Origin of the sequence: Arenibacter palladensis (assembly GCF_900129275.1) — a bacterium.
Lineage (GTDB): Bacteria > Bacteroidota > Bacteroidia > Flavobacteriales > Flavobacteriaceae > Arenibacter > Arenibacter palladensis.
Genome location: NZ_FQUX01000001.1, coordinates 1,499,455 through 1,548,626, shown reverse-complemented (window position 1 = coordinate 1,548,626; position 49,172 = coordinate 1,499,455). Strand labels below are relative to the sequence as shown.

The 49,172-nt window shown below is 39.4% G+C and carries 24 protein-coding genes and 1 rRNA gene (1 of these 25 running past the window's edge); 15 read left to right on the top strand and 10 right to left on the bottom strand.

The window, feature by feature from the left end:
- From BUA60_RS06050 to BUA60_RS06035, 4 genes are all read right to left on the bottom strand, one after another.
- Positions 1 to 215 (bottom strand): 16S ribosomal RNA (locus BUA60_RS06050); the annotation flags it as partial.
- Between the two features lie 334 nt (positions 216 to 549).
- Positions 550 to 2,538: a putative porin gene (locus tag BUA60_RS06045; RefSeq protein WP_072860771.1), complete on the bottom strand. Its 1,989-nt coding sequence runs from the start codon at positions 2,536 to 2,538 to the stop codon at positions 550 to 552.
- Positions 2,539 to 2,767: 229 nt separating this feature from the next.
- On the bottom strand, positions 2,768 to 4,219 hold the full coding sequence (locus tag BUA60_RS06040) for a SusD/RagB family nutrient-binding outer membrane lipoprotein (RefSeq protein WP_072860770.1): 1,452 nt from the start codon (positions 4,217 to 4,219) through the stop codon (positions 2,768 to 2,770).
- 12 nt (positions 4,220 to 4,231) lie between these two features.
- Complete coding sequence (locus BUA60_RS06035; protein ID WP_072860769.1) at positions 4,232 to 7,498, bottom strand: SusC/RagA family TonB-linked outer membrane protein; 3,267 nt, start codon at positions 7,496 to 7,498, stop codon at positions 4,232 to 4,234.
- 524 nt (positions 7,499 to 8,022) lie between these two features.
- Here BUA60_RS06035 and BUA60_RS06030 point away from each other — a divergent pair.
- The 4 genes from BUA60_RS06030 to BUA60_RS06015 all read left to right on the top strand — a co-directional run bounded on the left by BUA60_RS06030 (position 8,023) and on the right by BUA60_RS06015 (position 13,487).
- The gene (locus BUA60_RS06030; protein ID WP_072860768.1) at positions 8,023 to 8,619 is read left to right on the top strand and encodes a ribonuclease HII; all 597 of its coding nucleotides are present in this window, start codon (positions 8,023 to 8,025) and stop codon (positions 8,617 to 8,619) included.
- A 29-nt stretch (positions 8,620 to 8,648) separates the two neighbouring features.
- Positions 8,649 to 11,108 (top strand): PQQ-binding-like beta-propeller repeat protein, encoded by a 2,460-nt coding sequence (locus tag BUA60_RS06025; protein ID WP_072860767.1) that lies wholly within the window; start codon positions 8,649 to 8,651, stop codon positions 11,106 to 11,108.
- Positions 11,109 to 11,425: 317 nt separating this feature from the next.
- Positions 11,426 to 12,763 (top strand): OmpA family protein, encoded by a 1,338-nt coding sequence (locus BUA60_RS06020; RefSeq protein ID WP_072860766.1) that lies wholly within the window; start codon positions 11,426 to 11,428, stop codon positions 12,761 to 12,763.
- A 31-nt stretch (positions 12,764 to 12,794) separates the two neighbouring features.
- Positions 12,795 to 13,487 carry a TapB family protein gene (locus BUA60_RS06015; protein WP_072860765.1) on the top strand — a complete coding sequence of 231 codons (693 nt, stop codon included), beginning with the start codon at positions 12,795 to 12,797 and terminating at the stop codon, positions 13,485 to 13,487.
- Between the two features lie 47 nt (positions 13,488 to 13,534).
- On the opposite strand, the gene lipB is transcribed toward BUA60_RS06015, so the two are convergent.
- Entirely contained in the window at positions 13,535 to 14,254 is a 720-nt protein-coding gene (lipB, locus tag BUA60_RS06010) for a lipoyl(octanoyl) transferase LipB (RefSeq protein ID WP_072860764.1), read from the bottom strand.
- A 44-nt stretch (positions 14,255 to 14,298) separates the two neighbouring features.
- Entirely contained in the window at positions 14,299 to 14,454 is a 156-nt protein-coding gene (locus BUA60_RS06005; protein WP_072860763.1) for a YqaE/Pmp3 family membrane protein, read from the bottom strand.
- Positions 14,455 to 14,679: 225 nt separating this feature from the next.
- On the opposite strand from BUA60_RS06005, the gene lysS reads away from it, so the two are divergent.
- Positions 14,680 to 16,371 (top strand): lysine--tRNA ligase, encoded by a 1,692-nt coding sequence (gene lysS / locus BUA60_RS06000; RefSeq protein WP_072860762.1) that lies wholly within the window; start codon positions 14,680 to 14,682, stop codon positions 16,369 to 16,371.
- Positions 16,372 to 16,557: 186 nt separating this feature from the next.
- Here the strand turns inward: lysS and BUA60_RS05995 are convergent, their stop codons facing one another.
- From BUA60_RS05995 to BUA60_RS05980, 4 genes are all read right to left on the bottom strand, one after another.
- Positions 16,558 to 20,118 (bottom strand): VCBS repeat-containing protein, encoded by a 3,561-nt coding sequence (locus BUA60_RS05995; protein ID WP_084532493.1) that lies wholly within the window; start codon positions 20,116 to 20,118, stop codon positions 16,558 to 16,560.
- A 98-nt stretch (positions 20,119 to 20,216) separates the two neighbouring features.
- Positions 20,217 to 21,806: a RagB/SusD family nutrient uptake outer membrane protein gene (locus tag BUA60_RS05990; RefSeq protein ID WP_072860761.1), complete on the bottom strand. Its 1,590-nt coding sequence runs from the start codon at positions 21,804 to 21,806 to the stop codon at positions 20,217 to 20,219.
- A 27-nt stretch (positions 21,807 to 21,833) separates the two neighbouring features.
- On the bottom strand, positions 21,834 to 24,929 hold the full coding sequence (locus BUA60_RS05985; RefSeq protein WP_084532492.1) for a SusC/RagA family TonB-linked outer membrane protein: 3,096 nt from the start codon (positions 24,927 to 24,929) through the stop codon (positions 21,834 to 21,836).
- A gap of 444 nt (positions 24,930 to 25,373) precedes the next feature.
- Complete coding sequence (locus BUA60_RS05980) at positions 25,374 to 26,258, bottom strand: AraC family transcriptional regulator (protein ID WP_072860760.1); 885 nt, start codon at positions 26,256 to 26,258, stop codon at positions 25,374 to 25,376.
- 1,193 nt (positions 26,259 to 27,451) lie between these two features.
- Here BUA60_RS05980 and BUA60_RS05970 point away from each other — a divergent pair.
- The 10 genes from BUA60_RS05970 to BUA60_RS05925 all read left to right on the top strand — a co-directional run.
- Complete coding sequence (locus BUA60_RS05970) at positions 27,452 to 30,694, top strand: SusC/RagA family TonB-linked outer membrane protein (protein ID WP_143153121.1); 3,243 nt, start codon at positions 27,452 to 27,454, stop codon at positions 30,692 to 30,694.
- A gap of 29 nt (positions 30,695 to 30,723) precedes the next feature.
- Positions 30,724 to 32,472: a RagB/SusD family nutrient uptake outer membrane protein gene (locus tag BUA60_RS05965; protein WP_072860757.1), complete on the top strand. Its 1,749-nt coding sequence runs from the start codon at positions 30,724 to 30,726 to the stop codon at positions 32,470 to 32,472.
- A 227-nt stretch (positions 32,473 to 32,699) separates the two neighbouring features.
- Positions 32,700 to 34,223, top strand: a complete 1,524-nt coding sequence (locus BUA60_RS05960; RefSeq protein WP_072860756.1) for a sulfatase family protein — start codon at positions 32,700 to 32,702, stop codon at positions 34,221 to 34,223.
- 152 nt (positions 34,224 to 34,375) lie between these two features.
- Positions 34,376 to 35,878 (top strand): sulfatase, encoded by a 1,503-nt coding sequence (locus BUA60_RS05955; RefSeq protein ID WP_084532511.1) that lies wholly within the window; start codon positions 34,376 to 34,378, stop codon positions 35,876 to 35,878.
- Positions 35,879 to 35,919: 41 nt separating this feature from the next.
- Complete coding sequence (locus BUA60_RS05950; protein WP_072860754.1) at positions 35,920 to 37,320, top strand: sugar porter family MFS transporter; 1,401 nt, start codon at positions 35,920 to 35,922, stop codon at positions 37,318 to 37,320.
- Positions 37,317 to 38,036: an SGNH/GDSL hydrolase family protein gene (locus tag BUA60_RS05945; RefSeq protein ID WP_072860753.1), complete on the top strand. Its 720-nt coding sequence runs from the start codon at positions 37,317 to 37,319 to the stop codon at positions 38,034 to 38,036. The genes BUA60_RS05950 and BUA60_RS05945 overlap by 4 nt, the downstream gene beginning before the upstream one ends.
- 21 nt (positions 38,037 to 38,057) lie before the next feature.
- Entirely contained in the window at positions 38,058 to 40,889 is a 2,832-nt protein-coding gene (locus tag BUA60_RS05940; RefSeq protein WP_072860752.1) for a sugar-binding domain-containing protein, read from the top strand.
- Between the two features lie 59 nt (positions 40,890 to 40,948).
- Positions 40,949 to 44,269, top strand: a complete 3,321-nt coding sequence (locus BUA60_RS05935) for a DUF5107 domain-containing protein (RefSeq protein ID WP_072860751.1) — start codon at positions 40,949 to 40,951, stop codon at positions 44,267 to 44,269.
- Between the two features lie 3 nt (positions 44,270 to 44,272).
- The gene (locus BUA60_RS05930; protein ID WP_072860750.1) at positions 44,273 to 47,068 is read left to right on the top strand and encodes a sugar-binding domain-containing protein; all 2,796 of its coding nucleotides are present in this window, start codon (positions 44,273 to 44,275) and stop codon (positions 47,066 to 47,068) included.
- Positions 47,069 to 47,235: 167 nt separating this feature from the next.
- On the top strand, positions 47,236 to 49,172 hold the 5' portion of the coding sequence (locus BUA60_RS05925) for a glycoside hydrolase family 2 TIM barrel-domain containing protein (RefSeq protein WP_072860749.1). 1,129 nt of this gene lie beyond the right edge of the window; only the first 1,937 of its 3,066 coding nucleotides appear in the window; it begins with the start codon at positions 47,236 to 47,238; its stop codon lies beyond the right edge, outside the window.

Genomic DNA, 49,172 nt, shown 5'->3' with positions numbered 1-49,172 from the left:
CTTTAATGTAATAGCGATGCCGCTAATACATACTATGGGGCATTAATCCAAATTTCTCTGGGCTATTCCCCAGTACAGGGCAGATTCTATACGCGTTGCGCACCCGTGCGCCGGTCGCCGGCGGATAAGCAAGCTTATCCCCGCTGCCCCTCGACTTGCATGTGTTAGGCCTGCCGCTAGCGTTCATCCTGAGCCAGGATCAAACTCTTCATCGTTGATTCTTATATAACTTCGATCAACCCATAAAAGCATTTTCCCGGCCCGTTATTTCGATTTCTTTTTCTGCACCACATACCCGTTTCCAAGCATGTGGCGCGCTGTCTTTACAATATATCAATGAACTTGTTTACTTCTTTTTTTACTCTCGCTCTTTCTCTAAGCGGGTGCAAATGTAGGATACTTTTTTTGTTTACACAAAACCTTTTTCGAATTATTTTTAAAAGATTTTTTAATCGACCTGTAACAAGCTGATTTGCAGCTAAAATATTAAAATAATTTTTTGTTCATTTTTAAGGTCCTCGCTAAAAACTCCAGAAAATAAACATTGAACTATGAAAAGAAATTCCAAACCAATCCAAATCGAATCACAAAATCCCTGTAAGGATAATTGGGAGCAGCATAAAAATTGTTGCCGGAAAAAGAAGAATTGAAGTGTTCGGCCTTTAAGAATATCCTAGTCTGCTGTACCCGGGCATTAATAAAAAAGTCCAACATGGGAAAACCACCCAATTCCTCCTGGTTCTGTAAATAGAATTCCCCCAACACCGGATTATAGGCATCCGCATTATAGGAAGTGAAATATTTAAGGGTCACCCCTGTTTGAAAGTACAGGGCCTTTTTAAACCCGAAGTTAGAATAATATAAAGTGTTTCTTGTAACCAGCTGTGGTACGTTTAATACATTATTGGTCTGGGAAACATCCTGATACATTACCGTATTGTTCAGTGCAAACCCCTTCCATTTAAATTCCTTTGCATATTTGACCTTAAGTATATTGATGGTACTACCCTCCTGAAACGGTCTAATAAATGCCTGCTCCTCTCCTTCAACCAAAGTTTCTGCCGGATCCGAAGCAAAGTAAGTGTAATTGTCCAAAGAAGTGTATTTCGCCATTACATTGCCAAAAAACTTGGATTCCAGATCAAACTGAAAACCGTTATTGTTTATCTTATTAAAGTCCCCCGTATGTTGCCAGTTGTAATTACTATAATCACTTTGATATAGCAGGAAATTAAAATTAGGCATACGTGAGGATGAGTGTATGGAAAATTTAAGCTTGTTGTTCTTGTTAATGTCATAACTGGCAAAGGCATCCAATAAATTTCCGGACAGATCCCCAGAGATATTGACCTGTGCAGCCCCATTCAACTGAAAACCACCGATCTTCTTTACATATTTGGCCCCGGCAGAGATTTCATCGCCACTTAACTGGCTTTGGATAAGCTGGGTTGGTGTTTGTAATACCGAATTAAAAAAATAGTTGTAGTGGTAATGATTAATAAGTCCCGTCAACACCCCTAACGTCTTATTGGAAAATTGTGCATAGGCCTGATTATAGGTCGTTTTTAAGCTAGCCTTATCCGAAATACTTGAATCATAGCCATCCCCAAAATATTCGTTCTGGGCGGTTTGCTTATATTGATAGTATTTGGTCTCATAACTAAACTCGTGCCCAAGCGCCAAAGAGGTTGTCCTGGTCTTGCCCGAATCCAGTTTACTGCCAAATAAAAGGTACTGATGATCCAAATAATACCTTTTCCCCAATAGACGGTTGGTGGCATCGGAAAAAAGCACATCTAACCTGGAACGGTCGGTAAAATCGGAATCACCCGATTCAAACTGCAATTCCTTATTGGACAATCCACCGTTTTCCTCAAACAAAGAATTTTGGGCCGCCCCATGCGCCCTTAAATTATAGCGCTTATCCTTAGATTCATAGTTGGCCGTCATCTTAAAATTACCCGACTCCGCTTCACTGTATTGATATTTTCCCAAGGACCTAAAGCCTTTAAATCCGATAGAAAAATTTAATCTTCTCGAGGTATTGAAAGCCAATAATGCATCCAAAAGCTGTCCCTGCTCAAAAGTGGTCTTGAACATGAGGTCGCTCATAGGTGTTGCCACATTGTAATAATCAATGTCCCTAACTTCCATATAGTTATAATGCTTCGCACTTGCACCCAGTTTAGGATAGGTATCCTTTACATCAAAATTAACACCCAATTTATTATACGGCTGCCCTACATTGGCAAAAGGCATCAACTCAAAATCGTCCCTTCGAAGAAAATTGTATTTATATTCCTTTTGGATGGAGATTGTAGTATCCAAAAAAGTAGTATCCCTTTCGTAACTTATAATCTTGTAATCCTTAATAGTCACCTCCTGACCCTTTTCTTCCCCATTTTTTTTAGGCGGAAGGTTTCGAACCCTACGCTCCATACCGGCCTCACCATCGTTACTTGATGGGGGAATGGAATCTTCCTGTGCACTAATGGCCTGACCAAACAACACTATAAAAAGTGTCAACAAATATCTCATGCTACAAACTTACGTTGACAAAGTTAATTTTTTTGTCCTTAATGAAATGTGAAAGTTTAAAAAACAGGCAAACAACACCTTATCTGCCATTTAAAAGTTAACGATAACCGCCCCTTAAATCCTGATATACCCTATTAGCCAAAGTCCAAATACACCCATCCACATTCTGGCAACAAAAAAACCTGCAGGGAACACCTGCAGGTTTTTAGACTTATAATTAAAGACGATTCTAGTTCAAATCCCAGAACAATTGGGTCTCTGGCTCATCTCCACCAATAGCGGAGGCAGCCGAACTATAATTGGCCCCATTTAAAGATTGCTCTATAATTGGATAGGTATACCTATTTGGAAAACCGGAAACCGCATCCGCTGGAGTGGCCATAAGCGGATAATCCAACAATCTAATAGAAGTCCAAGCCTCCATTCCCCTGTTGTAAAGTGAAATCCATTTTTGGGTTCCAATAACCTCCTTCCAAGGTGTGGTAGCCGTACTTGCCAAAATAGACAAGTCATAATCTACATTAGGTTGCGCCAAATAATCGGTAGCTTCTTCAGCGGTACCACCCCAATAAAGGATTGAGGCCGTTATGCCCGCATCATAGTGTTCCTTGGCAGTACCACCAACTTCAAATGACCGTGCCCTTGCTTCTGCCAATAAAAAGCTAACCTCGGAATAATCTAAAATAATACCCGGGAAAGTAGCCTCTTCCAACTGCGCTGAAACATGGGAATAGGACGAATAACTAGATGGCTCTCCAATGCCACCTCCCTCGTAGATGCCACCAGAAGTAGGCAAGAAATACAATGGCAATCTTGGATCATCCAAAGCATTCATAGCGTCTATGATCGTAGCGGCCGCAACAAAATCGTTCCTACCACTTAAAACCAAATTATCATAGACGGGATTTGTATTTGGGTCGGAACCTAAATATTCGTAGGCTGCATTATCATCATTACTTGTAAACACCCCGGTTGCAACAGCACTTTCAACTGTAGTTTTGGCGAAGGCCTCATCTACATCGGATAAAAGTATCCCCATTCTCAATTTTAGGGAAGCAGCAAACTTTTTCCATAATGCCACGTCACCTCCGTATATCCTATCAGCACTTCCAAAACTTCCAGTAGTTTCATCCAAAGCATTTATTGCAGCAGTAAGCCTAGCTACCAAATCCTTGTAAATAGTTTCGCCATCATCATACTTAGGAAGAAGGTTGTCTACATCCAAAGCTTCTGAATAAGGAACATCCCCAAAAGTTTCCACCAAATTGGCATACGTATATACATTGAGGATCTCGATAATGGTCAGCTTGTTTGGCTTTAAAGCCTCAAGCTCAGCAGTGGAATAGGTTGTTGCCTCAATAACTATTTTAGCCTCATCCAAATCCTTTAAAACATCTTTGTACATTACGCTCCAGTGTTTTGCAGGAATGGTTCTGGTAACCTGATCATAGTTACTTTCGTCCGTATACGTGGTTTCCTGTAAATACTGGGCCCAAAGTTTAGTATTGTTATTGTTTACATTCAAATCTACCACTTGGTCCACCAAGTTCTTCTGCGCCCCGGTAAACAAACTTTCACCCGGCACGGCCAATGGATCCTTGATGTTCTCGTTCAGACTTTCCAAATCACTGGAACAAGAAGCAAAAATCACGGCAGTAATTAATATTGCTAGTTTTTTCATTTTTATTTTTTTTTAGAATTGTAATTTAAGATTGACACCAAAATCCCTTGTAGTTGGTAAGGATCCAACGGAATACCCTTGAAGGTTACCAGCAGATAAACCACTTTCTGGATCTGCATGGGGCAAGTCTTTGTCTATAATCCAAAGGTTTGATCCAATAACGCTTAAACTAGCATTGGTCAAGAACGTATTAGCCAACAATTTGCTAGGCAAATTATAGGTAAGTGCCACTTCACGCAACTTCACATAGCTGGCATCATAGACAAATGCTTTGTCCGGCAAACCTCTTCTGTATCCAAAGGCACCAAATCTATCGGCTCTAATTCTAGAAGTGTTTGTTGACCCATCTGGGTTTACACCCTCATTGATAAATCCTCCGCCATCGGCCAAGGTATTCCTTACAGGATTACCCAAATCGTTGATAAACGCTGTTTCTGCATACAAACCAGTTGCAAGTCCATAGTATTGGTCCAAAGAGAAAATACTACCCCCTTGTTGAATATCGATCAAAAAGCTTAATGAAAATTCTTTGTAGTTAAATTTATTGGAAATCCCCATTAACCAATCTGGATTGGTATCCCCAATATTTTGATCCGATGTAGACGTTTTTATATATTGACCATCCGCTGGATCAACAACCCTTTCTCCATTTAAATAAGTGTAGTCCGTACCATAAATTACGCCATAGGGCTGACCTACTTCGGCATTAAGGGTTACCCCACCTTGGAAATCTCCCAATTGCAGCGTCTGGATTCCATCTTCCAAAGATACCACCTCATTCTTATTCTTCGTCCAGTTGACCATGGCTGTCCAACTGAAGTTATCCGTTCTAACCGGATTTCCAGATATGGAAAGCTCCACACCTTTGTTTTCAATTTCACCCGCATTCAATATCTTTTTTTCATAACCGGTGGCTCTTGATACAGGAACTCCAAAAATTTGATCTACAGAATTGGTTTGGTAATATGCCAAATCAAAACTCAACCTGTTGCGCAAAAACTTCATCTCCAAACCAAGTTCGAAACTTTCTGTTTTTTCAGGCTTCAAATTAGGATTCTTTTTCTCATTATCAACAGAAGTACTTGGTGCTCCTGGAGGAATGTTTACGTTATAAGTATCGTATAGGAAATCGAAAGGTGCACTATTACCTACCTCTGCGTAGTTGGCCCTTAATTTACCAAAAGTGATGAAATCAGCATTCAGAAGATTTGTGAACACGAAACTTGTGGCAATAGAAGGATAGTAAAAAGTACTATTATCCTCAGGCAATGTAGAAGAGTGGTCCCTTCTTATGGTAGCATCCAAGAAAAGTATACTGTTGTAACCCAAAGATGCGCTAGCATAAATACCGTCTATACCAACCCTTTCATCATTTTCAACAGGAAGGGCAAGTGGACCTGTACTATTCTGCAAAGAATATAGTTTTGGTACGCTCAAGCCACCGCTTGTTGCTGAGTAAATAGATTGAAATTCGCTCCTTCTAATGTTGGTACCCAATATCGCTTTCAAATTAAATTGATCGGAAAGGTCTTTTTGAAAATTAAACATGAAATCATAATTGGTCTCCGTAACTTCCAGATTTCTTCTTCCATAACCAGAATCAACATTTCCTCTGTTTCCGGCACTGTCCGGAATACCAAAGCTTGTTGGCACACTACCGTTGGCCCTTCTCTCTTCCTGTATCTCAGAATAAGTATCAGTAGCCGCCCTTGCCGTAAAGTTCAACCAGTCTGTAAATTCGTAATTCAAGGACACATTACCTATAAAACGATTTCTAGAATCGTTCTGGTAATTCTCATAACGTGTCCAATATGGGTTATCCCAGTAAATCGGTGCCGAACCGGCATCTGTGCTTGCTGGGTTCCAAGTAACGTTTCTTTTGGTATCAAAATAGATATCCTTTAGATCCTTTAGATCTACGTTGGTCTGCCACCATTGTTTAAAGTTACTCAAAATGTTATCATTATAACCTGTTGAGTTACGACCCAATGCCTTGGTGTTGATGTAATTGGCATAACCAGTAACCGTTAAGCGATCTGTTAATGCAAAAGACCCGCTCATGGAGAAATTATGCTTTTTAATAGTACTGTTCGGCATTAAACCGCTCTGATCGAATTGGGTATAATTCAAACGAAAAGAACCATCATCCTCATAAGATCTTGCAAAAGAAACCGAATTGGTTGTTGTAACCGGAGTCTCAAAAAATGTTATAGGCCCGTTCTTGGCGTTTACCCATGGGGTAGCCGTTCTATAGTTTGGAGAATCTGGATCCAAGGCATCCCACTGATAGATCATCAGATTTGGATCGAACCTTCCACCATAGGAAGCATCCTCTGTAAATGGTACGGTTAAATCCGCAACTCCGTCACCGGTAACATCCTCCATATTATAAAAATCATCTTCGTCCGGCCCGTAATATGGCCCGTATCCAGCACCGTATTGGTTCTGGTACTTGGCAAAGGTACTTTTATCTATAGACCCTATTGTAATTCCTGAATTAACAGTAACCCCAATTCCTTGGGCATCCTTTCCTTTTTTGGTGGTTATCATAATAACCCCGTTGGCAGCCCTTGAACCATATAGGGCAGAAGCGGCCGCTCCTTTTAAAACGTTTACAGACTCAATATCATCAGGGTTTATATCGGAAGCGGTATTTCCATAATCATAATAGTTACCGCTTGCCTCACCTTGATACTTGGAATTGGTGTTGGTATTGTTCACCGGCACACCATCAATAACGAACAGGGCCTGGTTGCTCCCGGTCAAAGAGGCATTACCCCTAATAACCACGTTGGTGGAACCTCCAAGGTTGTTGTTCTTTCTGATCTGAATACCAGAAGCCTTTCCCGAAAGGGCATTTACAAAGTTTCCGCTTTTCACAGTGCTCAAGTCCTCACCTTGAACCTCTTGTGTAGCATATCCCAAGGATTTTTTATCCCTTGAAATACCCAAAGCAGTAACTACCACTTCCTCAAGGGCTTGGGCATCCTCCTGCATAACCACATCAATTGTGGAAGATGCTCCAATTACTTTTGATACACTCATTTGTCCAATATAGCTGAACAATAAAGTTTGCCCTTCACTGCCTTGTATGGTGTAATTACCATCAAAATCAGTTTGTGTTCCATTAGTGGTCCCCTCGACCAAAATGTTCACTCCAGGTAGGGCAATACCCATTTGATCGGTCACCGTACCGGAGATTGTTTTTTCCTGTGCATAGGAAAAACTCATTAATAGCCCCATGATCGGAGCTAAAATCCAAGTTAGTTTTGATTTCATTTACTTTTTTTTAAGAATTAGTCAACCACAAACTTGTAAAAAATTTGTTAAAAAACCTAAAAAATTTAACAGAAGGATTACCATTTGTTAAACTAACCCCCTATTATTGTTAAATTGTTAATATTTTTACCATTTAACAATAATTAACCTAAAGAATTGTGTCAATTACTTCAAGATTCTTAACCTAAGATAATTCCTACCCCATTTATTGACTAAGTTTTAACAGATTTAGATCGACTTATATTTTTTTTAAAGACCTCTTTTGTAACAGAACCACTCCTTAACCAGTTTTTCAGAGCAAAATTATCAACTTATTTCTGGCCTTCGGGAATAAGAAACATTACATGAACTAAAATATTATACAACCGAGAATTTGTTCCCCATGGGTCTTCATCCCCTTTATAAATTTTTATATTTGACACCAGTTAGGGATAAACATTGGCTTGGGTCCGGATTGCCTTACGGACAGCTAAAAAGATTGATGAAGTATTTCCAATCCCAAACAACTTTAGAACATTACATAAATGTTAAAAGCCTTTTACAAATATGAGTTGGAAGCCGGCACGGATGAAGCCGGTCGGGGTTGTTTGGCAGGCCCCGTAACTGCTGCAGCCGTTATTTTACCAAAAGATTTTTCCAACGACACCCTAAACGACTCAAAAATTTTGTCCTCTGCAAAAAGGGATCTACTTAGGCCAATCATTGAAACCAATGCCACCAGCTTTGGAATTGCCCAGATTTTTCCAGATGAAATTGACAAAATCAACATCTTGAACGCTTCCTTTTTGGCAATGCACAAAGCACTGGACCAATTAAAAACGGACCCCCAATTTATCATTGTGGACGGCAACAGGTTTAACCCTTACCACAACATCCCCCACGCCTGTATTGTAAAAGGAGATGGCAAATACCTCAGCATCGCAGCTGCTTCCATTCTGGCCAAAACCTATAGGGACGCTTATATGGAAAAAATTCATTTGGAATACCCTATGTACAACTGGATAAAAAATAAAGGTTATCCCACCTTGGAACACAGGGAGGCCATACGTAAGTACGGCATCACTAAATATCATAGAAAAACTTTTAGACAATTACCAGATCAATTAAAACTGGACGTTTAAAAATCCTAAATTTGTTCAAAGCTTTATTTATGAAATTGAAAATACTAGCGGTACTCTTTATACTATTGATCGGATGCACAGAACAAAGCTCTAAGACCTCACCATTACTATACTACGTTCCTCAGAATAGTGCCATTATCATAAAAATAAACGACAAGCCCTCATTTTCCAGTGAATTGGAGAATAGTGACCTCATCAAGACCTTATCCAATACCGCTACCTATAGCTCTGTTCTGGAAAAATTGAAATCCTTAAAATATATTCAGCCCAATGGCGAGAGTATTTTGGCCTTTGTGGAACTGGGGAAGGCAAATTTTGAATTGCTATTGATTGCCCAAAACAGTGATGATCTTTTTCTGATTGAGGATGGCAGCGATAAGGTGGTCGAAAATATAAGTTACGAGGGCAAAAGCTTTGACCGCTACACTGTGGACGGGGCCAATTTCTTTTCCACCGTTTTGGATGACAAAATTATAGTTAGCTCCGCGCAAATGCTAATCGAAAATATACTTCGCAATGAAAGGGACCTAGCAGCAGACGAATCCTTGAATAAATTGTATCAAATCGCCAATAACCAGAGTAGTGCCAATATTTTTATAAACACTAATAAAAGCAACCCCTTGCTTAACCACATTTTGTCTGACGGACATAAAGTTGATATATCCAAATTTACGGACTGGGTATCCCTTGATTTTAACACCAACAAGGACCATCTAAAATTAAATGGTATAAGTATGGCCAACGATTCTATAATAAACTATAGTAATCTTTTTAAAAGCAGCCATGCCCTAACGCCAAGGACACCAACTCTGGCCCCTATGGCCTCCGATGCCATAATGGCCTTTACTTTTGACAATTACGAAAACTTTGCCTTGAACCAAAAAAAATACTTGGACCGCTCCGTAGTCATAGACACTACTTTTAAGGCAGTGGAAGAAATCGGATTTGTGTATCTGAACAACGAAAAGGCGGTCATACTGCACACCTATGGTTCCGAGAATATCCTGAACTATCTGGATAAACTGGAAAAAGCTTCGGAAGAATACCAAGGCAATGAAATTGTTGGGCTCTCCAAGTCCGACTTCCTTAATCATTATTTCAATCCACTGATACAAGATTTTGAAGCCAATTATTATACTATTATAGAAAATGCATTTGTGTTCTCCCCTTCTCCGGAGACCTTAAAAACCTTCATTGGAAATTTTAAAAATGTTTCCACTTTTGAAAAAACTTCGGTTTACAAAACAGCAAAAGAACAATTGGCAGATGAGTCCTCCATGCTCTTTGTTTCCAATGCCGATGGTATTGAATATTTCTTGGAACAATACATGGACAAGGACATCGTTAAAAACATTAAGACCAAGGAGCTATCCGAGTATTCCTTTGCAGCTCAAATGGTCGTGGATGACAATTTTCACCACACCAATGTACTTTTCCAAAAAATTGCCCACGAAACCACGCTCAACAAAACCATTCCCTATTTCACCCTGCAGTTGGACACGGAAATAGTAACACCTCCCCAATTTGTAAAAAACCATAGGACCAACAAGGACGAAATTATAGTTCAGGACCAGGACAACAATCTCTATCTAATTTCTACGGACGGCAAGGTAATATGGAAAAAACAACTAAGTGGTAGAATCCAGGGACGTGTAGAGCAGGTTGATCTGTACAAAAATGGAAGATTGCAATTGGCCTTCACTACGGACAACCAATTTATGATAGTTGATAGAAATGGCAAGGATGTGCCCCCCTTTACATTCACCTTTGAAGGAGGCAATTTAAACCCTTTGGCCGTATTTGATTACGACCGCAAAAAGGATTATAGGTTTTTGGTTACCCAAGGAACAAAACTATTTATGTACAATAGCTCGGGACAGATAGTAAAAGGTTTTAAATACACTAAGGCAGATAACTCCATTCTGGGCACACCCAAGCATTTTAGGGTTGGAAAAAAGGATTATTTGGTCATGAAACAGGAAGGTGGCGAATTAAAAATATTGTCCAGGACCGGTGATACAAGGGTCAATGTGTCCAATAAAATAAATTTTTCCGACAACGAAATTCTCCTTCATAAAAACAAGTTTACGGTTACCGACACCAAAGGCCATCTTTTCCAAATAGATGAAAAAGGCAAGACAACCACTGCCAACTTAAACCTACTCCCAGACCATGGTTTGGATGCCACAAGCAATACCCTGGCCATTATGAACGATAATGTACTGACCATAAGAAGCAAAAAAGTGGAATTGGACCTGGGGGTATATTCAAAACCACGGATATTCTATCTAAACGACAAGATATATATAAGCGTTACGGACATACAGAACCAGAAAATCTATCTTTTCGACAGTCAGGCAGAGGCCATTTCCAACTTTCCCGTTCCTGGCAATTCCAGTATTGATTTAATTGATATGGACAACGACCATAAGTTGGAGCTTGTAGCTAAGGATCAGGACAACTCCATTATTGTATACAAAATCAATTAGGAAAAATAAGGGAGATAAATACCATCCAGAATAACCTATTGGGTAAGTTTTTACTTTTTTTGGATAGGAAAAATACTATTTAAAATTGCCATTAATCTTACATTATAGGGCTTCCCTAGCCACTGCCGCATTTCTTTTCTTGTAAACTTTTTTAATGTAAATGTTAACCATTGGTTTTAACACACCATTAATACATAAAAACAGGCAACATATACACCTGTCCTGGAGCAAGCCTGAAATTTTGTTAAATTTAGATAACATATTGAGCCAAAGTTGATTGAGAACAAAACAAGACGAGAACATTAAAAATAAAAATCATGAATCCCATTAAAGTATTCCCCAAAATATTCCCAGCTTTTCTATTGCTTTTCTTTTTTTCCGGCGCCCTTCAAAGCCAAATTTTGAAAAAATTGGGTAAGCGGGCAGAAAGGGCCGTAGAACGAACCGTAGAAAACAGGGTGGATAGGGAAGCTTCAAAAAAGACAGATGAAGTCTTGGACAGTATTTTGGAACCAGGTTCTAAAAAATCTCCTACAGACACACAGATAGAAAACCCATTACCTCCTTCGGGTCAAGACAATCCCGGAAATGTGGGTGGAAACAACGACAGTGGCAGCACACCGGGACAGCCTACCAAAAAGACCATTGAGGTATACAGTAAATTTGACTACGTACCTGGAGACAAGCCTTTATTTTTTGATGATTTCTCCAATGATTTCATTGGCGATTTCCCTTCCAAATGGAATACCAATGGCGGTGGGGAAGTTGTATCCATAAATGATTCCGACGAGAAATGGTTTGAATTAATTTCGGGATACAACATATATTATATTCCGGACATACCAAATTTGCCCGAGGAATACACCATTGAATTTGATATCATGGCCCTAGGGTTGGACAACAAGACATCTTCTACCTCATTTCTTAGGGTAGCTTTAAGTGATGACGACAAATTTAAAGACGGCGCCAATTTTGTACATGCCCATATTCCTTTTTGCCAATACTCTCCAATAGGCATCACCATGGCCAACCACATTAATAACAAAAGAGAAATTTACAGTGTTGTTAGGGCCGATCTTAGGGATGAGATTTTAGATAGGCCACATGTTTCCATTGCCGTAAACAAACAGCGTTTTCGATTATGGGTCAACGAGGAGAAACATATAGATATCCCCAGGATAGTACCCCAAGGAGCCGTGTTGAAATCTTTAAAATTTCATATGAACAATTTTAAGGATGGTAAGGAACGCGTGTTCATCAGCAACCTTAAAGTAGCCGAAGGCGGTTTGGACTTACGTCGTAAATTGATTTCAGAAGGGGAAGTTTCCACCAATGGGATTCTGTTCGATTCCGGTTCGGCCAATATCCAACCACAATCCATGGGGATCATTCGACAAATTTCCCAAGTTTTACAGGAAGAAAACGGAATGAACCTAATGATAATTGGCCATACCGACGCCGATGGCCCTGAAGATGCCAATTTAAGCTTGTCACAAAAGCGAGCTGCCGCGGTGAAAAATGCACTAGTTAGTGTTTATGGTATTTCAGACAGCCGTTTGCAAACCCAAGGCAAGGGGGAAAGCCAACCCATAGGGGATAACAATACTCCCGACGGCAAAGCTCAAAACAGGCGTGTCGTTTTCAAAAAAATATAACCTTAATACATATCCATCTTAAATCTAAAACATGAGAACACTTATCTTAATTTATAGCTTTTTCCTTGTAACCTCCATCGCTTTCTCCCAAAATTGTAGTAAATACTACCCAATGGAGGAGGGCACAAGTTTTCAATATACAATGACCAACAAAAAAGGAAAGACAGAAGGAATTACCGACTACTCTATTACAAATGTTGAAAATACAGGTGGTGTTACCACCGCCACCATGAATATGAAGTTTACCGATGAAAAAGGCAAGGAAATATTTGTATCCGATTATAAAATCAGCTGTTCAGAGGATATAGTCAAGATAGACTACAATTCTTTGGTACCTGCACAAATGATGAAACAATATACGGATATGGGAATGGAAATGGAGATTAGCGGAACAGATATAGAGTTGCCCAACAACCTTAGTGTTGGACAGGGCTTAGACGACGCCAATGTAGCCATAGCCATCAAAATGACTGGTATGAACATGAATATTAAAGTAGACCAGCTAAATAGGGTAGTGGAAAAAACAGAAAATGTCACCACGCCAGCAGGAAACTTTAAGTGTTACGTGATAACTCAGGACAATATTTCTGAGACCATGGGCGTAAAACAAATAATGCAATCCAAGTTATGGCTTGCTGAAGAGGTAGGAATGGTAAAACAGGAAACCTATAATAAAAAAGGTGACCTAACCACCCAAATGCTTCTCACCAAGCTTAACAACTAAATCAGCACATTTAATCTGAAAAGCCCGAGGCCTGTATTTTGTGTTTTTTAGCATAATTGTTGGTCACAACTTTGAAATTCAGCTTCAAATAAGTTAGAAAAATGCTTCAATAGTCTTTGCTTCACCTCGGCCATATCCACTTCCTTTTTACCAAGCTCAACATTCAAAGAAGTAACGGCCTTACCTTTAATGCCGCAGGGAATCATCAGATCAAAATAGCCCAGATCGGCATTCACGTTCAATGCAAAACCGTGCATGGTTACCCATCGGCTGGCTCGTACCCCCATGGCACATATTTTTCGGGCAAATGGGGTACCCACATCCAACCAAACCCCTGTTTCCCCTTCGGAGCGCTCCGCATTAAGACCGTAGTCCGCCAGGGTCAAAATAACCATTTCCTCTAAAAACCTGAGGTATTTGTGAATATCGGTAAAGAAATTATCCAGGTCCAAAATAGGATAACCAACAATCTGTCCCGGACCATGATAGGTGATGTCCCCGCCACGGTTTATCTTGTAGAATTTTGCGCCTTTTTCGGTAAGTACATTTTCATCTACCAACAGATTATCCATATCCCCGCTTTTCCCCAAAGTGTATACATGCGGATGCTCCACCAACAAAAAATGATTGGGCGTTTCCAATTGGGAACCCTCCCTCCTATTCTTTATTTTTAAGTCGATTATAGATTTGAACAATTGCTCCTGGTAATCCCAAGTATCCTTGTAATCCTTAAGTCCCAAATCTTCTAAGAGAATCCTTTTGTTCATCCTGCAAAGATACAAACTCCGGCCATAAACCAAATCTCAAAACCCTAGTTTGGATTGTTAAGGATGATCAAGGCGGCAATAACGCCAGGCACCCACCCGCAAAGAGTAAGCAGAAAAACGATAATAAAAGAGCCACAACCCTTGCCAATTACGGCCAAAGGCGGGAAAATAATGGCCAACAAGACCCTAAAACAGCCCATGCTTTTTTCAATTTTTGATTGATGACGTCCCTCCTCGGGACTGATATACTACTTTTATTCCGCCCCTTGGAAGGACAGCTATACCTATTTGACTAAAAAACGGACATTTTGTTACAGGAAAATGGGAATAATTTGAATAGGCTATTTTGAAAACAATCAATTCCAATTTTTGGATTGATAGATTAACGGAGAGTGCCTATATTTGCAGCCTTAATTTATAAGAATATGCAACTTTCGGAACAAGAAGTAATTAGAAGGGAAAAACTTGGCAAGTTACGGGAATTGGGCATCGACCCCTATCCCGCTGCACTGTATCCAGTAAATAGTACTTCTAAAAAGGCCAAGGAGAACTATGAAGAAGGCAAAAAAGTAGTTCTTTCCGGAAGGCTTATGTCCAGAAGGATACAAGGAAAGGCCTCCTTTGCGGAACTGCAGGACAGCGAAGGCCGTATACAGGTCTATTTTAACAGGGACGAAATTTGTACTGGGGACGACAAGACCTTGTACAATGATGTGTATAAAAAATTATTGGACATTGGCGACATTATTGGTATAGAAGGGGAACTTTTCACCACACAAGTAGGCGAGAAAACCGTAATGGTAAGGAATTTTACATTACTAAGTAAATCCTTGCGCCCATTGCCTTTACCAAAAGTAGATGCCGACGGAAAAGTTTACGATGAATTTAACGACCCTGAACTGCGCTACCGTCAGAGATATGTGGATTTGGTAGTAAACCCAAGCGTTAAGAAAAATTTTATAAAGCGCACCAAAATCACCAATAGTATGCGTCAGTTTTTTAACGATGCCGGCTATTTGGAGGTGGAGACCCCTATTCTACAACCCATTCCCGGAGGTGCCGCAGCACGTCCGTTTATGACGCACCACAACGCATTGAACATTCCTTTATATTTAAGGGTGGCCAATGAGCTATACCTAAAAAGGCTGATTGTTGGTGGCTTTGATGGGGTTTACGAATTTGCAAAGGATTTTAGAAACGAGGGCATGGATCGTACCCACAACCCTGAGTTTACCGTCATGGAACTTTATGTAGCCTACAAGGATTACAATTGGATGATGGATATGACCGAAAAGCTACTGGAAAAAGTGGCTATCGATTCCAACGGCACTTCCAAGGTAACCGTTGGCAAAAATGAGATAGAATTTAAGGCCCCTTACCCTAGGGTACCCATTTTGGAAGCTATTAAAATCCATACCGGTTTTGATGTTGCCGGGATGAACGAGGTGGAACTTAGGGAAGTTGCCAAAAAATTAAATATTGAGGTTGATGACAGTATGGGAGTTGGCAAGCTTATCGATGAAATTTTCGGTGAAAAATGCGAACATCACTACATACAGCCTACCTTCATTACAGATTACCCCAAAGAAATGAGTCCTTTGTGCAAGGAGCACAGGGACAATCCGGCATTGACAGAACGTTTTGAACTCATGGTAAATGGAAAGGAATTGGCCAATGCCTATTCCGAGCTGAACGATCCCATTGACCAGCGCGAAAGATTTGAAGAACAACTTCAACTATCGGAAAAAGGGGACGACGAGGCCATGTTCATTGATCAAGATTTCCTAAGGGCCTTGGAATACGGAATGCCCCCTACCAGTGGTATCGGTATCGGAATTGATCGTTTGGTCATGTTGATGACCAATAATGCTTCCATACAAGAGGTACTTTTCTTTCCTCAAATGAGACCAGAAAAGAAACAACTGGAACTTAGCGAGGAAGAAAAGGAAATCCTTGCCCTGCTAAAACCGGAAGGCAAATTGGCCCTGGATGAGCTTAAGACCAAAGCAGGCTTAAGTGGCAAAAAATGGGATAAATCCATGAAGGCCCTTTCCAAGCACGAGTTGATCAAGGTTGCCACCGAGGGCGACACAAAAGTGGTTATTCTGAAGAAGTAACTCCTGCAGCGGAAAATTTACAATAGACCTATTTCAATAACAAGTGCTTGCAATTCTCGACTTTTTAATTGAGACCTGCAAGCATTTTATTTTATACTATACCACCTTAGTTGGGAGCCTTTTATTGCAATCAAAAGATTAATGTCCAACTTCAAAATACAACTATACCCCATTCACAAAGTTTTGCTATTTTAAATCATGTACGGCAGCCTCATTGCCAAAAAAATCATAGAAAACTACCTGACTTTCATTTCCGTTAAGGAACAATGTGCGACTGGAATGTGACAAATATGAAGAACCGTAATAAAACTCCTGAAGACGCTCTGAGCCATCTTTATATTTAATTGTAGCTTTGGCCACATTGGGTAATACATCAATATATAACCTTGGTTTTGACTGGTTATCTACAACATAAGCCTTCAAAGTATCAGAGTTTCTACTAAAAACGTAGGATTGTTGACCCTTAATATTTATTGAAACTGCCCCTCTGTTATCACCGTTTATTCCCAATCCACTTTCTATTGCAGAAATACCGTTAAATTCTCCCTTTCCATTACCCTTTAACAAGGTTCCCTTGGAAGCATTGTGGCGCCCAACACCCACTTCCGTACCATAGTTATTACCGGTCATTAACACGTCCAAATTACCATCTTCATCAAAATCATTAATTAGGATACCATACACTGGGGCCATTTGCGCCTCATTGGGAAGAACCTTAATTTCAAACTTACCTTTGCCGTTATTTTGAAGATAGACCGAAGCGAATTGAAAAGCCTTGGTAATATATGAACTGCTTTTTTCCTGCTCGGACAAAACATCGGGCATGGTTGCTTGGGCATAGCTGGCATAATCAGGAAATTTTTTCTTCATCTGAGGAATCTGCTTAATAAGATCATCCCTAGAATGTACGGGGTATTCATGGCCATTATTATAGGATGACATGATTGGGTCTATACTACCATTTTTATCATAATCCTTAGCGTATATGGTTAATGGTTCATTTGGAGAGACCTTGTATTTGGTATTTAAACCTTGGTTTCCCAAAACGTAGTCTATATCCCCATCATTATCAAAGTCGCCTCCGTTTATACTGTTCCACCAACCAGAAGTATAGGTTAGTCCAGTTTTTTCAGAACTGTTTATAAATTTACCATTCTGATTCTCAAAAAATTGAATTGCCATAAATTCACCCACAACGATCAGGTCTGTATCTCCATCGGCGTCATAATCGGTCCAAAGTCCATCTGTGACCATACCAACTTTTCTAAGGGACGGCGCTAATTTGTTGGTGGCATCCTTGAATATCCCATCAACGTTTTCCAACAAATAACTGTTGGGGGGCAAAGGATACTTTAAGGGTGTTAATCGTCCTCCAATAAATAGATCAAGATCTCCATCCATGTCAAAATCCGAAGCCCTAACACAAGAACCACTAGTACTGATTCTAGGCAGGGCATTTACATCCAACTTAAAATTCCCTTGTCCATCATTTGTGTAAAGTCTATCCTGATAATATTCAGACCCCTCGTAAAATTCATTGCTTCCACTTACGATATAAAGGTCCTGGTCACCATCTCCATCGTAATCAAAAAACAATACACCTGTATCCTCCTCATATTTATCCTTTTCATTGGGGATTAATAACTTTACGTCAAAAGTTCCGTCGGAACTTCCATAAAATAATCTACCACTATAATTATATCCTCCTCCAAGAAAAAAATCTTCCCTTCCGTCGTTATTAATATCGCCGACTGCCAATCCTGGGCCTTGATTAGAATGTTTATGTGGCAAAAGAAACTGTCGGTTAAAATCATAATACACCATTTCCTTGTGCAAATAGTCCAAATTTAGAGATGTGGCAATATCCTTAAATAGGCCACTTGTTGATTTGCTATTTGTTGAGGCTATTTCCATGGAAGCTTCATCTTGTAACAATGTTAATAGCTTGTCTGACTCAGGATTTAATAATTTGCTCACTTTCCCGTCTGGCCAACGGGCAATAACACTATCGACGACCTTTTTCTTACCTAAACCAAAATGAATCGTCTTGTCTATTGCAGATTGATATCCCCTTGTTAAAGCCTGTCGCACTATTTGTTGTTTTCCATCCTGAAACAAAATGACCTCTGTACCCAAACCCATGCTGTTTAAACCATCTCCCTTCAAATGAATACTCAAATAATGATGCCCCAAAACCGCTTGGGATCTATTTTCATATACAGAAGCAGTCTGGTTAATATTGTTGATTACAATATCCAGGTCGCCATCATTATCCAAATCTGCATAGGCCGCACCATTGGACAAGGAAGGCTGATCAAGGCCCCACGCTTCCGCCACATTCTCAAAACTTAAATTGCCATTATTTTTGAACAAAAAATTAGCCAGTTTAATGGACGGCATTTCTTTTGCTTTTTGTTTAAGTATATAATCTAGACTATCCTTGGAAACATTGGCGGATAAGGAACCTGTATAATTTATAAAATCGAGGTCGGTGATGTCCCTCAAATAGCCATTGGTCACAAAAAGATCTTTGAGTCCATCGTTGTCGAAATCCGCAAAAAGAGGAGCCCAACTCCAATCCGTAGCATCCACATTCAGCAATTGACCAATTTCCGAAAAATTTGGATGACCGTTATCCAAAGTCCCATTATTGATTTGTAAGGTATTGCGCATGTACTGGGGCATATAACCTTGTTGTAATGTGCGTTCAAATAAGTCGAAATTTAGTGGTCCGGACATTTTTTTTTCATGATAATTGTCTCCTGGACGCATATCCATCGTAACGATATCAACCAAACCATCATTGTTAAAGTCGGCCATATCATTACCCATACTAAAATGGCTTACGTGGTCCAAATAGGTCTTGGCCATTTCTTGAAAAGTTCCATCTTTTTTATTGATGTAGAGGTAGTCATTAGCAATAAAGTCATTGGTAACCAGAATATCTTCCCATCCATCGTTATTTATATCCGCTATCCCAACCCCTAGACCAAGTCCGTCGAAAACTATTCCGGCTTCTTTTGAAACCTCAGTGAAGACGATTCCCTTATCCTTTGTTTCATCATTACGATACAATTTATCGTTGGCAGGACCATTACCATCCTTTTTCAATGGTCTTACGTTATTAGGGTCCCGAATATCATTGGTATGGTTTAAAAGATACATATCCAAATCGCCATCCTTGTCATAATCAAAAAAGGCAGCTTGTGTGGAATAACTAGTATCCGCTATACCATAGGCTTCAGCCTGTTCAATAAATTTTAGATTGCCTTGATTTATATATAGGAGATTTTTTCGTTCATCCTTATCGTAATTCCCAGACCTGCACACATAAATATCCAACAGTCCGTCATGATTAATGTCTACCATAGTTACACCTGTGGACCACCCAGGTGTAACGATTCCAGCTGAATCTGAAATATCCTCAAAACTTAGCCCTCCCTTATTCAAATACAATTTATCATTTACCATATTTCCTGTGAAATAAATGTCCGGCAAACCATCATTGTTAATATCCCCAATGGCCACTCCCCCGCCATTATAGACATAAAAAAAATCGACCATATTAAAGGTGTCATTTTCTTCAATAAGATTATTAAAGGATATGTTGGTAATATTGTTCGACAATAATTTGAACAGCGGTTCGTGTTCAGACTTTTCAGGTTCTCCGGATCCACTATCCTTACAAGAAATAACCTGTATGAAAATTATGGCAAAGAATAGTACCTTGGCAAATTTATACATCATTGTAAATTAAAACTTTACACATCAATATTACTACATAAAAATCAGAAAACCTGTCGACTATGACAGGTTTTCAAAAAAACTCTAACTAACTCAAAAAACTATTGATATTGGGGATTCTGTGTAACATTGGGATTTCCCAACACCTCGTTCAATGGAATTGGCAAAACATAATCCTTGGCCTTTAATGTTCGGTCCACACCATATGTATCTATAAATTCCTGAATATAATCACCCAAATAATCCGGTGTACCTCCAAAAGTACTTTTTCTTTTAAGCTCGGGATAAACCTCACATTCCATAGCAAATTCCATTACCCGCTCATTAACTATAGCGTCTCTCAGCAGCTCCTTACTAAGGCCGGAAAGGGGATCCAAACCTGCTCTTTCACGTACCAAATTGATACCTAGATAAGGATCCCCAGTACCGCTCTCATTGGCAGCCTCTGAATGACCCAATAATACATCCGCATAACGCAGATATACAATATTCTTCTCGGTAAGGTTTGCATTGGATATACCCATTTCGGTGTATTTTGCCGACCAACCGTTACCAAAAATTAGTTCATCGGGATTATTGGGATCAGCATCTGCAGAAACCATTCCTCCAAAACGACTTAAATTGTACGATGCATCTGCACTCCATTTCACTATTGGTCTTTCTCCTGCTGAATTGGGTCCTACTCTGGTTGTAGGATACTCACTAATAAAAGTGCCCGCAATCCTCTTATCATTTGGATCATATTTTTCCCGGAATGCTTGTGTAGAATTTATCCAATGCCAACCCACACCACCTAAATCGTTGGGAAGATCACCTGGAATGAAATGTTGATGATAGTTCTGATTTTCACCAGAGTTGGCCGAAGATGATACTTGAGCTTCAAAAATACGTTCACCTGTATTTTCATCAGCTACAGAGAAGTTTTGTGCAAAATCATCAAAAAGATCAAGTCCACTTTCAGTCATAATAGTTTCCGCGGTTGTCCGTGCCTCACCCCATTTTTCATCCTGTAAATATGCCTTCACCAACAGTGCCATTGCAGCCCATTTGGTTGCCCTACCTACATTTCCGGAAGAATACGATTCAGGTAAAACTGCAGCCGCTATGATTAAATCATCTTCAATTAGGTCCAATGCCAGGCGTTTTCCATTTTCATTGGACGGAAGGTCCTTATCGCTCTCCGTTTTTTGCGTTGTTACTGGAATATTATCAAAATAACGAACAAGATTGTAATAGTAAAAGGCTCTTAGGAACATTGTTTCTGCCTTTACCCTATCTATCAAGGCCGTATTGGGAGCACCTTCCTCCTTTAGTTGATCGGCCTTCTGGATTATAGCATTTGCCCTATTAATATTTTCGTAGGATATTCTCCAATACGTAGCTATATAGTCATCACTAGGGTTAACGTTCCCATTTTGAAAATCTAATGGTCCTTTTTCCCAACCCACTTGGTACCCTACAAGGCATTCAAAAACAAATCGATCATAGTAATGATTAAACCAATCCCTACCATAACCAATTCCATCATAGACGGCATTGACACCAAGTTCCAATTGCTCTGCTGTTGCAAAGAAATTATCTTGGGTAGTAAAATCCGGATTTTCTTCCAAATCCGAACATCCTACCAGCGGTATTGCTATTGCAAAAAAGAAGAGGAGGCGGTAATACCTAAATTTTTTATATGTCTTCATCGTATATTTTTTTTTAAATTAAAGTTACTAAAATTCCAGATTTACGCCCAAGGTCAGTGTTCTAGAACGTGGGTAGGCATCATAATCATCGCCTCTATTCAAGTTATTCTGTCCCCTATTGTTTACTTCCGGATCAAAACCACTATAATCGGTTATAGTAAACAAATTTTGACCACTTACAAATACACGGGCCCTACTTATATACTTTTGAATATTTGGTATGGTATATCCAAGAGAAATGTTCTGCAGTCGGATAAAAGACCCATCTTCAATAAAGTAATCCGAATCCCTATATGAATTTGCAAAATCCCTGTTACCATCTATTACCGGTCTTGAAGCGCTGGTATTGGATGGTGTCCATGAATCAGTTAAAATATTGGCCAGCTGATTTATTTTTTGCACGCCATCACCTATTTCAGAGGCTTGTAAGTTTCTTACATCAAAACCATGAGAACCCCTAAAGAATATACCCATGTCAAAATTTTTGTAATTCAGGGTCGAATTAAGTCCCCAGGTAAAATCTGGGTTGGGATCACCTATAATTACGTAATCATCAGGGGTTATCTGCCCGTCACCGTTCACATCCCTATATTGAGGATATCCTGGTTTATCGCCAGATCTTGAAGGATTACTAGCAATTTCAGCTTCAGATTGAAAAATACCTATATAATCATAACCTCTCCAGACACCAATTGGGTTACCAGCTTCCACCCAACTACCATCAACACCTAAGTGACCACTTGTAGAGCTTGAGAAAAACGGTGTACTATCCCCAAGGTCCAATAGTTTATTTCTTAAAATAGAGACATTTCCGGAAACGTTCCATTTAAAGTTTTCGTTGTCAATAACATAACCATCAAGGCCAACTTCAAATCCTTTGTTTTCCAAGGAACCTGAATTTTTCAAGATCGACTCGAAGCCCAAACTACTTGGAATGGTCACAAAAAGTAACAAATCTTCTGTTTGGTTATAGAAATAATCCAAAGTAAGGTTTAGCCTGTCATTAAAAAAAGAAGCATCCAGACCAACGTTGGTCATGGTGGTAGATTCCCATTTTAAATCAGGATTTCCTAATCTACCATCAGCAAGTCCCAATACCAAACCACCATTGAACACATAATTGTATTCGTTAAGGTTAGCCAAGGAATTGTAGACCGGAATTTCAGAGTTACCCGTTAACCCCCAACTACCCCTTAATTTTAATTTGTTCATGGTTTCCGATAACTTTGAATTCTCAAAAAAAGCTTCGTTGGACAAATTCCAACCCAAAGCTACGGAAGGAAAATTGGCCCACTTGTTTTCTTTTCCAAACCTTGACGATCCATCCCTCCTAAAGGTAACCGTAGCCAAATATCTGCTATCATAATTATAGTTTACCCTCCCCAATAAGGATTCCAACAACCACTCCCTTCTGTTGGAGAAAGGTGTAAGTATGTCCGGTCCTCCCTGAAGTGTAGCCTGATCTACTGATGCCGCGGTAATACCCCTTGTTGTTGTGCTAGTATATTTATTAACTTCCTTTTGGAAAGTATACCCTGCAACAGCATCGATAAAATGTTTTTCCCCTATTTGAGTGTTATAGGTAAGAATGTTTTCGTTAAGGAAGTTGGAAGAACTTCTATTGGCCAAAGTAAGCTCCCCGGCATTGTCCCTACCCAACCTCGTATTTACAGAAGGAAAGAAACTGGTACGATTTACATTTAGGATATCGGCGCCTAAACTCGTCTTTGCTTTTAGTCCTTCCAATATGTTAAAGGTGAACCCTGTATTACCCAGAATCCTGGTAGTGATATCCTGATCAGTAGCATACTCCAATTCCTGCAAAGGATTGATCGAAAAACGTCCGTCGTAGGAAGCCAAAGCATAGGTTCCGTCCTCATTACGTACGGGAACGGTAGGATCCAGCCCCAAAGCAGTGATAATAATACCACCTGGACCTCCACGGTCTGTAGGGGCGTTATTGGATTCAGTACGGTTAATGGCCCAACTGGAACTGATATTCACCAAATCGTTTAGTGCCTTATTATCCAAATTAAGTCGGATTCCATACCTCTGGAAATCGGTATTTTTAACAATCCCATCATTTTCATGATAATTGCCGGTTAATGCATATTGAGAATTCTCATTGCCTCCAGAAAAGGTAAGTTGATGGTTCTGTATGGTCCCAACCCTGGTAACTTCATCCAACCAGTTGGTCCCCTCTCCAAAAGCATCAATTTGTGCCTGTGAGTAGATCGGCGCACCGCCTTGACTAGTTTCAAGTGTATTTAAATAAGTTGCGAATTCAGATCCGTTCAAAACGTCAATAGAATTTGTTATGGTCTGAGTGGAATAGGTGCCTTCATAACTAATTTTGGACTTGCCTTGCTTACCACGCTTGGTAGTTATCAAAACCACACCGTTAGACCCCCTTGATCCGTATATGGAAGTAGCCGAAGCATCCTTCAACACTTCAATGGACTGAATATCATTAGGGTTTATGGAGGCAAGTGCATTGGATGCCCTTCTATTACCACCTGCACCATAAGCTTCATTGTCTGGATAAATTGGAAAGCCATCTACTACATATAATGGTTCACTACCACTATTAATGGAATTGGAACCTCGAATACGCACAGATACACCCCCGCCCGGTGCGGCAGATGCCTGAGTAACCTGTACACCAGGTGCCCTTGCCTGTATGGCCTGATCAACGGATGTAACCGGCAGTTCCTTAAACGAATCACCATCTATAGAGGAAACCGATCCGGTAAGGTCACTTTTCTTGACGGTACCATAACCAACAATAACCACCTCATCCAAGGCTTGAGATTGTGGTTCAAGAGTTATGTTTATGACATTACGACCATTAATATTAATTTCCTGAGAGGCAAAGCCTAAAGAGGAAAATGTTAGAACGGTAACTCCGTCCGGCACATTTAACTCGTAATTTCCATCAAAGTCCGTTATTACACCGGAAGATCCGGCAATTACATTTACCCCTGGCAAAGGAGTGTTAGTTTCCCCATCGGTGACAGTTCCAGAAACTGTATTCTGTGCCGCCGCGGTAAAACCAAATAAAAGAAAGGCAACGAATAAATATCCGAGCCTTAAATGAAATGATTTAAGCAAAGTGTACTTCATTTGAGTTGGTCTTTAGTTGTTAGTTAAAATTGGGTTTACTAATTACCCATTCTGTTAAAAAAAGAATATCGGAAAGTAAAAAACCTGAAAATAGAATTGGATCTCCACTTAACCTAGAACAATAGTAGTAGGTTTTGGCTATTTTACAAATGGACAATTTTATTTTAATATGGATTATTTCATTATTGTTTATGGATATACCAATTTTTACTGGTTCAACTTGTTAAAATCGCACTAACAAATACCATAATATTACATTTTAACAACTTCCAAGAAATTGGAGCTCCACCAATAGTCAATCCAACCCCATCCCAAACTAAATAGTTTGGGTTTTCAGAAATACGCCTATTTTTTACCTTATAGTATCATTGGAAAGAAAAAGAAACCTAAAGATTGATGGAGATATTATTATCTTAAAGGAACCATACAAAATCCATACAAGTTTCAGTTGCTCTGTTTTTCCTTGTAAGCCTTCGGGGAAACTCCTATATACTTTTTAAAAAGTCTCGAAAAATAAAGTGGATCCTCAAACCCCATTTTAAAGGATATCTCTTTGACACTAAGGTCCGTATAATTGAGATATTCACAAGCTTTTTGTGATTTCTTCAAATTGAAAAAATGAATAAGGGAATAACCGGTTCTTTTTTTAAAAAGGTTAAAAAGATATGAGGAGGAGTAATTGAACTCCTTGGCAATATCATCCGATTTCAAGGACTTATCCAGATTATTGGACAAAAAATCTATAATGCCATCTACAAGATCATTCCGGTCATTCACTTGAAGTGATCGGTCAATTTCAAGAAAAACAAAAGAAGTTAAAAAATTCAATCCCAAAATATTGGCATATTCCAATCTTGGCATTACGTAGTCACTGCTTAAAATCTGAAATATTTGATTGAACTGTTCAATTCGGCCGCTGTCGAATGGTACAATTTCATATTTATTAAGGTTGGAACGATATCTATCAAATAGACTTTGGGCCATAAGGCCGTCAAAATGCATCCAATATATGCTCCAGGGATTAAGATCATCGGCACCATATTTATGTGCAGTTTTTTTAGGTATAATGTAAAAGCGATTCGGAAGAACTAGAATTTGTTCGCCTGCAATTGTCAATTTTCCCTGTCCTTCCGTACAATATATTAGAATAAATTCATCGGCACCCTTCTTACGTGCTCTGTGATGAAAATTGGCTTTTGGATAATATCCTATATCTGTGATATAGAAATTTTTCGTGATGACATTCGTTTCAAGCTCCACCTTAATACTTTCCGGAAGAACGATCATCTTTTGCCCCATAAATCCCTCCTTTAGAGTATAATTATCCATGTTTTGGTACGATTTGCCTATGTTTTTGTCTTGAAATAATATTCAATATTGATAATTCAATGAGTTTAACTTCAAAATTAATAATTAACCATGAATAAAATAGTAGAATACCCATAAACATATTGTTAATTAACAAAACAAAATAACATGGAACTATTGCCCCATGCATTATAATAATATCCATGTTTTTAAATAATAAAATTTAAAGAAACTTAATAACACCAGGAAAATAGTATGACACCTAACAAACCACAACTATTAAAAACAAAACTCAATAAATATTTGCTTTCTAGTTATTAATGATAATTAAGCGATTTAGACTTCTAACCCTGTGTTATCTTTTAGATAAAACAAGGCGCCCTACGCCATAGTTACATCACATTCAATGCAAGGTTACATTTCAAAAAACGAGGAAGTTACAAAAACCAAGTAGCAAATCATCCTAGTATATGGTATCCCGTCAACCTAACTCTTCAAATTTTTAATTCGAAAAAACCTATGCCCAAAACCCGTTTATTCAACTGATCCCATTTTCAACATATATCAGGTCATTGATGATTGCGCCACTGCCAGATTTCTAAACATGTCAAAAGCACTAAAACTTACGCCTTCATATTAAACAGTTTTTACCTTTAATTCAAAGACGTAATCTCATCTTCATTTATAATCATAGAATTAGGAATTTCAATATCTAATATGACAAAATTTTTATCCAAGAACATATATTATTATCTACCGCTAAATTTTCCCTCAGATTAAAATCGGCCTGCCCAAATACCATCCAATCCTCATCAATCCGCATTCGATGTATTTAATGCTTAAAATGATACAAGCACTGAGTTATTAATATAATCGGAACTTATAGCAGATTAAGTTTTTGTTAAGAGAAAACAGGATTTTATTACCATTTAACACAATTAAGTAAAAATATCCATGTATTCAACTTTATTATCCATATTTGAACACATAATAATTAATAGTTTTGCTAATGACATCCGCAACTACCAGTAATAAACATTGACGTAATGTAGATTTTCAAGTTTTTTTTCTATTGATTATCAATCATAGTTTAATAATGGCACCTGAATAATTCTAAGTGAATATATCCATGTTTAGTTGTACCATGAGAATTACAAAATAAGGAAAGAAACTTGTGGGCTTACCTCTATCATCCAAGACTAAAACAACCATTTATGAAAAATCAAATGATCAAAAAAAAAATTAGCGCAAAGCTAAAAGGCAGTGCCTACGCAATGCTCTTTGTATTATTACTGAGTTTAAGCTCTCGGGCGAACTCTACCGATTCGGAGCTCTTATTGAAAAGCGGAACCAAAGTTCTTCAATCTATAATTAAAGGAACGGTAATAGACGACATGGGCGTTCCCTTGCCAAGTGCAAGTGTAATATTTAAAGGCACTACCCGTGGAGTTGTTACAGATTTTGATGGCAACTTCTCCATTGAGGCAAGTATTGGGGATGTATTGGAAGTTTCCTACTTAGGAATGAAAACAGTACAAATTATCATTAAAAGTACTGATGATCTAAAAGTTACCTTGGAGACCGATGCAGCGGCATTATCAGAGGTTGTTATAGTGGGTTATGGAACTCAAAAGAAGATAAATGTTACTGGTTCTGTATCGAGTGTAAAGGCGGAAGATTTGGTTCAAGTGCCTGCCACCAATGTAAAAAATCTTCTTATTGGCCAAATTCCAGGATTGGTAACAAATCAAAATCCTGGATTACCAGGACAGGATAATGTTAATTTGAGCATTCGTGGTTTTGGTTCGCCATTAGTAATAGTAGATGGCGTTGAATCTTATTTGGACCGGATCGACCCAAATGATATAGAAAACATCTCAGTTCTAAAGGATGCATCAGCAGCAATTTATGGAGCCAGGGCAGGTAATGGGGTTATATTGGTCACTACCAAAAGGGGGAAATCTGGTAAGGCCAAAATTGATTATCACGGGTTTTATGGCACCCAAAATAGGTTGACTTTTCCAGATATTTCGGGTGCGGAAGGCTTCATACGCCTTGGCAGAGATGGTATTTTCAACGAACAATACAACCCAGCTACACCTGATGCACCCATTGCCTATGGCACATTATTTACAGAAGAAAATTTACAGAAAGTTAGATCTGGTGAGATAGGTAATTACGACTGGGTAGATGCTTTATTAAAAAGTAGTGGCGCTACATTGGAACAGCATAATATTAGTGCTCGTGGTGGTTCCGATGATGTTCGATACTACACTTCCGTAGGGCTTTTAAATCAATCAGGTATTTTTAACGGTGATTACGATTACAAAAAAATTAGCATTACCAATAATCTAGACGCTAACCTGTCGAAAAATCTTAGTTTAAGTTTTAATAGTTCATATATAGATGAATATAGGGATTATTCATCTATTGGTCTGAATGATGTTTGGAATGACCTAAGAACTGCGCAACCAATATTTAATCCCACATTGCCTGATTCCGACCGTGCACCTTATTCAGGTTTTTCACAGCGCTCTCCAGTTGCCAGGGTACAGCAAAAATTTGCCGGATATGAGCGAACAAATTTGGAGACTTTGGCGGCTGCCTTAGATATCAAATATAGAATGCCCTTTATCCCAGGATTGACCATGGGACTGAAAAACAATATTAGGTTTCGATTAATAACTGCCAATCGCTTAAGAAAGCCTTATGATGTATGGTCATATGACCCAAGCAGCCCATCAGCTGATAGTGAAGGGTATATAAAAGAAGCTACTATTTCTACCAACGATTTCTATAAATATATAGGGGGTGCCAACTTTAATGACGATCCTAAAAGAAGAATACTTTCTAGGGTTTATCTTAATTATGAAAAGGAGTGGGGAAATCATAATCTTGGAGCCCTCGCTTTTGCAGAGAAAGAAGATAATTTATACGAAAGATTGACTGTCCTAAGACGGGATTTATTATCCTCCGATGTACCAGAGGTAGGCGCTGGAGATGATGGCCTTACTACAACCGGGGGCATTGGAATTCCATTGAGCTATACTCGGCAAAGTGTTGCTGCGCGACTTAATTATTCTTATGCCGACAAGTATTTATTGGAAGGGACAATAAGAGGGGATGGGAGTTCTAAGTTTGGTCCGAATGTGCGGTGGGGTTATTTTCCATCAGTTTCTTTAGGATGGAATGTTGCCAAGGAAAACTTTCTTCAGGATAGTAAAAATATAAATGAATTAAAGTTAAGATTGTCTTATTCTGAAACCGGAATAGACAGCAATATTGGCAATACAGCTTTTGAATTTTTATCAGGTTTTTCAGAAACTGGACAGGTTTATTATTTGGATGAAAACACACCGACCTCTACAATTAGAACGGAAGGCATCGCCAACCCCTTGGTCACTTGGGAAGAAACCACAATATACAACGCAGGTTTGGATATGAGCTTTTATGGAGGAAAGTTGTATGCAAATCTAGATGCCTTTTATAGGAATAGAGAAGGGCTTTTGAGAATTCCTATTGAAGGATTGCCTTCCACCTTCGGAGCAGATTTGCCGGCTACAAACTTAGATTCTAGAAACAATCGTGGCTTCGAAGCTCTTCTTGGCTATAGAAATACCTGGGAAGATTTTGGGATGAATATTGCCGGTACTTTTACCTGGGCAAGGGAACGCTACGGAAAATATCAGGAAGTGATAGATGAAAACGATCCAGTACAAGTTCGTTTAAATAAACGATCTGGCCGTTATGTCAATACAACATTCGGATATCAGTCAGATGGGCTTTTTAATTCGCAACAAGAAGTAGATGATTATTTAAGTCAGTACACCATCGAAGATTTAAATGGCTCTCCAAAGCCTGGAGATATCAGATATGTAGATAGAAATGGAGATAACATCCTAAATAGGGAGGACCAATACCAAATAGGTTTTGGAAATATAGCCGAAATGCTATTCTCATTAAATAGTAATTTCAGTTATAAGAATTTTTCATTGGGCATGTTATGGCAAGGTGCATCAAAATTTAATGTCTTGATTGCGTCAGGAGCACGTAATCCCTTTGATAATGAAACTGTACCATATACGCTTCACGAAAAATACAGTTGGAGGCAAGATCCTTCCAACCCTGGAATTGGAGCTAACCCGAATGCCCAACTGCCCGCTTTTGATCGTGGTGGAGCACGAACTTGGAATGCAGCGGGCTCTGACTTTTGGTTAAAGGATGGAACCTATCTTAGATTAAAAACAGCTAATTTCAGCTACAAATTCCCAAGTGATGTATTGGAAAAAATAAACTTCAATAATTTGGAGCTTTATGTTTCTGGCGACAACCTATTAACATTTTCTAAATTAGGTATCCACAAGGATATTATAGATCCGGAAGAAGCCTCAAGCACCTCTGGATTGAGCCTTCCTTTACTTAGAACATTCACTTTAGGTGTGCGTATTGGACTATAAAAAACAAAAACTCTAAAAATATAAGAATTATGTTTAGAAAAAGTATATATATAATGGTAGCCCTTCTTTATTTAGGGTGTCAAGATGAATTGGACAAGGAGCCAGATTTCATTTCTGAGAACGTGGTCTTTGAGGATGAATCATTGACGGAAGCTTACATTGCGGATTTATATCTTAATATGAATTTTCAAGAAATTGGTGGACAGGGAAATTTAGGTATGGGCCTGTTTGCTGCAGCAGGAGCTGAACATATCAACTTTGCAAATTGGCAGTATCCCAATACATCCTATACCAGGCAATATACTGCCGTTACTGGCCCAGGTGTTCTGGATCACTGGCCTTATCAAAATATAAGAAACATGAATATCTTGATACAAGATTTGCCAAAGAGCACTTCTTTGGGCGAAAACTACAAAAAATCCAAACTTGCAGAAGTTAGATTTCTTCGCGCTTATGAATACTTCGAGCTAGTAAAACGGTATGGAGGGGTTCCAATTATTACAGAACCTCAAAGTATGGATGATTCACAGGAAGATTTATTTCCTGCCAGGGCTTCCGAAAAGGAAGTCTATGATTTCATTTATAACGAACTTGCAGCTATTTTACCAAATTTATCAGAATCGAAAACAGGTGCGCAGGGAAGGGTAGATATTTATACCGCCTTAATGCTTCAGAGTAGAGCCATGCTATATGCCGCAAGTATTGCTAATTTTGGAGAGGTAAAAGTAAACGGAATTGTAGGGATACCTTCTGGCGAAACTCAAGCTTATTACAAATTAAGTTATGACGCTTCTAAAGAAGTCTTCAATTCACAGCGTTTCAGATTGATAGATGATAATACGGACAAGGCAGCCAATTTTGCTTCCATTTTCTTAAATGAATTGAATGATGAGATTATTTTCGCCGAACGCTTTGAACCCTTTATTAAAGGGCACTCCTTAGACTGGTTGGCGAATCCTGACGGACTTGGATTAGAGTGGAATTCTAACTACCCTGTTTTATACGATTTTGTAGAGCTATTCGATTTTGTTGACGGGAGAACTGGTAAAAGTATATCAAGAAGTGATCTTACATTTGATAATTCATGGGATATCACAGACTTTTTCGGAAATAGGGACCCGAGATTTGTTGCAAGTGTTTTTTACCCAGAAACAGAGTGGAAAGGTCAAAAAATCTATTTCCATAGTAGTACACTAGTGAATGGTATTGAAGTAAATGACAGGAACACTATTCTAACCAAACCAAACGGAGAGAACATACCTGCTGCAGCAGCCGCAAGAAATGTTAGAAACACTGCACTCTTACTACGCAAAAGGCTGGACCCTAGCAACATAGCTACCCAAGAGAATAATTCAGGGCAGGATTTTTATGTTTTTAGATATGCGGAGACGCTCTTGAATTTAGCAGAGGCAGCTTTTTATTTAGGCAACACGGAAGAAGCCCTAGATATGATCAATATGATTCGTGATAGAGCCGGAATGCCTCCCAGAACCGAAATATCGGAAGATTATATTCGTCAAGAGCGTCAAGTGGAACTTGCTTTTGAAGAACATCGTTTCTGGGACCTTATCCGTTGGCGTACAGCTACCGAAATTCTCGGAAACGTTCGAACATCAGGCTTGGTGTACAGGTACAATCTTGATACCGGGCTTTACAACATAAGATTAAAAAATGCTGAAGCAGCAGATAGAGTTTTCGGAGAGGAAAGATATTACCTGCCATTTGGGCAAAGTAGATTGGCGGAAAATCCGAATTTGATACAGAACCCAGGATATTAAAACTATTAATCCCGTTTAAGTGTAAGGTAGAAATTTATTTGTTAGATAGTTGTTTGTTGTCTTAGTTCTAATGGCCATTTTATTTATGGTCGTTAGGATTAAGATAATTAGGAAATTACATGTCTTCAAAATAAGCCAATGACGGGATGAACCTTCTTTAGTCATCAGACCATCACTATTTTATATTTATTTTTAATTATGACACGCTTAAAAAAACAAAAAATCACATGAAAATTTTAAATATGTTTAACTACGTGTTCACAATTGTGTTGACCTTAACAATATTCGACCAAGTTAATGCGCAAGAAAAAAAACCGAATATTGTGCTTATTTATGTTGATGATCTTGGTTATGGCGATTTGGGCATTAATGGAGCCATAGGCGTAAAAACTCCGAATGTTGATAAACTGGCAGCAAACGGTATAAATTTCACTGATGCCCACGCTGCGGCTGCAACTTGTACACCATCCCGGTATTCACTTTTAACTGGGCAATATGCTTTTAGAAATAAAGCGGCTATTATTGATGGGGATGCTCCACTTATTATTGATACGGAAATGCGGACCCTGCCGGATATGTTAAAAGACGCAGGCTATACAACAGGGGTCGTTGGGAAGTGGCATTTAGGTCTAGGTGATGGCAACGTCAATTGGAATGACGTTGTAAAACCCGGACCAAAAGAAGTTGGTTTTGACTACAGTTTTTTAATCCCCGCCACAGGAGATAGAGTGCCTACTGTGTTTATGGAAAATCAAAAAGTTGTTGGACTCGAACCTGCAGACCCAATAAAAGTAAGCTATAATCTGCAGTTAGACGGATACCCAATTGGCACAGAGCGTCCTGAGCTGCTTAAGCAGCATACGGATTCTCAACATTTGGGCTCAATTACCAATGGCATAAGTCGTATTGGCTATATGAGTGGAGGTCAAAGTGCACTATGGGTAGATGAGAAAATACCATTTGTATTGACCGAAAAGGCCAAAGATTTTATAGAAGTCAATAAGGCGAATCCCTTTTTCCTATTCTTTTCACTTCATGATATTCATCAACCAAGAATCGCCAATGTCAAATTTGTCGAAGCTAGTCAAATGGGGCCTAGGGGAGATGTCATTGCCCAAATGGACTGGTGTGTAGGAGAGGTTATGAAGAAATTATTGGACTTGGGAATTAGCGAGGATACTTTGATTATTTTTACAAGTGACAATGGACCAATATTAGATGACGGTTATTTAGATTATGCTCGAGAATTGGTTGGCGCCCATAAGCCGGGAGGTATTTATAAAGGATCTAAATATTCTGTATTTGAAGCAGGCACGCGTATGCCTACAATCGTTTCCTGGCCTAAGATCGTAAAACCTGGCACAAGCAATGCATTGCTATCCCAGGTTGACATCTATGCCTCTTTGGCATCCTTAGTAGGAGTAAAACTAAGTAAAGTAGATGCACCGGACAGTCAAAATCTCATCGATGCCTGGTTGGGTAAAAGCACAAAGGGAAGAACTATTTTATTGGAGGAGGCTTATGCCTTTGGCCTACGAATGGGGAACTATAAGTACATTATGCCCAAAGTGAATGCTACAATACCAGAATGGCTCATAAAAAAATTTGTTGACCCAGGATTTAGTTCCAAAGCTCAATTATTCGATTTGAAAGCAGACCCTTCCGAAGAATATAACATAGCCCATTTACATCCAGATTTAGTAAATAAAATGCAAAAGGAACTGAATAGCATTTTAGCAGGCCGAAAATAACCTTAGGTGTATACCTAGGAGTTGCCAAAAGAGTAATTTAATTAAAATACAGGAGTTTGAGATATTTATTTAAAATCATTTTCAGTTTAATTGTTGCGGCGATTTGTTTGCAAGCTTGTAAAGACAAGACCTCTGTGGACAAAAATATTAATATGCAAAAACCAAATATAATCTTTATCCTTGCTGATGATCTAGGGGCCCATGATTTGAGTTATGCGGGTAGTGAATATTATGAATCCCCAAATATAGATGCCTTAGCAAAAGAAGGTGTAAGATTTACCCAAGGTTATGCAGCTGCTCAGGTATGTAGCCCTTCCAGGGCTAGTATAATGACAGGACAATATACGGCGCGTCATGGAATAACGGATTGGATCGGAGCATCAACAGGTGAAAAATGGGGTGAAAGTCATAACACCAAAATATTACCTCCGGAATATATACACGCCATTCCTGAAAACAATATTACCTTGGCCGAAGCTCTCAAAGCTGGGGGTTACAAAACTTTTTTTGCAGGGAAATGGCATTTAGGGGATGAACCCCATTCCCCAGAAAACCACGGCTTTGAAATCAATAAGGGCGGTTGGGAGGTTGGAACTCCAAAAGGTGGATACTACGCCCCTTGGATCAACCCAAAACTCAATTACAAGTATAAAGGAGAAAACTTAACGATGCGGTTGGCAAATGAAACGGCCAATTTCATTTCAGAAAGCAAAGATCATCCATTTTTTGCCTTTCTATCTTTTTATGCAGTACATGGCCCAATAGAAACTACCGAGGAAAAATGGAAAAAGTACCGGGATAAAGCGGAAGCACAAGGTATCCCTGATAACGGCTATAAAATGGAACGTATTCTTCCGATACGTACCGTACAGGATAATCCCATTTATGCTGGTCTAATAGAAACTATGGATGACGCTGTGGGAGTTGTGTTGAATAGGCTAAAAGAATTAGGCCTAGAAGATAACACAATTATAGTCTTTACATCTGATAATGGCGGTGTGGCCAGCGGAGATGCATTTTCTACTACAAATTTTCCTTTGAGAGGAGGAAAAGGCTATCAGTGGGAAGGTGGCATAAGAGAACCTTACCTTATTAAAGCACCTATGTTAAAAAATGGCCCAAAGTTAATTGAATACCCTGTTTCCGGAATTGATTTTTATCCAACCTTATTAGATCTGACTGGTATTGACAAGCCACAAAACCAAATACTGGATGGTGTGAGTTTAGTGCCACTTTTAAAAGGGGAGCAACTTAAAAAAAGACCTTTGTTTTGGCATTATCCACATTACGGAAATCAAGGAGGCGAACCGGTAAGTATGATTAGAAAGGAAGATTGGAAACTTATCCATTATTGGGAGGATGGTCATGACGAACTTTATAATCTGACTCAGGATCCTGGAGAAAAAGTAGACCTTTACGCCATCAATCCGGATATGGCCCAAAGTTTAAGAAATGAACTTGACGCCTATTTAAACGAAGTTGGGGCCAAACTTCCTAACGAACAGCCCTATTACGATCCGGCTGAAGCCAAAGCACTCTATGAAAAAAGAAAATCTCAAATGCTTCCACAATTGGAGCAACAGCGAAAAGATTTCTTAACAAAGGATTTTCAACCGGACGAGGATTGGTATGACAGTAAATTGACCAAAGATTGATTTATCTTGACAACATATAACTCATACCACAACTGAACAATATGGAAAGTACAAAATTTAATTTTGCTTATTTACTTTTTCTCGCCCTAGTATCGGCTATGGGAGGGTTCTTATTTGGCTATGACTGGGTAGTTATAGGCGGAGCCAAACCTTTTTACGAACTTTATTTTGGCATTAGCGCCATGCCAACCTTGCAAGGTTGGGCCATGAGCAGTGCTTTGGTGGGTTGTATTTTTGGAGCCGTAATATCTGGATTTGTTGCAGACCGTTTTGGCCGCAAAATGCCCTTAATACTTTCGGCAGCACTTTTTACCATATCTGCATTTGGCACTGGTTATGTGGATAATTTTACGCTTTTTATTGTTTATAGACTGATAGGCGGATTGGGCATTGGCTTGGCATCTACCCTATCACCAATGTACATAGCTGAAATAGCTCCGGCAAAATACAGAGGTCAGTTTGTAGCCATTAATCAGCTAACCTTGGTAATTGGTATTTTGGCCGCCCAGGTTGCCAACTTCTTCATAGCCGAAGCTATCCCTGAGGGTAGTACTCCAGAGGCTATATTAAACTCATGGAACGGACAAACTGGCTGGCGTTGGATGTTTTGGGCAGAACTAATTCCCGCAATATTATTCTTTGCACTAATGTTCATAGTTCCAAAAAGCCCCAGATTTCTGGTGAAAATAAATAATAATGCCGCAGCACAAAAGGTATTGTCCAGGATTGGTGGAGTAAATTATGCCGAACAGGAATTAAAAAACATAAACTTATCACTACAGACAAATAGTGCTAAAAAAATTAATTTTTCCGATTTCAAAAGTCCCAAGGTAAAACCAATAGTCCTGGTAGGTATTATCCTGGCCATTTTTCAGCAGTGGTGTGGCATCAATATCATTTTTAATTATGCTGAAGAAATTTTTACGGCCGCAGGTTATAGCGTTGGTGATATGCTATTTAATATCGTGATTACGGGCAGCGTAAATTTAATATTTACAATTGTTGCCATGAGAACAGTTGATACCTGGGGACGCCGCAAATTAATGCTCTTGGGATCAATGGGACTTGCAATAGTATATGCCATATTGGGCGCAGCTTACTACATGCAGTTTACCGGTTGGCCAGTCTTGCTTTTGGTGATTACCGCAATTGCCATTTACGCCATGTCCTTGGCCCCGATAACCTGGGTGGTATTATCGGAGATATTCCCCAACCGCATAAGGGGCGTTGCCATGTCCATAGCCACCTTTTCGTTGTGGGTAGCCTCATTCATACTAGTATTTACTTTCCCAATTATGAACAGCGCCCTAGGGTCTTACGGAACTTTTTGGGCGTATAGCATTATTTGTATTGGCGGCTATCTATTTATTAAAAGAAAATTACCGGAAACCAAGGGCAAATCCTTGGAGGAAATAGAATTAGAACTAACAAAAGAAAAATGAAAGCATACCACTTTTTTTTGCTTTTAACAGCATTTACTTTCAACTGGGCTTATGCACAGACAGGTGGCAATGAAACCACCTATTTGCATTCTATAAAAATGGAGCTGCATAAGAAATGGCCAAATAACAGGACTATTAACTTGGTTTTTCATGGCCATTCAGTGCCTACGGGATATTTTGAAACCCCTCATGTAAATACACTGGGCTCCTATCCCCACATAACACTCAAAAACGTTAAAAAGATATTCCCCTATGCCGTAGTAAATAGCATAACCACTTCTATTGGTGGGGAACAATCCGAACAAGGGTCTATTAGATTTGGGAAAGAGGTTTTGGCTCATAGACCAGATGTTCTATTTATTGATTACGCACTAAACGACAGAGGAATTGGGTTGGAGCGTGCCAAAATAGCCTGGGAAAAAATGATACAGGAAGCAATGGCCAATGGCACAAAGATCATTTTAATGACCCCAACCCCAGATTTAAAGGAGGACATCCTATCCGCCAGCTCAGAATTGGCCAAGCACAGTAGTCAGATTAGACAGTTGGCGCAGAAGTATCAAATAGGATTGGTAGACAGCTATAGGTTATTCCAAGCAATAGCAAAAACAGAAGATTTAAAAGACTATATGGCGCAAAGCAATCACATCAACGAAAAAGGGCATCAAGTGGTCGCAAATGCGATATTGGAATTTTTTAGTTTGGAATCGAAATAATTATTCAAAAAACAGAAGTATATGAAATTCAAGGTATTAATTCTACCCATTTTATTTCTAGTATTTTGTTCCTGCGAGAAAGAACAAACGAAGGAAATAGACCTATCCGGTGAATGGCAGTTTCAAATTGATTCTCTAGACCAAGGGATAACCGGACAATGGTATGCAAAAAATTTATTTGACAACGTTCAACTACCCGGTTCTATGGCCGAAAACGGCAAGGGTAATGACATAACGGTCGATACGCATTGGACAGGTAGTATGTGGAACGATAGTCTATGGTACAAAGATCCTAAATATGCCAAATACCGGGAGCCCGGCAACGTAAAAGTATCGTTTTGGTTAAGTCCGGAAAAAGTATATTACGGACCTGCTTGGTACCAGAAGAAGGTTTCCATTCCCGAATCCTGGAAAAAGCAGCATATCAATCTATACTTGGAACGTGCACATTGGGAAACTACCGTTTGGATAGATGAACAAAAAGTAGGAGTGCAAAATAGCCTAGGAACCCCACACGATTATAATTTAAGCGATTATTTAACTCCTGGAGAACATACTATCACCATTCGTGTTGATAACAGGGTAAAGGACATTGACCCTGGTGTAGATGCGCACAGCATTTCGGACAATACCCAGACCAACTGGAACGGTATCGTTGGCGACATCAAATTAACGGCATCATCACCTATTATATTTCAAAATATAAAGCTATACCCCAATGTGACCGATAAAATGGTTACCGTAAAGGGACAGGTATCCAATTCTTCCGGTAGTTCCCAGAAATGCAAAATATTATTACAGGTAAGGGAAGTGGGCCATACTAAAAAGGAATTGCAAAAAGTAATCAAGGAAATTGAAATCGATGCCGAGGGGCAGTTTGAAATAGAATATGCAATGGGAGATTCACCGCTACTTTGGGATGAATTCAATCCTAACTTATATAACATGCAGTTGCGATTGGAATCGGAACAGGGGATCGACCAAAAAGAGGTCACCTTCGGCATGCGGGATTTTGAAGTAGATGGTAAGCACTTTGCTATAAACGGAAGACCTGTTTTCTTACGAGGAACCTTGGAGTGTTCTATATTCCCCTTAACCGGATATCCACCCACCAATGTGGAAGAATGGAAGCGAATACTAAAAACTATTCAAAACTATGGATTGAACCATATGCGTTTTCATTCCTACTGCCCTCCGGAAGCTGCTTTTCAGGCTGCAGATGAATTGGGTGTTTATATCCAAGTTGAGGCTTCCGCCTGGGCGAATATTGGCGACGGCAAACCAATCGACCAATGGATCTATAAGGAAGCTGAAGCAATTATAAATTCTTATGGCAACCATCCTTCCTTTGTAATGATGGCATATGGCAACGAACCTTCTGGAGAAAATCACGAAAAATATCTGGAAAAGTTCGTGGAATATTTTAAAAAGTTGGACAATCGGAGGTTATATACCAGTGGTGCTGGCTGGCCTTTATTGGATAATTTGGACTATTACAACCACAAGGGGCCTCGTATTCAGGGCTGGGCACAAGAACTAAACAGTATAATCAATGCCGAGCCGCCACAGACCGAGTTCGATTATGACAAATTAATACAGGAAACACCTATGCCGTATGTAAGCCATGAAATGGGCCAGTGGTGCGCGTACCCCAATTTCAAGGAAATGTCAAAATACACCGGGGTCTTAAAACCTAAGAACTTTGAGATTTTCAAAGAGACCTTGGAAGATAATCATCTGGGGCATTTAGCCGATAGCTTACTTTTGGCCTCGGGCAAATTACAGGTACTTTGTTATAAGGCCGATATTGAGGCCGCCCTTCGAACCAAAGACATGGCAGGTTTTCAGTTGCTGGACCTTCATGATTTTCCCGGTCAGGGAACAGCTCTTGTTGGTGTTTTAGATGCTTTTTGGGACGAAAAAGGATATGTAACGGCTGATGAATTCCGGGAATTTAATTCCGAAACAGTGCCTTTGGCCAGACTTGCGAAACGCATATTCATGAACAACGAAACCCTTAAGGCTGTAGTAGAAGTAGCCCATTATGGAGAAAGACCATTAAACGATATTATACCAACTTGGGAGCTTTCCGATAAAAATGGAGTTTCATATGCCAAAGGAGAATTCCCTAAAACAAACATTCCCATGGGAAACGGATATAGATTGGGCGAGATTTCCGTGGATTTAAACACGTCCGAAAAGGCACAAAAATTAGTACTTACAGTAGTTGTTGGGAAACATGAAAACAGTTGGGATCTGTGGGTATATCCAAGCCAAAATGAACCTATCGTCAAGGCGAACCAAATAATGGTAGTTCAAAAATTTGATACCCGCACCATCAATTATCTTAAAAATGGAGGCAATGTTCTGCTGAACATTACCAAAGGCGATATTGCACCCAAAAAAGGCGGTGATATTGGCGTGGGCTTCTCCAGTATTTTTTGGAATACTTCGTGGACTAACGGTCAAAAGCCCCATACACTTGGTATTCTAACAAATCCAAAACATCCTGCCTTAGCTGAATTCCCTACCGAATACCATAGCAATTGGCAGTGGTGGGACGCCATGACCCATTCGAACGCCATGGTATTGGACGATTTTACTCCAGATCTCAAACCTATTGTGCGCATAGTGGACGACTGGTTCGAGAATCGTAGAACAGCTTTACTTTTTGAAGTCAAGGTCGGAAAAGGCAAATTATTAATATCTGGCATTGATTTGCACACCGATCTAGAACGAAGACCGGAAGCCCGCCAGTTATTGTACAGTTTGAAAAAATATATAAGCAGTGACAAATTCAATCCAGAGATCAAAATGGATTCTGATGATATAAAAAGTTTGTTCACCTATTAAAAAAAGATGTTTAAATGATTCGACATGAAAATAAGTGTCGAACTAAATGAATTACACATATGAATACAGTAAAAGCTTGGGGAGAGAAGGTTGTAATTCCTACTTACGAAGTGGGTGAGCCTGAAAAATATCCAGTTTTTTTGGAGAAACGTGTTTATCAGGCTAGTAGTGGATCCGTTTATCCACATCCAGTAGTTGAACAGATTAGTGACGAAAAAATTGATAAGGAATGGGATGTGGTCTTTCTAGAAAATGATTACATCAAGATTATGGTACTGCCTGCCCTGGGCGGAAGGATCCAGATGGCCTATGACAAAATACGGGAACGTCATTTTGTTTATTACAACCATGTAATAAAACCAGCATTGGTAGGCCTTACCGGCCCTTGGATCTCGGGAGGTATAGAATTCAACTGGCCACAGCACCATCGCCCAAGCACTTATGACCCGGTAGACTTTTCAATAGAAGACAATGAGGATGGGAGTAAGACAGTCTGGGTAAGTGAAGTGGAACGCATGTTCCGCACCAAGGGTATGGCCGGTTTCACCTTACACCCGGACAAGGCCTACTTGGAAATAAAAGGTCAATTATATAACCGTACCCCACATCCACAGACGTTTTTATGGTGGGCAAATCCCGCTGTAGCCGTCAATGACCATTATCAATCTGTCTTTCCTCCAGATGTGAATGCCGTATTTGACCATGGAAAACGGGATGTCTCCGAATTTCCTATTGCCAAAGGAGAATATTACAAGGTAGATTACTCCCCAGGTACCGATATTTCACGATATAAAAATATCCCGGTACCCACATCCTATATGGCCATAACTTCCGAATATGATTTTGTAGGTGGTTATGAAAACGATACTAAAGGCGGGTTGTTACATATAGCCGACCACCATGTCTCCCCAGGAAAAAAGCAATGGACTTGGGGCAACGGTGATTTTGGACAAGCTTGGGATAGGAATCTTACCGATAAAGACGGACCCTACATAGAATTGATGTGCGGTGTATATACTGATAACCAACCAGATTTTTCTTGGCTTCACCCCTATGAGGAAAAGAGCTTTAAACAGTATTTTATGCCTTATTACAATGTAGGTGTTGTAAAGAACGCAACCAAGGAAGCTCTGTTGAACCTTGAATTGAAAGACGGACTGGCAACCATTAAAATCCATGTGACTTCAGTCTACCCGGATTGTACGGTACAATTATCGCACGCCAGCAAGATTGTTCTGAATGAAAAAGTAAACTTAAGTCCAAAAGATGGGTTTGAAAAAACCTTAAGTATCGATAATCCGATTTACGAAAACCTAACCGCCACATTAAGGGATCAACATGGTAGCATATTGGTATCATGGTCACCGCAGGATTATTCCAATCAAGAAATTCCGGAACCTGCCAAGGCAGCAAAACAGCCAGAGGATATAAAAAGTGTTGAGCAACTATATCTGAGAGGGTTACATCTAGAACAATATCGCCACGCAACCTATGATCCAACGGCGTACTATTTGGAAGCACTCTCAAGGGAACCCAATGATGTTAGAAACAATAATGCCATGGGTCTTTGGAATCTAAAACGGGGGCAATTTAAGAAGGCACTCCCCTATTTTGATAAGGCTATAGCCACCCTAACGCAACACAACCCGAACCCCTATGATGGTGAACCTTATTTCAATAAAGGACTAGCCTTAAAGTATATGGGTAAAAATGACAACGCATACGATGCTTTCTTTAAATCCTGCTGGAATGCGGCTTGGCAAGATGCAGCTTATTTTAATCTTGCCCAAATAGATTGTGAGAGAGGGAATTTGGCAAGGGCTTTAGAAATGACAGACAGAGCATTGATCAAAAACTGGCATAACCACAAGGCACGGCATCTAAAGGCTATATTGCTTAGAAAACTGAACAGAAGGGAGGAAGCCCAGCAATGGATTGTAGATTCCTTGGCCATTGATGGTTTCAATTTTGGGGTCCTTTATGAAAAATATAGGCTAAGTGGAGAAAATAAAGACCTAACTTCTTTCAAGGAATTGTTACGAAACTATGTACACAATTACATCGAATTCTCTTTAGATTATGCGCAGGCAGGATGCTTTGAAGAAGCCATTGCCCTAATGAAGCTCTATACCGAGGGGAAAGATCAAATATACCCGATGGCCGCTTATTGCTTGGGGTGGTATTATGAACGAAATAAAGATTTAACATCGGCCAAGCAATACTATGATCTAGCATATAGGATGCCGTCCGATTACTGTTTCCCCAACAGATTGGAGGAAGTGGTCGTGCTAAAAGCGGCCATGGCACTTAACCCTGAAGATTCCATAGCACCCTACTATCTAGGCAATTACTGGTATGCTGGCAGGCAATACAACAATGCCAAGGAATGTTGGGAAAAATCCTTGGAACTAAATGGCGATAATCCCATCTGTCTGAGAAATCTAGCTCTTTTGTATTTCAATAAGACAGACCAAAAAGAATTGGCCCGTAAAAATTTGGAAAAGGCATTTGAGCTCGACTCCAAGAATGCGCGCTTGCTTATGGAATTAGATCAGCTCTATAAAAAAATCAATGTTTCAGAGAATGAGCGACTAGAGCTTCTTGAAAACAATATCGATTTGACCAATTCCCGGGACGACCTCTATTTGGAACGACTGGCACTGTACAATTTTAAAGGCAACTTTGAAAAAGCCTTGTCCCTATTAAAACTAAGACAATTCCATCCTTGGGAAGGAGGAGAAGGAAAAGTTCCTTTTCAGTATATTACCATTCATATAGAACTAGCAAAACAAATGCTGCAATCGGGAAATGCCAAGAAAGCTATTGATCATCTAGAGGCTGCCCAGAACTATCCGCATAATTTGGGAGAGGGAAAATTATTCGGTTCCCAGGAAAATGATATTTTCTATTGGTTGGGATGTGCCTACGAAAAACTAGGAGAAACCCCCATGGCCCAGGAATACTGGAAAAAAGCGTCCCAAGGGCTAAGTGACCCTAGTCCTGCTCTATTTTACAATGACCAACAACCGGACAAAATCTTTTATCAAGGTTTGGCCCTATTAAAACTAGATAACAAAAATGAAGCTAAAAGGCGATTCCAAAATCTGATCGGCTACGGTAATGAACATATGGACAATGATGTGAAACTGGATTATTTTGCCGTATCCCTACCAGACCTTTTGATCTGGGACGAAGATCTGAATACTAGGAACAAAATACATTGTGAGTATTTAATAGGTCTTGGGGAAATGGGCCTAGGAAATACCGATAAGGCCATTTCTTCTTTTACAAACGTCATGGACAAGGACAACTATCACTTACCTGCCTTTATCCATTTAAATATGGCCAAAAAATGGAATAAGCAATATCAAGATTTATAAAAAATGAGAAAATCATATAATTTATCCTTATTTATTATTGCCTTACTGCTTCACGGTATGCTAATGGGGCAAAGAGCGAATCAGATTTCTCTTACCGGAAATTGGAGCGTAAAATTGGATTCATTGGATATAGGCTTACATGAAAAATGGGCCTCCCAAAATTTTGAGGGTTTGTCCATCAATTTGCCGGGCACACTGGATGACGCTGGCATAGGAACGCCCAACACCCTTGAACCAGCCCTAAACAATTACGTGCTTTCCAATCTAACAAGAAAGCATCAATACATTGGAAAAGCATGGTATCAAAAGGAAATCAACATCCCTAAATCATGGAAGAAAAAGAAAATAAGCCTAACCCTTGAAAGGGTAATTTGGGAATCCAAAGTTTTTGTGGACGGGATATTAATAGGTAACTCGGAAAGCCTTGTCGGCGCCCATGAATATGATTTACCCCCCCATTTGTCACCCGGAAAACACTTGCTTACCATAGTCATAGACAACTCCAACAAATATCCTTTTATAAATGTTGCAGGAAGTAAATATCCGGACCCGGTAAACCAGGACATGGCCCACGGTTATACCAACCACACCCAAATAAAATGGAATGGAATTATAGGTAATATTATATTGGAAGCCTCTGAACCAAATACACCAAAAAATTTACAAATATTTCCTGACATCGATAATAAAAGTCTAAAAATTAGCTTTGAACAGATAAAGCCCTTATCAAAAAAATTAGGTTTTGAATTATCAGATCGGAATGGGGAAATTATTTATTCAGAAATTGTCAATAATGCAGTGGTACGTGGGAACAATATCAGTTTCAGAATAAATAAGCCCGAAAAACTCGAGTTTTGGGATGAATTCCACCCTGTATTATACCAAGCAAAGGTTATAAGTCACGGACAAGCCGTACAAACTTGGTTCGGATATAGAAAAGTAGGGAATACCAATGGTGTACTTAGTCTGAATGATGAACGTATTTTTCTTCGGGGTAATTTGGAATGTGCCATTTTTCCGTTGACGGGATATCCACCAATGGAAAAGACCGATTGGGCAAAACTTATTGGACAGGCCAAAAATTACGGCCTTAACCATCTTAGGTTCCACTCCTGGTGTCCTCCCAAAGCTGCATTTGAGGCTGCAGATGAAGCTGGCTTTTATTTTCAGGTAGAACTTCCACATTGGAGCCTAAAAGTGGGCGAAGACGAAAATACAACCCTATTTTTAAGAAAAGAAGCAGCAAAGATTCTAAAAGATTACGGTAATCATCCTTCATTTATTTTAATGGCCCTGGGCAACGAGTTGCAGGGCGATATTGGACTACTCAACCGCATGACCGCCGAGCTCAAGAAAATGGACAACAGGCGTTTATTCGCAACAACTTCGTTTTCCTTTCAAAAGCCCACTGGAACGAGACCTGAGCAGGAAGATGAATTCTTTATTGCCCAATGGACCGATAAGGGATGGATTCGAGGACAGGGGATCTTTAATGACAAACCTCCACATTTTGACACTGACTATTCAGTCAATAGCGATCACATTCAAGTTCCTTTGATTTCCCATGAAATTGGGCAGTATTCAGTATACCCGGATTTGACGGAAATACCAGCGTACACCGGTGTTTTGGAACCATTAAATTTTATAGCTGTCAAGAACGATCTGAAAAAAAAGGGAATGCTAAATCTTGCAAGTGATTTTACCCATGCCTCAGGAAAATTGGCTGCCATGCTGTACAAAGAAGAAATAGAACGTGCTTTAAAAACCGATAGTTTTGATGGTTTTCAATTGCTTCAACTACAGGATTTTCCAGGGCAGGGAACAGCCTTGGTAGGTTTGCTCAATGCTTTTTGGGAATCCAAGGGAGTTATCTCTGCTGAAGAATTTAGTCAGTTTAACAGCGAATTGGTACCCTTAATTCGCTTTGAGAAGGCTGTGTTTGAAAATGGGGAAACATTTACGGCTAAAATTGAAGTTGCCAATTTTTATAGGGAGTTTAAAAATAAAATCTTGGATTGGAGTATTATGGATGATCAGGGAAATATTTTAAAGAATGGTGAATTGACCAATATCAATTTAAAAATTGGCAATAATTTGAATTTAGGAACTATTACGTACCCCATCAATACGGATACTGCAAAAAAATTAAAGATTACCGTTTCCTTAAGAGATTCAAAATATAAGAATAGTTGGTCTATTTGGGAGTATCCAAATAATGTAGAGGTAAGCTCTAACAAAGTAGTATTCGCCAATACCATAGAAGAAGCGCAAGCAGCTTTACAAAAAGGCAAAAAGGTGTTGTTTAATCCCGATTACAAGACTGTACAGGGTATTGAGGGGCGTTTTGTACCAGTATTCTGGAGCCCAGTACATTTTCCAAACCAACCTACCACAATGGGCTTGTTATTGAATGAAAAGCACCCCGCTTTCAATAATTTCCCCACAGATTCCTATACTGATTGGCAATGGTGGGACCTATGTATCAAATCAAAATCAGTTATTACAGATTCCTTGGAGGTTACACCTTTGGTTAGGGTAATAGACAATTTTGTAACCAACCATAGCCTTAGTACCGTTTTCGAGGCCAAAGTGGGGGAAGGGAAACTGGTGTTTTCTTCCATGGATTTATTTTCCGACTTAAAAAATAGGCCAACTGCCAGGCAGTTACGTCACAGTTTATTGCGTTACATGGAGAGCGATGCATTCGCCCCTTCAAAATCGGTCAATTTGGAAGATTTGCAAAAAATACAACTAGCGAATAGCCAAGACGGCTTTTCATCCAAGGATATTTACGATTAACAAGAAACGGAAGGGTTCAAAAAAAAAAAAAATGTTGAAAGGCGATGCAAAAGGAACAAGATTTTAATAATGGCATTCATTACCAGATGGATATTCAATACGTAATAAATTAAGGATTGAAAAAAAATGTCAGATTTAGATATAATAAATACAAACACATTGTGAATATGCATAATCAAGAATTATTCAAATCAAAAATCTTATACTTTACCATTGTTATTAGTTGTATTCCTGCTCTTTTGTTTTCATCACGTTTGGAAATAAATTTTAACGCGAATTGGAAATTTAAGCGAGGTGATAACCCAACATATAAAAATGTAGTAATTGATGACACGGATTGGAGGATTGTTTCCGTTCCGCATGACTGGTCTTTTGAAGAAGGAATATCTAAAAGTGGAACTCAAGGTCAATCTGGCGGATACCATGATGGTGGGATAGGATGGTATAGAAAAACCTTTGAAATGGAAGCCAATTCCAAAGAAAAGGCAATTTATATAGAATTTGACGGGGTTTACATGAACAGTGAAGTGTGGTTTAATGGCCATTATCTCGGGAAGCGTCCCTACGGATATATAAGTTTCCGTTATGAAATCTCAAAGTATGTAAAAGAAGGTCAAAATACGCTAGCGGTTAGGGTTGACAACTCTAAGGAGCCATCTGCACGTTGGTATCATCCATGCGGTATTTATGCCCCGGTCAGAATGATTGTAACGAACAAACTGCACTTTGCTCCAAATAGTGTAGCCGTAAGAACTCCCAAAATAACCAAAGACTCGGCAGTAGTTAATATAGATTTCAAATTACTGAATCTAGCCGATAAATGGCCTGACACTTATACGACTTTGGCCGTTATCTCACCGGATGGCAAAGAATTACTGACTTTGAATAAAGAAATCAACAGCTCGGAACCTTACGTCAATGTATTCTTTTCGGTAAAGCAACCGGAGTTGTGGGATCTGGAATCACCGAAACTGTATACCTTAATAACCCGTATCAAAAACGGTGAAGTAGTCTTGGATGAAATACATACTAAATTTGGTATTAGAGAAATAGATTGGAAAACTGAAACCGGATTTTATCTAAACGGAAAAAACATCAAATTAAAGGGTGTTAGCGAGCATTACGAAGGTGGCCCTGTTGGCGGGGCCTGGACCAAACCACTGCTTCGTTGGAAAATAAATTTACTAAAAAATATGGGCATTAATGCCATTCGGGTTACCGTTAAACCATTCCCGCCCATGTTTTATGAGCTGTGCAACGAGATGGGGATTCTACTCATTGATGAAATCTTTGACGGTTGGAGTAAAAAAGCACTCTATGATTATGGACAACAAGCATTTGATGAATGGTGGGAGCGCGATGTTGAAGAATGGGTCACACGAGATCGAAACCATCCAAGCATTATCTTGTGGGGAGTTGGCAATGAAACAGACGGAGAGGTTGCTCCACGTTTAGTTGACCTTGTTCACAAACTCGACCCGTCAAGGATGGTCACATCCGGTACTGCAAATCCAGAAGATATGGACGTTATTGGCATTAATGGTGGCTCAGAGCGAAAAACTTTCTTTGAGACAGCAAATTTTAAAAAACCTTTTCTTTCTACAGAAGCCCCACATACATGGCAGACTCGTGGATATTATCGCACTCAATCTTGGTTTAGGGACGGATTTAATCCACGATACTACGAGTTGCCAAACCTTACAGAGAAGGAAATTTTCTTTGATCAATGGGCAGCTCCTTTAAAATGGAATAATCGCAAACAACATTTTAACTCATCATACGACAATGCTACCGTTAGAATATCGGCCAGGAAAAGTTGGGAACTTGCACGTGATCTTCCATGGTACAGTGGACAGTTCCGTTGGTCAGGATTTGATTATTACGGAGAAGCCGAACTAGCGCATGGAGGATGGCCATTTCGCTTGTTTATGGGCGGCATAATTGATGTTGCCGGTTTTGAAAAAGATCTTTTCTACTTTTATCAAAGCCAATGGACTGAGAAACCAATAGCGCACATCTTACCGCATTGGACACATCCCCATATGCCAAAAGGCACGTTGGTCCCAGTATGGGTGTACTCAAATGCTGACGAAGTAGAACTTTT

Coding starts and splice junctions, on each gene's coding strand:
- BUA60_RS05950 (WP_072860754.1), top strand. CDS start 35,920: ATGGAAAGTACAAAATTTAATTTTGCTTATTTACTTTTTCTCGCCCTA.
- BUA60_RS06025 (WP_072860767.1), top strand. CDS start 8,649: ATGAAATTGAAAATACTAGCGGTACTCTTTATACTATTGATCGGATGC.
- BUA60_RS06015 (WP_072860765.1), top strand. CDS start 12,795: ATGAGAACACTTATCTTAATTTATAGCTTTTTCCTTGTAACCTCCATC.
- BUA60_RS05980 (WP_072860760.1), bottom strand. CDS start 26,258: ATGGATAATTATACTCTAAAGGAGGGATTTATGGGGCAAAAGATGATC.
- BUA60_RS06035 (WP_072860769.1), bottom strand. CDS start 7,498: ATGAAATCAAAACTAACTTGGATTTTAGCTCCGATCATGGGGCTATTA.
- BUA60_RS05995 (WP_084532493.1), bottom strand. CDS start 20,118: ATGATGTATAAATTTGCCAAGGTACTATTCTTTGCCATAATTTTCATA.
- BUA60_RS05945 (WP_072860753.1), top strand. CDS start 37,317: ATGAAAGCATACCACTTTTTTTTGCTTTTAACAGCATTTACTTTCAAC.
- BUA60_RS05985 (WP_084532492.1), bottom strand. CDS start 24,929: ATGAAGTACACTTTGCTTAAATCATTTCATTTAAGGCTCGGATATTTA.
- lysS (WP_072860762.1), top strand. CDS start 14,680: ATGCAACTTTCGGAACAAGAAGTAATTAGAAGGGAAAAACTTGGCAAG.
- BUA60_RS06020 (WP_072860766.1), top strand. CDS start 11,426: ATGAATCCCATTAAAGTATTCCCCAAAATATTCCCAGCTTTTCTATTG.
- BUA60_RS05940 (WP_072860752.1), top strand. CDS start 38,058: ATGAAATTCAAGGTATTAATTCTACCCATTTTATTTCTAGTATTTTGT.
- BUA60_RS05970 (WP_143153121.1), top strand. CDS start 27,452: ATGAAAAATCAAATGATCAAAAAAAAAATTAGCGCAAAGCTAAAAGGC.
- BUA60_RS05930 (WP_072860750.1), top strand. CDS start 44,273: ATGAGAAAATCATATAATTTATCCTTATTTATTATTGCCTTACTGCTT.
- BUA60_RS06045 (WP_072860771.1), bottom strand. CDS start 2,538: ATGAGATATTTGTTGACACTTTTTATAGTGTTGTTTGGTCAGGCCATT.
- BUA60_RS05935 (WP_072860751.1), top strand. CDS start 40,949: ATGAATACAGTAAAAGCTTGGGGAGAGAAGGTTGTAATTCCTACTTAC.
- BUA60_RS05965 (WP_072860757.1), top strand. CDS start 30,724: ATGTTTAGAAAAAGTATATATATAATGGTAGCCCTTCTTTATTTAGGG.
- BUA60_RS05960 (WP_072860756.1), top strand. CDS start 32,700: ATGAAAATTTTAAATATGTTTAACTACGTGTTCACAATTGTGTTGACC.
- BUA60_RS06030 (WP_072860768.1), top strand. CDS start 8,023: ATGTTAAAAGCCTTTTACAAATATGAGTTGGAAGCCGGCACGGATGAA.
- BUA60_RS06040 (WP_072860770.1), bottom strand. CDS start 4,219: ATGAAAAAACTAGCAATATTAATTACTGCCGTGATTTTTGCTTCTTGT.
- BUA60_RS05955 (WP_084532511.1), top strand. CDS start 34,376: ATGCAAAAACCAAATATAATCTTTATCCTTGCTGATGATCTAGGGGCC.
- BUA60_RS05990 (WP_072860761.1), bottom strand. CDS start 21,806: ATGAAGACATATAAAAAATTTAGGTATTACCGCCTCCTCTTCTTTTTT.
- BUA60_RS06005 (WP_072860763.1), bottom strand. CDS start 14,454: ATGGGCTGTTTTAGGGTCTTGTTGGCCATTATTTTCCCGCCTTTGGCC.
- lipB (WP_072860764.1), bottom strand. CDS start 14,254: ATGAACAAAAGGATTCTCTTAGAAGATTTGGGACTTAAGGATTACAAG.